This window comes from Candidatus Zixiibacteriota bacterium (assembly GCA_040756055.1).
Taxonomy (GTDB): Bacteria; Zixibacteria; MSB-5A5; order GN15; family FEB-12.
The window spans coordinates 57672-115342 of sequence record JBFLZR010000005.1 but is presented as its reverse complement, the minus strand read 5'-3'; the positions used below and the strand labels follow the sequence as shown (position 1 = coordinate 115342).

Sequence of the window (57671 nt, the reverse complement as noted above, 5' to 3'; positions counted from 1 at the left end):
ACACTTCGAGGGGTGAGCCTCGTGATGGATAACGACACTGTAGCGCGTATATCCAGCCTCTACTTACAGTATAACCCCTGGAAGCTGGTCAATCAAACGGTGCAGGTCGACTCGGTTGCGATTGACTCTCTGTACCTGCTTGCTCTGCAGAGAAAGGATTCCTCATGGAACCTGGCGAAGGTTGTGCTATCGGATACTGCAACGGGACAGGTCGACACCTCGGCAGCAGAATTCGGTTATGACATTGTTGTCGACGACCTGGTATTGAACAGCGGCGCGGTAGATATTGTCGGTTCGGACTCACTGATACCCCGGAGAATTGAAGATTTGGATATACACGTTGGCGGCAAGTTCGCCGATGGCATGATAGAGGTTGGTCTTTATGATTTGAGACTTCACACACTCGACCCTGATTTTCGCATAAGCCACGCCGAATTGCGAGCAACGGTCGACAGTGCCGCTTATAGATTCGAAAGCGTTACCATTGAGACTCCGATGAACCGCATCACGGGAGACGCTGAATATCATCCGGACAATCCCGTAGCGAATTCGGCGACGATATCTGCTGACTCTCTAACGTTGTCGGAATTCAGGCGATTCATACCATCGGTGATGAAAGATCCCCTGCCCTTGGTCTTTCTTTTCGGCGAATTGACCAAAGACTCCCTATGGGTTACCGTGTCGGCGCAACGCGGCGAGCAGCGAATCGACATAGAAGCCGATGCTTACCCGCTCTCGGTGGCGTACGATTCATTGACCAGCGGACCACTTAGTTATTTGGCGGATGCGGTTTTCGACCGCGTAGCCTCGGAAGACTGGGTTACGGATACGACTGTAAGGGTTACTCTAAATGGCTCTGTTGCTATTGAAGGCTCAGGTATGGAGCCGGAGCAGGCGAGAGTGTCGGTCGAGGCGGATTTCGAGAGATCGCTGATTGATATTTATCGACTATCGGCTTTCTGGTTTGACATCGACTATGCCGAACAAGCAGTTTCCGGGGCTTTCAAGGGTGAGGGAGAGTTCGGGAAGATTGAGGCAAGGGGCGAGGTTGGCGAATTATTTGACTCGGTCTCATATGATCTCGACCTTGATATCGCGGGGCTAAACCTCGCCCGACTTGGATTTGGCGACACCCTTCAGACCGACATCAACCTGTCGGCGCAAACCAGCGGGAAGGGATATACGCGGGAAACGGCGCGGGGCTATGCCCGTATGGTACTGAGGTCATCGCGGGTGCTTCAATATGATCTAGACAGCGGATATATAGCCACGGAGTTTGGTGAAGAACGACTGAAAATTGACACCGCACTGCTGGGATCATCGATTGCAGACATAAATCTTTCAGGCGTGCTCAGCGCCACCGGGGCAAGCGACTTGGGATACAGAGCAAGTGTAAATGACATCTCCAGCCTAAGGGAATTCGCCGGTGCGGAAGTTCTTGAAGGTCGAGGGACTATTGAGGGACGATTGCACGGCCTGCCCGATAGCCTCATCGGCACGGCAAAGATAAACGCATCGGGATTGAAGTATAACGATATTTCTGTGGGTTCGCTGTCAGCGAATACGGAGGGCAGTCTTATTGACTCGGTGCTATCGTTTTCGGGGTGGCTTCGGGGCGAACAGATTGAACGCGGTGGCCTGAGATTGGATAGTGTAAACGCCGATGCCGACTACTCTCGTAATATCGCGACTGTCACACTCAGCGCGTTCGGAGCTAATGAGTTCGCGGGCAGTCTTAACTGCAGAATCTTTCTTGACAGCGTTACCCGAATAAATCCCACTGATCTGTCGTTGCGTTATGAAGATCTGCTCTGGAAGGCAAGTGACTTAAGCCTTCTCACGATCGATAGCGGTCGTTACAATATTGATAATTTCATCTTGCGATCTGAAGAGCCCAATGGCGCGGGGATGCAGACGGTCGGTGTGGATGGGACAGTTGATCCGGAGGGTGAGTCTGATCTTACGGCGAGAGTGGAAAATCTATCGCTGGCGCAATTTGGGTCCATTGTCGACTTGCCGGTGACCGGCACACTCAACAGCGATTGGAGATTGTCCGGTAAGACGAATAATCCGACGATACACGGTAATCTTGTGATCTCATCGGGAAAGTACTCCAATTTTGACTTCGAACGACTTGACGGTAACTTCGATTATTCCGATCAGCGGGTAAACTTTTCAATGAATCTAAAACCGACTCAGGCGGAGAGTCTGATGATTGCCGGTTCGGCGCCGTTTGTACTCGACACAACATCTCAAGCCGGGGTGGACAGTACCATAGATGTTCGTATAATAACTGATAGTCTTTCGCTCGATGTTCTCAAGGCGGCGGGGTATGTTGTGAACGAAGCGGAGGGATATATCCAATGTGCTCTACAGGCATCAAATACCCTGTCGGACCCGAAAGTATCCGGTAATGTCAGAGTGCGTAAAGGTGCGCTCAGCATTCCTGTGTACGGTATCAACTATACGGACATGGAGGCGGGAATAGGCTTTGCTCCGGGCAGGACGTCGATCGATAGCGTGGTGATGACGCAGAATGGCGGTAAGTTTCGTCTGTCCGGGGAGATGACATTCGACGGAGGGTTAGTGAGCGGCGAGATATCATCATCGCGGTTTGAGCTCGCCACGAAAGATTTTTATCTCGTGCGGCACAAGCATTATGAAGTTCAGGTTACCTCTGATGCCCGGCTCGAGGGCGCCGACGAGCCAACCTATAGTGGGACGATAACAGTGAACCGCTCGAATCTCTGGCTTCCGGCGATCATGACGCAGTTTGGACAGTCGACCGCGAGCAGACCGACCACACCGATGCTTGTCAAGGCTACGCGGCCGGATAGTCTGCGCAGTCCTCTGGCCGCGCAGGGGCCGGCTGTTGAAGAAGTGATACCGGATACCGTTGAATCGAAATATATGGAAGACCTTCGTGGAACGATCACAGTAACTATCCCCAAAAATACGTGGATTAGAAGTCCCGATATGAAACTGGAGGTGTCGGGAAATATCGATGTCGTGAAGGAGGGCCCGGATTTTGAGCTGTTCGGCAGTGTAAATGTTGTCCGAGGGCAGTACAGCCTGTATGGCAAGAAATTTACTATTAAGCAGGGGCAACTGTCCTTTCAGGGGGGAAAAGACTATGTTGCCAATCTGGACATTGAGGCAGGCTATGTCTTCCGGACAGCAGCGAAGGAAAAGAAGACACTGCACTTGCTTGTGACGGGAACATCGGAAACGCCGCAGATAAGATTTACACTGGATGAAACGGAGATTTCCGAGGGTGATGCCATGGCGTATATAGTCTTCGGCAGGAGTCTTGATGAGCTGACGCAGGGTCAGCGATCGTCGGTCGTCGGCGAAAACGGTACCAGCGCCGGTGCCGTAGCGGGCGGCGTCGCGGCCAAACTGCTGGCCGGACAACTCGCGCAGGCGCTTGGCAACGAATTGAATCTCGATGTTATCGAGGTAAAGGCGGAAGGGGATCTCCAGAGCGCATCGGTCGTGATAGGCAAGTATCTCACGCCGGATTTGTTCATGAGTTATGAGCGCAGCTTTGGAGCCTCGACCGACAACGATTTGGAGCCTGAGACAGTGACGCTGGAGTATCAGTTGACGCGTCTGATATATCTTCAGTTGACCGAGGGCGACCCCAAGGAGGCCGGTTTCGACGTGATACTCAAGTTTGAGCGGGAATGATCTGGATTTTTGTTGGTGCCGGAGGTCTTACAGGCCCGAATCCGACACAGAATATTATCAGGCGGTTGTTTAGTTATTAAGCTTATAAGGCAGAGATCGAATTGCAAAAAAGACGATCGTCAGATATGGTCAGCCATTCATCTGTGCTCCGGCCTCAACTCAGGCAGGGGCTGATTTGAGATCTCCAATAGAGCTGCCGATTCCGCATCGATTACAGTTCGTCCTCGGTTCACCATGTACAGCATAGAATCAGTTTCTGGATTCGGCGGTGGCCCAGATAGTAGGGGATAGAGCGGTGCGATACCCCTGCCAATGATCTGCCACGTGGCGTTATTTCCCTTGTACTTTACCAAGTAGGCCACAATCTCCTTTGCTCCCAGAGGGTCTGAACCAGCTGCCCTGCCGAGTGCATCGAAAAGAGTTATCGGTGGTATCGAAGCACAAAAGCCTGTGAAGGCTTTGAACCGGAGTCGCTTCTCGGCGTGAGCCGCAGACGGCTCGGGAGCGAGTTGCGGATCGTACCCTTCATACACAGAGTAGGCTTTTACAAAGAATCCTCCCGTTGAGTCGAGGACAACTGTAAAGTTCTTGGGAGTTTGCGACTCAACTGTCTCGCGCAGCCAGTTGGGGCCATCAAGGCGCACATTTTCTACACTGACCTTCCATACCGGTCTGTTGTATACTTGGTCAACCAAGAATGGAATAGTCGAGTCTTTGCAGATGATCACCTCGACACCGGAGTATTTTTCATTGTCGAGAAGCTTTTGAATTTCATTGAAGCCGGTGTACTGCAAGGCTCTTTCCAGCGCTTCTCGCGGGGTGTCTACCGAGTGGCTGGTGCTATCGGTTTGGGCTACAGTGCCTGAAGTGCAGAGCATCCCGAAAATCACAAGAATAGAGATTTGGCAAACGCGCATTTTCATCCTCCCGCGTTGTGGTAACTACCATAAAGACGGACATGGAGGGCCGGTTGTCAAGCTTGGGTTACGCGGCTCGCGACTAATCGCTCACTTTCTTGGGAAGGTCGGGGTGAGGTGAACTAGTCCAATAAAGAAGGAGTCCGGTTTCAGCATCAACTACGGAACGCGCATGGTTATTTTGCGGAATGGTCTCGCCCGTTGTAAAAGGTCTTGGGGGAAAACCTCTTCCGAGAATATTCCATAAGGGTTTCGCCCCCTCTCCTCGCTTATTCTGCGAGACGAGCAGGATAGTCAACTCCTTGGATGCTAGAGGGTCGGATCCTGCTGCTGCCCCTATTGCCTGCTGCATAGTAACGTTCGGTACTGTGCGACAATAATCGTGAATGACTTCACTTGAGCGGTATCCTTGTTCGGCTCTATGCGCTGGGGGCTCTTCCCCAAGATAGTAATCATATTCCCCTTCCCGCTTGGTGTATGCCTTTATGAAGAACCCGGCCGCGGAATCTATAAGTATATGGAATTTCTTTGGGTTCCATTTTGCTTCCTCCTCGGCAGGACATCCAGGCACATGAAGATTGACACTGTCGAGAAAAATGTGCCAGACTGGCTTGTTGTAGACCTGATCGACCAGAAAGGGAATGGTCGAGTCTTTGCAGAGGATTAATTCGACACCGGAGTATTTTTCATTGTCGAGAAGCATTTGAATTTCATTGAAGCCGGTGTAGGCGAGGGCTACCTCAAGGGCCCTCTCTGGGCTATCCACCGACCGGCGGGCGGTGTCGGGATGAGCTGAAACCGTGCAAATGCAAAGCAGGAATAGAATTGTCGATGTATATAGTCGGTGAGTGAACATTCTCATCCTCCCGCAAAGGTCCATCTACCGTAATGACGACAACAAGGCCGGGTTTGTCAAGTCGCGGATCGAGCTCGGAAGTCTCAAATAAATCCATGGAAATGGTGCCGGAGGTCGGAATCGAACCGACATGATGTTGCCATCGGGGGATTTTGAGTCCCCTGCGTCTACCAATTTCACCACTCCGGCACAGGCGACGCCTAGTTCAGGCTGAGGCATAAATAAACGCTATCAGAATCAATTGTCAAGATTAGAAATCATCCCCAAGAGTCAACAAAGACCGGCAGGTCACATCCCGACTCCGTCGGGACAAGACCTGCCGGAACATTGGAACAATGCTGGAAACGCGGCAGATGAGACATCTGCCGCGCACAAAATTAGAGTGAGGGCAAAGCCGCCTGTAAAAGACGGGCAGATCAGGAGATCTGCCGCGCACAGAGATGAGACCCACAGTCCCGCTTCGAGCGGGATGGGGCACCCTTTTCCGGTCTAATTTGAATTCAAAATGCGCGATGAAAGTTAGAAATGCACGCGCTCTTCGGTGGTGTCTTCGGGGATAAGCTCTTCTTTGCGGGCCTTGGCGGGATTGTAGCGCCCGGCCGAGGGATGGATGTGGCACGTGGTAGTCGGCTCGGTCCCCTCGATAAACACCTCGCTGCGGACATCGGTGCATCGATCCGTAGCCAGTTCGCCTGATTCCAGGCAGACATCGGCATGCGCGATACCATCGGGCTCCTCGAAATCGAGCGCCGGCAGTGAATCATGGGCGGCGATCATAAAGTCGGCCCAGACCGGAACGCCGTTCTTGGCGCCATCCTGGTTACGTCCCAGCGAAATCTTTTCATCGAAGCCCACCCAACATCCGGCCGTAATCTGCGGCGTATAGCCGATAAACCAGTTGTCACAGAAGTTGCTCGATGTTCCGGTCTTTCCACCGGCCGGACGACTGAACCCCATCCATCGCGCCCTGCGGCCGGTACCGGCATCGACAACCGACTGCATCAAACTGACCATGATATATGATGTCTGAGCCGACAGGACTTCTTCCTTCTGAATAGAAATATTGTCTTCAAGAACACGCCCGTAACGATCGACTATCTTGTGAATCAGGCGATAGGGTATATGGATTCCCTGATTAGGAAATACCGAGAAAGCCGATACCATTTCGATAAGGCGTACCGGCTCGGTGCCGAGCGCAATCGAGGCCACCGGGGTCAGGGGTGTTGTTATACCCAGACGTTTGGCATAGAAGATCGCCTGCTCGGGGTTGATTCTCAAGATGAGGCGAATAGCGATAAGGTTTCGCGAGAGCCGGATACCATCGCGGAGGGTAATCGGGCCCATGAATTTGCTGTCAAAGTTGTGCGGTCGCCACTGTTTGGCTCCGGGGATATCGAGCACGATAGGGTTGTCATCGATTATATCCGTCGTCTTGTAGCCGTTGTCAATACAGGCGGTATACACAAACGGTTTGAAAGCCGAACCGGGTTGAAGCAATGATTGATAAGCGCGGTTAAACTCGGTTTTTTCGAAATTGCGGCCGCCCACCATCGCGAGAATATCGCCATTGCTGTTGTCAAAAGCAATGAAAGCACCCTGAACCGGTTTGTGCGTCTTGATAGAGTCACCGTAGGCATCGACCGTATCAGGCATGAATTGCGTGTAGGTGGGATTATCCAGACCGTAGGTGCGGGCGATACGGGCGCGGAGCGAATCTATCTTTTTGTAGAGAGCGGCTTCAGCGGCGGCCTGAAGGTCAACATCAAGCGAGGTAATCACATTCAATCCGCCGGAGTAAAGGGTGTTTTCGCCGTACTTTTCATATATGTACTGCCGGATGGTCTCGGTGAAATAAGGAGCGATACCAATTTGCTCCTCGACAGGGGAGACCTCGAGCGGCAGGTTCTTGAGTGAATCATACTCCTCGCGCGATAGGCCGTCCTCCGAGAAATAGCTGTAAAGAACGCGGTTGCGCGCCTGGAGGGCCTTGTCCGGATTGTTAAACGGGGAGTTGATGTTTGGTCCGGGGAGCAAGCCGATCAGGATGGCGCAGTCCTGAGGCGTCAGTTCAGATACCGTTTTGGAGAAGTAGGTCCTGGAGGCTGCGGCGATACCATAGGCGCCACGGCCAAAATAGTACTGGTTGAGATACATCTCTATTATCTCCTGCTTCGAGTATGTTCTCTCCAGCTTGATAGCCGTGAGGGCTTCTTTGACTTTTCTCTCCAGAGTTTGCTTACGTGTGAGAAACAACATTCTGGAAAGCTGCTGGGTAATAGTCGAGGCACCCGCGGTAATACGCCATTTGAGGATATTTTTCAGAGCCACGATGAAAACCCGTCGAAGGTCGATACCCCAGTGGTTGAAGAAAGCCTGATCTTCCGAAGCCAGGAGCATTCCGACCAGATACGGCGGGAAGTCTTTATAAGGGGTGAGTACGCGATTTTCGCTGTAGAATTCTTTCAGCAAGACGCCGTTGCGGTCGTAAACCTTCGTTTTCAGGCTTGGCTCTATATTGTGCAACTGCTCAAACGAGGGCAGTTCGGACTGATAGACCCGGTAGGTTTTATAGCCTACGATGAAGACAAAAATAAGGCAGAGCACCACCAGAATGATGACCGCGTTTCTGAATCGCCGCGCTTTGTGGCGGCTTTTGTTGAATCCTACGCTCATAGGTCAGATATTTGCACCGTTATGCCCGGCCAAGTCAAGTTAAAACAGGGTTTGTGGCCTTCTCAGTTGTCATACAATCGGGCGTTATTTTTGTTTCGTTTTACATCATCTATTATTATTATAACTGCTTATTAGATTATCGGTTGTCCTTAAAAGAATACGCCGGGTCTGCCGATATTTCCTTAAAGGAGAACATACTGTGCAGGAATTCGAGAATTCTGACCTGAAAAAAGAGTTTGAGCGTCAGTGGAAGATAATATCCCGGGGGGCAGTGGATCTTCTTCCCGAAGGCGAATTCGAAGATAAGCTCAAGAAATCCATCAAAGAAAACAAGCCTCTGAGGGTTAAACAGGGTTTTGATCCTACCTCGCCCGACATCCACCTGGGCCATTCGGTGGGTATCAGAAAACTCCGGCAACTTCAGGACCTGGGCCATCAGATTGTACTCATAGTGGGCGATTACACGGCTATGGTCGGCGATCCGTCAGGGCAGTCCGCCACCAGACCATCACTGAGCTACAGCGAAATCATGCGCAACGCCAAAACCTACCAGGACCAGTTTTTTAAAATTCTGGATAAGTCCAAAACCGAAATTCATTTCAACGGGGAGTGGTTCAATGGCATGAGCTTTGTGGATGTAATGCATCTGGCCACCAAATTCACCGTGGCCCGGCTTTTGGAAAGAGATGATTTCACCAACCGGATGCGCCGGGGAATTCCTATCTCGATTCACGAATTGTTTTATCCCCTGATGCAGGCGTATGATTCGGTGGCTATCAAGGCCGATGTCGAGATCGGCGGCACGGACCAGAAATTCAATCTTCTGGTCGGCAGGACAATTCAGGAAGCCTACAATGTAGCGCCGCAGCTTGTCTTGACTATGCCGCTTCTGGTGGGGCTGGACGGTGAGAAGAAGATGTCCAAGTCGCTGGACAACTATATTGGAATCGAAGAGTCTCCGAGGGACATTTTCGGTAAAGCGATGTCTATTCCGGATGAGTTGATTTACAGTTATTTTGAACTTACTACCGATGTCACTATCGAGAAGCTGCAGGCAATAAAGCAACAGCTGTCGCGGCCTGAGATGAATCCCATGGTGCTGAAAAAGGGACTGGCTGAGACGCTGGTGGATATGTATCACCCGCAAGGATCAGGAAAGGTGGCCCGGGAAGAATTCGAGAGGGTCTTTTCCCAGAAGCAGGTTCCGGACGATATGCCGCAGCTATCGATAGAGCAACTTAAGGCTCACGAAATTGACCCGTCCAAAATCTATCTGGTTCATCTCATGTCGAAGAGCGGACTGGCCAAGTCGAACTCGGAGGCGAGGAAACTTATACAGGCCGGCGGGGTATCACTTAATAGCGACAAGATTACCGATGTCGACTATGAATTTGAGCTAAAACAGGACGTCATTCTCAAGGTTGGTAAGCGAAGATTTTTGAAGCTTCGCGCCGAATAGTATGCAACTGTTGGCACCTTCGGTTGTTATCGGTATGGAGCGCCATTGAGTAAAATTGTTATTGGTTGAACCGAGTCGAGTGGAGTTGTAATTGGCAAAGCTGTCCTTGTACGGGCTGGTTCTATTAATGGGCCTGATGCTTATATCGGGCTGTTCCTCGAAAGCGGTCAAGCACGAGGTAGTTGAGGTTAAGGTTGATAATCCGCCGCTGAAGACGACCGTGCTGAAAGACAAGCCCGAGGATGAGCGAATAAATTCAAGAGCCTTCTCGTTCTATGAGGACGGACTGATCTACCAGCAAATCGGCAACTACCGCAAGGCAGCGGCCAATTTCGAACAGGCCCTGCAGTTTTATCCCGCATCCTATCAGATTCGGCATGCCCTGGCGGAATCATATTTCAACCTTCGCTTGTATGACAAAGCTCTTGAGGCGCTCGAATCGATCGAGCCGGAGGACGCCGATGTTTATCTTCTGCGCGGCGCCTGTTATGTGTCTCTGAGCAGGGAAGAGGAAGCCAAAACCACCTATCTGAACCTGATCGAGTTAGATGACCAGAACTCGATAGCGTATTCACATTTGGCCGGTTATTACCGTCAGTCCGACAATCTGGATTCCCTCATCTGGGCATACGAGAATCTTTCCCGAATCCGTCCTGACAATGAGCGGGTTCTGCGGGAGCTGGGACGTCTTCAGGCACAGAATGGAGATTTCACCTCCGCAAAGGAGTCTTTTGCCCGCTCGATCGCGATTACCGGCGATCCCACCAATATCATGTCGTTTCTTGGTCTGGCGGAATTGTATCAAATTGGCGGGCACGACGATTCGGCGTTGACGGCATATAAGACTGCACTTGAGGTGGAGCCATACAACCTCATTGCTAATAGAGAGTTAACTGCCCTCTATGTTCGCATGGATTCTTTAGCGGAGGCGGCCGAACACGCCCGGAGGGTTGCCGAAGTCACGCCGCTCGATCGCGATGCGATTCGTCGACTGGCTGTCGTTTATTTCGGGCTGGATTCACTTCGTCTGGCTGACTCTATCCTTACATCGCTTATTGACGGCGGTGAACGTCATACGGCCAATTACTACTATCTTGGTAGGATAGCCGTATTGAGCGGTGACTACCAGAAGGCGGTTGAGCAGTTCACGGTTCTTACCCAGATGGCGGATACGCTATTTGAGAGCTGGCTCGATTTGGGCTTTGCCTACAAGAAAATGGGCAATGCGGAAAAAGAGATATTGACCTATCAGACCGGTTTGAACCATGTCCGGGGTGAGGAAGGCGAGCTAAAGCTCATGTTCGCCCTCGGGGCCGCCTATGAGCAGAGTGGGCAGTTTGACAAAGCGGTACCGGTTTTTGAAGAGATCATTGCCGCCAGTCCGCTGCATGCGCAGGCTTTGAATTACCTCGGTTACATGCTGGCCGATCGCGGGGAGCGTTTGGAATACGCCAAGGACTTGATCGAAAAGGCGGTCAATCTGGCGCCGGAGAACGGAGCATATCTTGACAGCTACGGTTGGGTGTTTTATCGTCTCAAGAAGTACGATCAAGCGCTCGTTCAGTTGAAAAAGGCGGCCGAGCTGGAAAGCGACCCGATAATATATGATCATCTTGGAGACGCTTACGAGGCTACGGGGGATGTCGAAAACGCGCGGGTGTGGTGGCAAAAGGCTCTTGACCTCCAACCGGAGAATGAGCAGATTAAGCAGAAACTGAGCCAGTAGATTTCATAATGGTTCCAAGAACAAACACTGACCGCTACCGCCATCTCAAGATCCTTCTCTCATTTTTATTTATTAGCGTTCTGCTGATCGTTCACTGTGCCGAGGTGGGACCGCCTCCCGGAGGCGAAGAGGATCGTACGGCGCCGATTCTGATCGGTTCCGATCCGGTCAACGGGGCCACCAGTGTGCCGATAGATGACAGGGTAACCCTCTATTTCTCGGAAAGCGTGGTCAAGCCGGAAGGTAAGACGGCCGTTTTTGTCTCGCCGCGTCCGGCCGCCGAGCCGAAGCTGAGTTGGAAGTCCGACCGTCTCGTGATAAATTTCGCTGACAGCTTCAATTCCGACCAGACATACATAATATCGGTGAGTTCCGACATCACCGACCTGAGGAGGAATCGCTTCGATGCTTCGACGGTCGTGGCTTTCTCGACCGGAGCGACGATCGATTCCGGGGCGATTTCCGGGCATGTTTACCAGGAGGACACGGCCCAGGGTGGTGTTATCGTGGCGCTGTATGATCCGTCTCAGTTCGAGGACACCCTGCCTATAGATTCAATTTATCCCATATACATCAATCAATCGAACCAGGCTGGATTGTTCTCCTTTCAGTATCTGCCGCAGCGGGAGTATCGAATGGTCGCCTTTGTCGATCAGAATCGCGATGACCGCTATAACCCGGGTAGGGAATCGTACGCCGTCCCTGATCGCCCGATAAACCTGGCAACGTCGCTCTCGTTCGAGGACATCAATCTTCAGTTAGCGCGACAGGATACAGCTACTCTTCGGATTACGGCAGCAAACTATACTCCCGACGGTCTCGTTCGGATGAAGTTATCGCGCGAAATAGACCTCGCGTATCTTCAGGACAATCCCAGAAGTCTGTTGGTGATGTCAACGACTGACTCCAGCGCCGTTTACGAAAGTCAGGCAATACTGGAATGGGATCAGCTTGCGGCTTCCGCTGTACACTTTCTTACTGACAGCCTGTCCGACGGCGTGTACATGCTCCGCCTGCTTCATGACACAACGGGCGTGCCGATAGTTTTCGACAGTATGAAGGTTGCGATGAAGCAAGATAAACAGACGCCTATGGTCACCTTCAAACCGGATCGTCTGCCGAGATTTGTTGACGAGATTGAAATGAGAGCATCGCTTAGCGAGCCGCTTGACACCGGATTGTTTTCAGGCGAGACGTTCGCGCTGTTCGATCTGGAAGGCAAACGACTCGCCCTCGAGCATATCTGGCTCGACCCGCTGCACCTGAAGTTCGATTCTCGCGATTTGAAACCGGGAATGCTTTACCGGTTGCAGGTCACCGAGTTCGAGATAGCCGACAGGGCAGGTAATGTGCTCGGTGACAGTTTGACGGAGTTTGTATTTACCACGATTGACACCGATTCTCTCGGAAGTATCAGCGGTGAGATTGATATTCGACTTGCCGGACGGGAGAATACCCCTGTTGTTCTCCAATTCAAAAGGGTGGACAATCGCCAGACTTTTGACTTGCCAGTGGCGGCGCGCCGGTTTAATATTGATTTACCGGCAGGCAAGTATCAGCTCTGGGGCTTCTTGGACTCCAACGGCAACGGCCGCAGAGACCCGGGTTCGGTTGTCCCGTATCTGTTCTCAGAGACAGCCGCTACACTTTCGGATACGATTGCCGTCAGGGCGCGTTTCGAAACGGCCGGAATAGTCTTCGAGTTTAAGTGATGACGATTTTTACAAAACTACTTGATGAAATACCGGTTGCCCCCCTCTGGCAGAAACTCATCGGCGTCGCGGGCATTGTCGTTGTTACACTTATAGCGGCCTACATCGTGCGTCTGACTATGACGTCGCTGGCCACCAAAATTACAGCCAGGACGAAGACAACGCTTGACGACGCACTGTTGAATAAGTCGCGCAAACCCATCTTCCTTTTCATCTTGCTGCTTGGGCTCACGCAGCTACTGAATTTCCTTCAGTCATTCTCTGTCGAGAGTTTGGGGGAGGAGTTTTACGAGATAATGGACGGTGTCATTTACACGATCGGTGTGCTGCTCGTCGCCAATATCCTCGTGAGGGTCATATCGACATTCTTGCACTGGTACGGAGCCAATATAGCTGTCAAGACGGAATCGGAAGTCGATGATGAGTTTGTGCCGCTTCTGGACCGCACCACAAAAGCCATTGTGTATGTGCTTGCGATTCTGATAATTCTGGAACATTTCGACATTGACATTAAGGGATTAATAACGGTCCTCGGTATCGGCTCTCTGGCGATAGCGCTGGCGGCGCAAGATACGATCGCAAATATGATCGGGGGGTTCGTGATCATGATCGACCGGCCCTTCAGGGCAGGGGACTGGCTGCGTCTTCCTGACGGCACAACCTGCAAGGTGCATCAGATCGGAGTACGGTCAACCAAATTTCTAACATTCGAAAATACGCTGATTATCGTGCCTAACGCCGAACTGATGAAATCCACGGTGCATAATATCACCTATCCATACCCGGAGATCCGCGTTCGTATCGATGTGGGCGTGAGTTACGACTCGGATATGGACCTCGTCAAGCGCGTCATGCTCGATGAAGCGCGTAAGAATCCAATGATACTCGATGAGCCTGAGCCAGTTTTCAGGTTTCTGGAGTTTGGGGACAGTAGCTTGAACGTATCCATGTTCTGTCGCGTTCCGGAGGTGCTTGATCAATACCAGGCAGGTTCGGACCTTCGCGAGCAGATTCTGAATCGGTTCCGCAAGGAGGGAATCGAGATTCCGTTCCCTCAGCGTGTCGTCACAATTGTAAAAGACAAAGCTCCCGATAGAGAAACTTAGGGGATTGAATTGCGTACAGAAACCAACAGCCATTTATAAAACCAAAGTATCGCAGGTGGGTATGCAAAAAACTCTAATAACTCTTATGATAGTATCTCTGGCGGTAGGTCTTGGCTGCTCGAAACGCCGTACACGTCAGTTTATCGTACCCGAAGCCGCCACTGATGGCTTCACTGCCGGCGAATGGGTGCTGGAAGCCCCCTCGGTGGTGGCATTCAAGGATGTTATAAAGCTCGATGATATCCAGGACACGACGATGTTCTGGGTCAGTCTGCGGGCTCATCGCCCCCGCCCGAACAATTCTACTTCGGATATCGACCTTAACATCGACTCCGTAAGCGTGACCTTTTTGCCCGAAAATATCGTTTACTGGCGTGCGCCGACGCGGGCAAGCCAGTACGGACGACCCGACGACAGAGAGATAAAGAAGCTGTTTGATTTCTTTGGCGACCAGGGGATTGTCATTCCCGAGGGGGTAGATACCATATTGCTCCGTTTTGATGCTGTAGCGGTGGACGGGCAGAATAGTTCGACCTATGCGATGGCGTTCACAATGGTTCGGGAGGAACAGACGTTGAAGGTGCCTTTGCTGCAGCAGTAGTCGCTGTCTCTGTCAGTTCATCAAACAAAATGAAAAAGGCGGGAAGCTCATTCCCGCCTTTATGCTTTTCTCAGCTTGTGTGAGATACTACTTCAGTTCGCCCCAGACGGCGAGAGTCACGCGGCGGTTTTTGGAGGAAGCGTTCTGCTCATCAGGAAGGGCCACAGGCTTATCCTCGCCGTAAGACACCGTGAACATGCGATACAGGGAGATGCCGAATTTGGAGGCCAAAAACCTTTTGGTGGCATCGGCGCGCTGCTGACCCAGCATATAGTTGTATTTCGCCGTTCCAGTGCGGTCGGTGTAACCGGCTACTTCAAGGATAGAACCGGGGAATTCTTCCATTTTCTCACCGGCTTCGTTGAGAATCGACTCGGCGGTGCCGGTGATGAGATAGCTGTCGAAATCGAAATTGATTTCGCCCTGCCAGATAATCTGATAGTTCTCAAATCCTTTGGCCTTGTTGATAGCGAGGTCGGCTTTCTCAGAAATTTGGGCGGCCAGTGACTGCAGTTTTTTGATCTCAGCCGCGTTAGTATCAGTTTTTTCACGGACAGCGTTGATCTCGGCGCTTGTCTTAGCCTCGGATTGTTGAATCTGCTGTGCTACGTAGTCTTTGCTGGCTCCGCAGCCGACAAACATAAGCGACAGCAACAGTGCAACAACTAGAAAGATTCGCATAATTAAGAGTTCCTTTCTACATATGTTAATATGATTTATGCTCCTCGACTACTTAGTCGCTATAAAAACAATAATTACAGACCGGCGCAACTAAAAAAGAAGATATTTTTTTACTGTTTTATGCCCCCTGAAGTTATTCCGGAGACTATCTGCCGCTGCATTATGATGAAGATAACCAGAACGGGGATAACGGCTATCGTGGAGCCGGCCATAAGATGTTGCCAGTCGACGGCCTGATGACCCTGGTAGACGGCTAGAGCGACGGGAAGAGTCCTAATTTGCTCGCTCTGAGTCAGAATAAATGGGAAGAGAAACGAGTTCCAGTTGGTAAAAAATACCTGAATCGCGAGCACAGCCAGCGCCGGTTTGCACAGGGGCATGATGATCCTGAAAATTATCCGCATCTCACCGGCGCCATCGATACGCGCAGCTTCTTCCATCGATGGAGGTATGGTTTCTATATACTGTTTTACGAGAAAAATCCCGATCGGGTTGACAAGCCAGGGGAGTATAAGCGCCCCGAAGCCGTCATAAAGGCCCGTCTTGACCATCAGAAGATACATCGGGATAATCACGATATGCGCCGGGATCATCAGAATCGCAATAACGATAACGAACAAGAGTTTGTTGACGATGTATTCATAGCGGGCCAGCGTGTAGGCGACCATGAAACAGAAAAAGATGTTGCCGAGTGTTACAACGAGTCCCACAAGCGCCGAGTTGAAAAGAGCTATCCCGATGCTGGTGGTTCGGAAAAGGTCGAGGTAGTTATCAAAAGTAAACTGGTGGTTGAAAATATCGCTTAGAGCGATGCTTGCTCCGGATTGAAGCAGAGACACGCGCATCATCCAGACGAGAGGGAAAACCATCACAAGCAGGATTAGTGACAGCGCCAGGTATCGCGCAGAGGCACGAAGGAATCGTATCACCATACAGCCTGCCTCTTTCTGAAGAGTGTAAACTGGATGGCGGCAAAGACGGCGATAATGATAAACAGAACATAAGCGGCCGCCGAGGCGTAGCCGAATTCGAATTTCGTCGTCAGGCCGGTTTCATATATGAAGTACACCATCGTGGAAGTCTCAAATTTCCCTTTTGTCATCACGAAGATCTCGGCAAATACCTGGAAAGATTTGATTGAATTTATTACGATAATGAAGAGCGCAACCGGTCTGAGCAGCGGCAGTGTTATCGAGAAAAATTGACGGATCTTGCCAGCGCCGCTCAACTCGGCAACTTCATACAGTTCATCCGGTATTGATTTGAGCCCGGCCAGGAAAATAAGCATGTAATATCCGACCGCCATCCAGACATCCATAGCCATAATGGAATACAGAGAGGTATCACTGGAAAGTAGAAATCCGTGTTCGGGGACATCGAGCCCGACTAGCGACGCCAGGTACGCGATATAACCTCCCCGCTGATACAGGTTGGTGAAAATCAGCGCTATGACGATTATTGAAGTGATTGACGGCAAGAAATAGCCGGCCCTGAACAATCCACGCAATCGAAATTGCCGGTTTATCAGAAGCGCCATGCCGAGCGCGATAATGGTCGTAACCGGGATGGTGCCGAACACGAAGACAAAGGTGCTTTCAAGCGAAGAGATAAAGGCCGGATCCGTAAAGAGCGCGCGATAATTGTCCAGACCTATCCAGTCGTAATCCTTCGCCAGTAGCTGCTGGTCGGTAAACCCGATCACAAATGAATAGACGATCGGGAACAACCAGAAAACGGCGAATGTAATCAGCCAGGGGAGTGCAAGGGTGAAGGCCCCGGCTTTTGACCATTTCATCTTTGTTTCATCTTCTCTATTTTTTTGCGTGCCGTCATCAGGGAATTAGCCACGGAAGCATTCTTAAACACTACGTCCTCGACGGCCTTTTCGATGGCTTCTTCGATATACACCCAGTCGGGGTCAACCGGGGGATGTTTTGCCAGACGCATTTGTTTGATAAAGGTAAGAAGATGTATATTCGATGCGAAGTATCCATCGTCCTGAGCCTGGTAACTTGACGGATTCGCCGAGTAATTAGCTTTGCAGAACCTGAGCTGGTTCTCGGCAGATGTAACGAACCGGATGAATTTCATGGCGGCATCTTTGTGTTTCGACGCGGCATTCACGGCCAAAAATTCCCCGCCAAGAAATGACCGCCCTGGCAATTTGGCCCCCGGCATCAGGGTCGAGACCAGCGGAAAATTTGGTTTCTCTTTTTCGATCCTCTTCAAAAGCCAATCGCCCGAAAGTATAAAGCCGATCCTGCCTTCGAGGAACGCGTCCTCTATTCCGCGCTGGTCGGCGACATAGCCGCAACTATCGTGCAGTTCTTTGTAGAGCTTGAGAGCGGAGATGGCCAGGTCGGAGGCCACCAGGCAGAACCGACCGTCATCGGAGAAAATCTGTGCTCCCTTGGACCAGAAGAAGGGCAAATACTTTTTGTAGAGGCGATGCTTTTCCGGAGTGTTGGAGCCCCACCCGTATATTTTCGAGTCGAGACTATCAATCTTCTCCGCCGCGGCCTTGAATTCGTCCAGAGAGAGCGGCACGAAGCTGCTATCGTAGCCGGCACGATTGAGAAGATCACGGTTTGCAAACATCACGCGCGTTCCGAGAATCCATGGATAGGCAAAGACCTTGCCCTTATATGTGGCCATGCTCCAGCCCTGATACCGGGAGCTATCGGCGGCGATCTCGGCCGACATATCGTAAAGCAGGCCATTGGTTGCGAACTCGGCAATCCAGTCTGAGCCAAGTTCGACTATATCGGGGCCGGTACTGGAGCCGAAAGCGATAACGATCTTTTCGTGACCGTTGGCCCAGGTGAGATCGGTCAGTTTTACCTCGATATCGGGATTTGCCTTTTCAAATTCAGCCGTCATTTGCTCGATGACCGGTTTGATCTGGGGATCGGTCCAGAACTGCCACCAGGTAATGGTGGTTTTGGCGTTAGCGGATACACTCAATAACAGAATCAAAAAGATACCAAGTAATAGTCTGGATTTCATATCAATCTCCCTGACAAGTTAACTTTTAAATATGAACCTTTCGAAAATAACAAAACCGGCCTGCCGGGCAAACAAAAAAATCTTTTTGTTGCCACCGACGCCCGGCCCGATCAACTTGATTTATGATGGGTGCCTATCTACTCTTTTCGGCCGCCGCGCCGGTCGGTGAATGGTTCAATCCCGAAACCCTGGCAACGCTGGCGGCGTCAGTCATAGCCATACTGGTTGTTCTTTATACAACTTTCAGTCAGCGTCGGGGCAGGGAATTCAAGGTTCGGGAAATCGGGGGGTTGAAGGCGGTTGAAGACGCTATCGGGAGGGCGACTGAAATGGCCCGGCCGGTGTTATACACTCCGGGGTGGGGGGGAGACATCCAGCGGCCTACCACGATAGCCTCAATGAATATCCTCAGTCATGTAGCCGAGAAAACGGCCTCTTATGACTGCCGTCTGGTATATCCCACTCACGATCCTGTCATAATGACGGTGGCACAGGAGGTCGTGAAAGGAAGTTATGCCCGCCAGGGGTATCCCGACCGGTACAAAGCCGATGATATCGCCTATGTGTCATCATCGCAATTCGGCTACGCGGCCGCTGTCGACGGTCTTATCACCAGGCATAAGCCGGCGTCGATTTTTTTGCTGGGTACTTTCGAGGCGGAGTCCCTGATTTTGGCTGAGACAGGCAATTCAATAAATGCTATCCAGATAGCCGGAACCGACTCAACCATACAACTGTCCTTCTTTATCGTAGCCTGTGATTACACTCTGATCGGCGAAGAACTATTCGCGGCGTCAGGTTACCTTTCGCAGGACCGTTCCGTTCTGGCGTCGGTCGAAGCACAGGATATCATGAAAATATTGATCGTGATCTTTCTGGCAGCAGCCATCCTGTGGAGTACGATTGAGACTCTCCTGGGAATCAGCCCGAGCGATTGGTGGGTGTTCTGATGGGTCGCAAGCTACCGCTTTTTATCTGTTTCATTTTCGGATTGGTGATGTTCGCGCAGTATTTCTCCGCTCACCCGACAGCTCGCGCACTGAATCAGGCCATTTTGGATTACTGGCAGATCGTTTTCGCCTTTACATTGATTGTGGGTGTGTTCAGTTACCTGAAGAACAATATGACCGAGATGAGTCGCAACAAGGATACGGTTTATCGTGCGGTGGGTCTGCTCGGATTCTTGTCTATGCCGGTTTTTGCATTGATCTGGGGCATTAAGGCGGATACGCCGTTTATGTGGACGTTCGAGAATGTTCAAGCTCCGATGCAGTCGACGGTGTTCGCGCTGCTGGCATTTTTCGTCGCTTCGGCATCGTTTCGTGGGTTCAGAGCTCGCTCCTTTCCAGCCGCGGTGCTTTTGATATCAGCCCTGTTGATGCTGCTGAGCCGTTCCAATATCGGCGGCTTCTTCTCCGACGGACTGCCACAGGTGGCGGACTGGATCCGCAACTATCCTTCGATGGCCGCCCGACGGGCGATCTTGATTGGAATCGGGCTGGGCTCATTGACGACATCGCTTCGGGTCATTGTTGGCATCGAACGAACATGGCTGGGAGGGGACAAATGAAAACATTCGAAGCCCGGCATTGGACTTTTCTCGGTCTTCTCGTAGTTGTGGCCGGCGCCATGATTCTCAACATCAAATTGGATATGCGGGTGTCGCCGTACACCCAGCGACTATATGATTGTATCGATTCGCTCCCGGATGGCTCCGTGCTGATTGTCTCGTTTGATCACGAGGCTTCATCGCTGCCGGAGATCAGGCCAATCGCACAGAGTGTACTCCGTCACACCTTCAAGAAAGGTCACAAGCTCATAGGAGTGTCTCTCCTGGCCGAGGGTACGCTCATCGGGTATCGGCTGATGCAGGAAACGGCGCGCGAATACGGCCGGGTGTATGGCGTGGATTACGTCTATCTCGGCTTTCGACCACAGTATATAGCCGCGATTCTGGCGATGGGTGAGTCGATCGGCACTACCTATCCGCTCGATTATCTGGGAAGACCCTATGGGCAATTCGAACTCACCCGATCGGTGAAGAACTACGATGATGTCGCCGCGGTGCTGTCCATTGCGGATGGTTCTCTGACGACGCACTGGATAGAATACGGTCAGGCGCGTTACGGGGTCCGTGTTCTGGGGGCGGTAACGGCGGCGATGGTGACAACTTACGACCCATACCTGTCATCCGGGCAGATGTACGCTATGATGGGCGGGCTCCGGGGAGCGGCCGAGTATGAGAAGCTCTTGGCTGTCAGCGGGGGAGGGGCGCGCGGAATGCTGGCTCAATCGAGCGCTCATTTGTACATCATTCTGCTAATAGCGCTCGGCAATATTTTGTACTTCGCATCGAGAAAAAAGGGGAGAGGGGCCTGATGGACGCCGGAACACTGATCGCGGGAATCCTGACCCTGGCCATACTTACTTTTTTGTACCGGGACAACCCGATTTACAAGATGGCCGAGTATCTGCTAATCGGCGTGTCTATTGGATATATACTGGTGGTTGCCTGGACCAACACGTTGATGGCAATTCTTTTTGAGCCGCTATTTTCGGGGCGGAATTTCTGGCTGATAATTCCATTCGCGCTTGGGCTTTTGATGTGGGGACGGTTCCACGACAAGACTTCATCGCTGTCGCGCATCCCGATTGCCTTTATGATTGGCTCCGGCGCCGGGGTGGCCATTCCTGCCATGCTTTACGGCCGCACTCTGAAACAAATGTCAGCCACTGTGATGCCACTGACTGACGCTTCAGGTGTCCCCGATATTTCCGGGCTGGTCGTGATTGTTGGGCTTATAAGTACCCTGGCATACTTCTATTTCGGCCGCGAGCACAAGGGGACATTCGGCAAAGCCGCGACAATTGGCACGTTCTTCCTGATGATATTTTTCGGCACCACGTTCGGTTATACTGTTATGTCCCGTATGTCGACATTGATTGGCCGCATGGAGTTTCTGCTGACGGATTTCTTCAAACTCACGAACTGAGATGGCCTATGAAGTGTCCCCGCTGCAAATCTACGATGAAAGAGCAAAAGCGGTCGTTTCATAAACAGCGCAAGTGGATCTGCCCAGGATGCGGTTTTATCAGGTTTCAGCAGCCCAAACCTAAAAAGGAAAAGTGATTGCCTGCCTGTAACCACGTTGAATATCTTCCCGTATGGTGAGTATATCTGCAAACCGTCTTTTCGGTTATTATCATGAATGACAAACAAGCAGAGATAAGAATAGGGACCTCGGGCTATAGCTTCGAGGATTGGAAAGGGACGTTTTACCCGAAGGATATCGACAAAGGCAAGATGCTTGACTATTATATCAGGTTTTTCCCGACGGTTGAAATTAACTCGACATACTATCGCATTCCACATCCGGCGGTTATGGCTAACATAGTCAAGAAGGCGCCCGATGGTTTTGACTTCATGGTAAAGGTTCCTCAATCATTTACTCACCGGCGCTCTGACCTGGAGGATGATGTTGCGAGGTTTCGCGAGGCTATCAAACCGTTTGAGGAGTCCGGCAAATTATCGGGACTTCTGGCGCAATTTCCTTATTCTTTCAAGTTCAGTCCGGACAGCCTGGACTATATAGCTGTCTGCCGCGATGCCGTCGCTCCGAATGAACTGTTCGTGGAATTCCGTCACAACGGCTGGGTGAATCGGCAGATGTACGACCGTCTCAAGGCGGAAGCAATCGGATATGTGTGTGTCGATGAGCCACAGCTTCCAGGATTGCTCAACCCGGACCTGTTTGCCACCACGAATACGGCCTACGTGCGCCTTCACGGGCGCAACAAAGACCAGTGGTGGGGGGGAGGCCCGCTGCGCTATGATTACAGTTATTCCGACGAAGAGTTGAAGGAGTGGAAAGAGAAGCTGGAAAAAATCAAAAGTAAAGTAGCACGTATCTATATATATTTCAACAACTGCCATCTGGGACAGGCAACGGCGAACGCCACCCGCTTTTCAGACATGCTTGGCCTTTAGGTTTTTGTTGACGAACGCATAATAGCTTTGTAATTAGTGACACTATCGCTTAGAAAGGCAAGCATGTTTCTGAAGCTGGATCGAATCCGAAAAGAGTTTACCGGGCAGGTGGCAGTGGATGATCTCTCGCTCGAAGTCCCCAAAGGGGTCATTTACGGCATAATCGGCCCTAACGGAGCCGGCAAAACAACCACTATCCGGATGATAATGAACATCACCATTCCCGATTCCGGCTCCATTACAATGGAAGGGGCGCAAACCGGCGAGGCGTTTCGCAACCGGGTAGGCTATCTTCCGGAAGAGCGCGGCCTGTACAAGAAGATGACCCTTGAAGAGGTTATGATATACATGGCCGAGTTGAAGGACTACCCGTCGTCCAGAGCTGCCGAAAAGATCGATTACTGGCTCAAAAGAGTTGACCTGGGTGACTATCGCCACAAGAAAGTGGAGGAGCTATCCAAGGGGATGCAGCAAAAACTCCAGTTTATCACCACTATTCTTCACGAACCCGATCTCGTCATTCTCGATGAGATTTTTTCTGGACTTGACCCCCTCAACATGGAATTAATCAAGGACATCATTCTGGAGATGAAGCGCGGCGGCAAAACGATTTTGTTCTCGACACACGTCATGGAGCAGGCGGAAAAATTGTGCGACCATCTGTGCATGATAAATCGCGGGAAGAAAGTAATCGACGGCAAGCTTACGGATATAAAAGCGCAGTTCGGGAAAAACTCGGTGCAGATCGAAATCGAGGGTGAGGGTAATTTCATCGCCGGACTTCCGGGTGTTAAAAAGATGACCGAATTCAACAACTATATCGAGCTTCAGCTCGATGACGGCGCTGACGCCAATGAGATACTCAAACAGGTGGTGCAGAGGGTCAGGGTACTTCGCTTCGACATCGTGGAGCCCTCGCTTTACGACATTTTCATAGGCATGGCCAAAGTTGATCCGGCCGAGTATGAAAAAAGGGGGGAGGCCAGCCGTGTCTAAATTCTGGGTTATCTTCAAGCGGGAATACGCTCAGGTAGTTAAGAAGAAATCATTTGTCGTTGGTATTTTTCTGACTCCGGCATTGATGGCGGGTTTTTTGATTCTGCCCACGATGTTCGTAAACACGAAATCATCGGAAGCCGAACCACTCGCCGTTATCGACCGGACGGGGATGGGCATCGGCCAGAGGTTTGCCGAGAGTCTTCAGCAGTATCGCCTCGAGGATACCTCCAGGGCTTATTACGATGTCAAGGGCATTTTCGAAATCGATGTCGCCGACTCGGCCAGGTTCATCGCGGTCGAGGACTCGCTTCGCGCCCTGATAGCGAATGAGGAATTGAAATACACGCTGGTGGTTGGACCGGATGCTTATCTGTGCGACAGCTGCATGTACATGATAACGAACTCGGACAAGTTTCGCACGATGAAACGGTTCGAGGATCGTCTGTCGAACATCCTGTCATCGGTGCGGCTTGAGGTGTCCGATGTCAATCTGGGTGTGGACTCCGTTTTGAGTCTTACGCGCCAGGTCGAACTTCCCACGCGGGATGCCAAAGGGGAATCGCTTCCTTTCGTAGTCAAATACCTTGGTTCACTGTTGTTTGTCATGCTGATGTTCGGGATGATAATGGCTTATGGTCAAATGGTCATGCGATCAGTGATCGAGGAGAAGAGTTCGCGCATCATGGAAGTAATGATATCGTCGGTGACACCCTTTCAGCTTCTGCTGGGGAAGATCCTTGGATTGGGGGCCGCCACATTCACGCAGGCGGCGGTCTGGATTATAATCGGATCCGGAATTTATTCGATGAAGGCCACGCTTAATATTGATCCATCCGTTGACAGACTCGTGTTTAACCCTGCCATAGCAGTGTTCTTCGTGTTGTTTTTGGTCACCGGGTATCTGTTGTACTCCGCGTTGTTCGCCTTCATAGGTTCGATTGTCAACAGTGAGAAAGAGGCTCAGAATTTCGTCTTTCCCATAACGATGTCGATGGTTCTGCCGGTGATGATCGCCATGTACGTCGTTCAGGAGCCCAATTCACCCGTTTCGATAGCTCTTTCGATGTTTCCGTTTTTTACGCCTACCATGATGACCATGCGGGTAGTTTTCATGGCCCCGACTCTTCAGAGTTATTCGCTATTCAGTGGTATTCTGGCACAGGCGACAATCGGCTTTGTCATTGTAACGCTCAGCGTGATCGGCATGATCTGGCTGACGAGCAAAGTATTCCGGATTGGCATTCTGATGTACGGCAAACGCCCGACTCTTCCGGAAATAATGAGGTGGGTGAAATACTAACAGGTTCACAGCGAGAGATGATAAAAAGAAGTACATTACCCAAAGTTCTGTTATTTTTGGCCGCCTTCGTGTTTTTCTCGGCCAATACAATTTACCTGCTTGAGGCTGACCCGACTCATTTCAATACTGCCCTTGACAAGTGTTATCATTTTGATTTCGAACATGTACGCAAAGGACCGCAGCTCAATCTCAAATCAGCTTTGCTTCTAAACTATGAAAACGGCCAGGTCTTGTACGCCAGGAATCCTGATGAAATACGCCCGATTGCCTCGCTGTCGAAGCTGGTGACTGCGATGGTGATAATCGACAAGGGACTTGATTTTGATACAGTGGTTACGATAACCCGCGAAGATGCCAAGCGGTCTTCGCGGTCACGGCTTCGCGTCGGTTACCAGTTGACTGTACGCGATCTGATGCACGCCATGTTGCTCAATTCTGACAACCGGGCCGCTCGGGCTCTCGCCGAGGCCACCAGCGGTTCGATAGAGAGTTTTGCCGCCGAGATGAATCGCAAGGTGAAAAAGCTGGGGCTGGAAAACACCGTCTTTTATGAACCCAGCGGACTTGATGACGGCAATGTTTCCACAGCACACGAAATAGCCAAGATTCTGCACTACGCCTACGATTATGAGATAATCCGGAAAATTACATCCAAAAAAACTTACATGGTCCGTGTGTTAAATCGAAAGAACACGCGACTCCAGATGGCGAACACCAATCTGTTGATTCACTCCAGCTATACCGTGCTTTCAGGAAAGACGGGATATATAAAAGCCTCTGATTATTGCCTGACAGCGCTGGTCAGAAACAAGAAAGGGGAGAGGTTAACTGTGGTGGTTCTGGGGGTTCCCGGCGACCGCCTTCGGTTCAAAGAAGCCCGTCGCCTCATTGACTGGGGCTTCAAACAAATTATCTGAATTTTCTTCTGAATCAGCCGATTTCCCTGTATATTGGAGTCCTTGACGGCATGACCTATCTGAATTCACGAAGGGATCGCGTCAGCACATGCTAAAGACTATAATGGTTACAGGATCATCCGGTACGGTCGGGACTGCTCTGGTACAAAGCCTCTCGTCTCAAGGCTACTATGTGCTACCGCTGGACATTCGTCGCTCTTTGTGGGATGTCGGCATCGATCGGAAAACCATTTTTCGCGACCTTCGCAAGCCACTGTCTAATTTGCGCTTGCGCCTTAAACCAGACCTTATCATTCACCTGGCGTCAAACGCCCGCGTCCACGACCTGGTGGTCGACCCACAGAAAGCTCTCGATAACTATGTGATGACCCACAATATCCTCGAGTACGCCCGGCACAACAGCGTAAAGAGGTTCATTTTCGCCTCCTCGCGGGAGGTTTACGGAGAATCGAAGGTTGACGATAAGCGCCGGGAAGACTCGACACACGTAACCCGCATAAAGTCGCCCTACACGGCATCGAAATTCGCCTCAGAAGCTCTGATTCACTCGTACCATGAGTGTTACGGAATCGTTCCGGTAATAGTACGGTTGTCTAATGTTTATGGGCGTTTTGATGTCTCGGAGCGGGCCGTGCCGCTGTTTATCTATTATGCCCGGCGAAATCGGACCATAAACATATTCGGAAAAGAGAAGAAACTCGACTTTACCCACACCGATGACGCTATCGACGGTTTCAATCGGATTGTCCGCAAATTCGATCGAATAGCGCCAAATACTCTCAATATCACAGCCGGCAAAGGGGCAAAGATCGTTGATGTTGCCCGGATTATTATCGATAATCTCGACTCAAAATCAGAAATCAGCATAGACGACAAGCGAACCGGCGAGATATCGACTTTTGTAGCTGATATTTCGCGGGCCGGAAAGCTCCTTGGCTACCGACCTAAAGTATCACTTGAAGAAGGCCTCGAGCGGAATATCGAGTGGTATCTGAAAGTTATGAAAAGTCGAAGAATATATGAGGCTCAGCGACGTGATTTGCTAAAGCGAGGTTGGGCCTGATTTAATTCAGCGGAACAGATTATACTTGAGAATACACCAGATCGCTTTGACACCGTCTTTCCAGCCAATTTTCTTACCTTCATTATAAGTACGGCCGTAGTACGATATCCCAATTTCATATATTCTGGCGCGACGTCTGGCCACCTTGGCAGTGATTTCCGGCTCAAATCCGAACCGGTTTTCTTCGATATCTATCGATTGTATCAACTCGCGGCGAAAAGCCTTATAACAGGTCTCCATGTCAGTCAAGTTAATGTTCGTGAACATGTTGGACAGTAGGGTCAAAAGACGGTTGCCGATGTAATGCCAGAAATACACGACCCGGTGCGGCGCGCCGCCCTGAAAGCGGGAGCCATACACGACATCAGCTTTATCATCAACAATAGGCATTATCATGGCAGGGTATTCGTTGGGGTCATATTCGAGGTCCGCGTCCTGGACTATCACAATATCTCCCGTGGCGTGCTGAAATCCGGTCTTCAGGGCATAACCTTTACCGAAATTCTGCGGCTGGTAAATTATCTGATCGACCTGATCACGAAGTTTGTTTTCGAGAAGCTCCCGAGTGCCGTCGGTGGAGAAATCATCGACGAGAATGATTTCCTTGTCCTGAACTGGGGCTGCTTTTACTCGAGACACAATCTCTTCGATAGTGGAGAGCTCATTATAAACCGGTATGACAATTGAGAGCTTCATGATTCAGCCGAATAGCGTCCCATAAGATATATTATGTTAACTACCACATGAAGCCAATATAGCAAACCGCTCATATCTTTAGCCTTTGACCACAATATTAAGGATTCTACCCTTAACGTAGATCTTTTTGACAATCTGCTTGCCATCGGTAAAATTAAGCACTTTCTGGCTTTCAAAAGCCGCTTTCTCCACCGTCTCCTGGCTCGCGTCGGCCGGCACCATCACAGAATCCCGGAGCTTTCCGTTGACCTGAACCGCAATCTCTATACTGTCGCCAACGATAGCCTCAGGATCGTGCTGCGGCCATGCGGATTTAAAGACCGAATCGCTGAATCCGGCCGTATGCCACATTTGTTCGGCCATGTGCGGTATCATTGGCGCGGCCAACTGAACAGCCTTAAGTATTACATAGTCTTTCAACCGGGCATCCTTGATACTATCCGGCTCGAAGTCCCTGGTGAGTTCCATCAGGGCGGCGATGGCAGTATTGAATTGAAGCCTTTCGAAGGACTCGCTGACTTTTTTGATTGTCTGATTCAACTTGATATACAGCGCCCATTCGGCATCATCGAGATCCCCGCGCTTAAAGTATTGCTTTAAGTCCAGCGGCGAACCGGAATAACTCGAGATCATCGGGTAGAACTTATTCAGCGCGAATTTCTCGACCCCGGTCAAGGTGTCGTCACTCCAGAGAACTTCTTTTTCCGATGGCGCCGTGAAGAACATCCCAAGACGGGTAACATCGACTCCACGAGTATCAACCAGCGCGATTGGAGAAACCACATTGCCTTTTGATTTGGACATGACCTCGCCGTGAGAATCCATGACCATGCCATGGTTGAAAAGACGAGTCGCCGGCTCGGCGGTTTTTACCCAGCCGATGTCCCGCAGGAACTTGTGGAAAAACCTGAAATAGATCAGATGTCCGGTGGCGTGGGTGATTCCGCCAATATAAAGGTCAATTGGCATCCAGGCGCTTGCCTTGTCTTTGTCAAACGGCTCACGCGCATTGTGCGGGTCAATATAGCGCAAATAGTACCAGGAGGAACAGACGAACGTATCCATCGTATCGGGATCTCTCTGTGCTTCTCCCCCGCACTGGGGACATTTCACATTCATAAATTCAGGTACATCAGCCAGGGGTGAGCGGCCTTTTGGCGTATAGTTCTCCACTTTGGGGAGCTCGACCGGCAGATCTGAAACGGGGACAGGAACTTCGCCACACGTCGGGCAATGGATTATCGGGATCGGGCAGCCCCAGTAGCGTTGACGCGATATGGACCAGTCTTTGAGCTTGTAGTTCACTTTGGCGCGGCCAAATCCATTGTCGGCGGCGTACTCGGTGACAGTCCGAATCGCTTCCTGCCCAATCAGGCCATCAAAATGCTCCGAATTGACCATCGGGCCATACTCGACGAAAGCATCATCCATCTTATTGACATCCAGAGAGGTGCGCTCATCCGGATGAATCACCACTTTAATAGGAATTCCGTATTGTTTGGCGAACGCGAAATCGCGGGTATCGTGGGCCGGTACTGCCATAACGGCTCCCGTACCATAGCCCGCCAGAACATAGTCGGCCACCCACAACTGAATTCTCTCACCGTTGAACGGATTGATAGCGTATTTTCCGGTGAAGACACCGTCTTTGTCTTCGGTGGCGGTTGCCCTTTCAATATCCGTTCGCGCCATGGCCTTCTGGCGGTATTCGTCGACCTTTTGCTTATACTCGCCCTTCAAATTCAGTCTATCCACTATTTCAGCTTCGGGCGCTATTGCCATGAACGTGACACCGTAGATTGTGTCGGGGCGGGTCGTAAAGACCGGGAGTCTTTCGCCGGTTTCTTCGATCGTGAAATCTATCTCCGCGCCATAGGAGCGCCCAATCCACTCTTTCTGCATCGTTTTAACGTTATCCGGCCAACCCGGGAGGCTATCAAGGTCGTCAACGAGGCGATCGGCGTAATCGGTGATTTTGAAATACCACTGTTCCTGGTCTTTCTTTACCACCGGTGTGTGACAACGTTCGCATTTGCCGTCTTTAACCTGCTCGTTCGCGAGCACGGTTTTGTCTTCGGGACACCAGTTTACAAAGCCACGCTTGCGGTAGGCGAGCTTGTTTTTGAACAGCTGTATAAACATCCACTGTGTCCATTTGTAGTAATCCGGAAGGCACGAGGTCACCTCGCGCGACCAATCGAAAGAAATGCCTACCTTCTGAAGGGTGGCCCGGGAAACGGCGATATTCTGGAGAGTCCAGTCCTGGGGGTGGATATTGCGCTGGATGGCGGCTCTTTCGGCGGGTAATCCGAAAGCATCCCATCCGAATGGGTGCAGGATGTCCTTGCCCAGCATCATCTGGTGTCTCGCGACAGCATCGCCGATTATGTAGTTGCGAAAGTGGCCCATGTGGATGTCGCCCGATGGATAGGCGAACATAACCAGCATGTAGAATTTGTTTTTAGCGTCCGGCTGTTCCGGCGCCCGGTGCAAACCGGTTTCTTCCCAGACACGCTGCCAGTGGCTTTCGATTTCCTTGAAATTGTATTTATCCAGTTTCACTGTCATATTTTAACCCTGTCGGAAATTATTAAGTCGAAATAATAGCAAAAATAGACAAAAACGCAAGATTTTATGCCCTCTGACACGATGTGACCTTACTGTCGACTCAAAAACCGATACAGCCCGGTACCATATGAGAGCCGATTGCTAATGTTGGCTTTGACCTGCTCCAGGCGATAAAGCCCCCCACAGCCTAGCTTTTGACGAACCGTAAAGGGAGTGTCATAAAAATACACCGCGAACCTGCCCTCTGCCATCTGACTGTCATTTTCTGTGGGGAAATTCATGGTGTAGCCACTGTTGTAGCCGGACTCGCAGGCGGTGTCAATAACCCTCCGATTGAAGCGCCCGAACGGGTAGCTTATACTTTCGACCGCTACCTGTAATGCATCTTCAAGGACTGCTTTTGAGGATGACAGTTCCTCCTTTAGTTTTGCGTCGGTAAGGGAAGTTAGGGGCCGATGACTGTGGCCGTGACTGCCGAAGGTGACACCCATTTGAGCCAACTCTCTTATGGCATTTGTGTCCAGGTGCGGGGTATCCCGGAAGATAAAGCTGTAGTCCCATTTGTTGCTCTTGCCTATGTAAGCCGTGGGGACAAAAACAATCGGCCTTAAACCGTACTTGTCGATGAGTGGTGGGAGGAATTCAGAGAGATGGCTGTAACCGTCATCGAACGTCAGTCTTACGAAGGTGCTCCCCGCTTCTCCCCCGTTGTTGTCATCGAAGCGAAAACCGTTATGGATGAGAAAATGCAGGAGCCTGTCCAGTCTGCGCGGTGAGAAATTGGTCGAGCCGTAGCTGAAACCCGGCATTATTTTGTGAAACGCCAGAGTTGGTTCATGGCGTATTATCGTACGCTCTTCATTGTCTGTTTCAGAATCAGAGGGCATTCTCAATAGCACTCTTATCTTCAATCCCGAGTACAGCTATGGCTATTTGCGAGTTGTCGAAAGTCTTGTTGGCCTGTTCGAGTACCTGCTGAGGGGTTACGCGGTCGATTTCTCTCAGAGATTTCCTGACGGGTATATAACTTCCCAGCATTAATTCCTGACGGGCAAGTCGATTCATTCGGCTGTAGGTTGACTCCATGCCGAGAGTCAACTGACCTTTGAGCTGCGCTTTAATCTGGTCGAGCTGTTTTGTATCCAGGCGTTTCCTCGTCGTGCGAGTGAGTTCTTTGAGGGTTATCTGAATGCACGCCGCCAGATTCTTTTTGTCAGCACTCATGTATGCGCCGAACTGTCCGGCGTCGCGATAGAATTCATTGAAAGTGTACACGGTGTATGCCAGTCCTTTTTCTTCCCTGATCTTCTGGAAGAGGACCGAAGACATCCCGCCACCGAGATATGACTGAAGAGCGAGAACCGCCATCTTTTCCCTGGCGTCATATTTAACACTGGGGAAACCCAGACAAATGTGAATCTGCTGGTTATCATCGGGCTGAGCGACGACAGTTCGATCGGTCGACCTTTTTGCGGTCTCATACGCCTGAGCCGAGCCATTGGGAAAATCGAACTTCTCTTTTACCAACCGTACCAGCTTATCATGAGAAACCGAGCCGGCGGCAGCTATAACCACCGAACCGGCGCGGTAGTTTTTGTGCAGATATCCCATAATTGCCGACCTTCGCACCGGGGCGAGAGTCTCGACTTCTCCGAGTATCGGACGGCCCAAGGGATGGTCGCCCCAGTAGGCCTCGGCGAAGATATCGTGGATGTAATCCGATGGTGTGTCTTTGCTTTCCTTGATCTCCTCGTAAACCACCTGTTTCTCGCGTGCCAAATTATGCGGGGTGAACCTGGCGTGGCAGGCAAGGTCGGCGAGAACATCCACGCCGATATCCAGATGTTCATCGAGAATACGGGCAGTGAAACAGGTCTGTTCTTTGGAGGTAAAAGCGTTGAGGGAACCGCCGATAGATTCAAGCGAGGAGGCAATCTCTTTGGCCGTTCGATTCTTAGTGCCTTTGAACACCATGTGTTCGATGAGATGACTCAGGCCGTTTTCGGCTTTAGATTCATTGCGCGAACCAACATCGGCCCAGACTCCCAATGAAATAGAACGAACTGAGGGTATCCTCTCGGTTATTACCCTCAATCCGTTCTTCAATGTCGTTTTCCGATACAGTCCGCCTCCGGCTGTAGTGGAACGTGTGGTCATTAACGTTGTCTCGACCTCTGAGAATTGCGGTTATTATCGGAGCCGCCCGTCAGCAAAGCCTTCCGGGAAAGCCGCACCTTGCCGTCACCGTCGATATCGATGACCTTGACTTGCATGCGGTCTCCGACTTTGCAGACGTCCTCGACTCTGTTAACCCGACCGACATCAAGTTCCGAGATGTGAACCAGTCCATCGGTGCCCGGAATTATTTCGACGAAGGCGCCGAAATTGGTGATACGGCGAACCACGCCATCGTAGGTCTTGCCGATCTCAGCTTCTTCGACCAGGGCTTCGATTCTCTCTTTGGCGCGACGACCGGCCTCACCATCAACAGACGCAATCAGCACCGTGCCATCGTCTTCGATATCGATCTTGGCGCCGGTTTCTTCGATAATAGCGCGGATCATCTTGCCTCCGGGGCCAATCACCTCTCCGATCTTGGAGACCGGAATCTTGATGGTTATTATTCTCGGGGCATAGTCGGAGAGCTGCGCGCGATGGGTCGGGAGGGTCGTGGTCATATGCTCGATGATTTTCAAGCGTGCGATTCTGGCCTTGTCAAGGGCCTGGCGCATGATCTCGATATCCAGACCGGTGATTTTGATATCCATCTGAATGGCGGTGACGCCTTCAGCGGTGCCGGTGACCTTGAAGTCCATATCGCCGAAATGATCTTCATCGCCGAGGATATCGGTAAGGATAATCACTTTCTCATCCTGCTTGATAAGACCCATAGCGATGCCGCCGACAGCGGATTTAATCGGTACGCCGGCATCCATCAGTGAGAGCGAGCCGCCGCAAACTGAGGCCATCGACGAGGAGCCGTTGGACTCCAGGATGTCCGACACGATGCGGATGGTGTACGGGAAACCGTCTTCAGCGGGAATAACCGGGAAGAGCGCCCGTTCGGCTAATGCGCCGTGACCGATCTCACGCCGGCTTGTCCCCCTGATGGGCTTGGTTTCGCCCGTAGAAAACGGCGGGAAATTGTAGTGCAGCATATAGCTCTTGGTGGACTCACCTTCTAGTTCATCGAGCCGTTGCTCATCGATCTTGGTGCCGAGCGTGACCGCAACCAAAGCCTGGGTCTGTCCTCGCGTGAACAACGCTGAACCGTGGGCACGCGGCAGGACACCCACTTCACTGGATAGATCACGGATATCGTCCGGACCGCGACCGTCGATACGCCTGTCCTCGTTGACGATCATGGCTCTCATGGTGGCAGAATCGACATCGTGGATTATCTCTTTGATATCCTTTTCGCTGTCGTCAAACTCTTCGGCGAGAGCTTCCACTATTTCGGCCGCGAGTTTCTTTTTCTGTTCGTTTCGCTCCTCCTTGACAGCGATTCGGTTAAACCGGTCAAGTTTATCGCCCAGCATTTCCTTAACTTTGGCTACCAGGGTCTCATCTTTGGCAACCGGCGTGTACTCGAACTTCGGCCTACCGCACTGCGCCTTCAACTCTTCGATCTTGTCGACAATCATCCTTATCTGGTCGTGACCGAACATAAGAGCATCAATAAGCTGGTCCTCGGGAATTTCCCGACCGCCGCCCTCAACCATGGTGATGGCATCCCTGGAGCCGGACATGGTGATATAGATGTCGCTGCTCTCGAGCTGTTCGATTGTCGGGTTGGCGACGAGTTGTCCATTTATGCGCCCCACCCGAACACCGGCCACGGTCTTCTGCATGGGAATATCCGAGACGGCGATGGCCGCCGATGTTCCGTTCAGGCCCATGATATCGGTGTCATTCTGTTGATCGTGCGAGACCACGTAGGCGATACATTGTGTCTCCCCTCTGAAATCATCGGGGAACAGCGGCCGGATGGTACGATCGATAATCCGGGCCGAGAGGATTTCTTTTTCAGACGGTCGTCCCTCGCGTTTGAAAAAGCCGCCGGGAATTTTACCCGCCGCGTACGATTTCTCGCGATACTCGACCGTGAGAGGGAAAAAATCAAACCCTTCTTTTGGTTCGGTTTCCGCGCAGACGGTGGCCAAGATCATTGAATCGCCGTATCTGACGGTTACGGCGCCGTTGGCCTGCTTGGCCAGCTTGCCGGTCTCAATGACCATAGTACGACCACCGAGTTCAAACTCAACCTTATAAGACATAGATTAGACCTGCTTTCTTAGCGGCGTATGCCGAGCTCGGAAATCACTTGTCGGTAACTGACGATGTCGCGGTCCTTGAGATAGTCGAGCAGTCGGCGACGCTGTCCCACCAGTTTGAGCAATCCCAGACGCGTGTGAAAATCCTTTTTGTGTTCCTGCATGTGAGCGGTCAAATAATTGATGCGCTCCGTTAATAGTGCGATCTGAACCTCCGGCGAACCGGTATCGCTGTCGTGCAGACGGTGTTCAGAAACGATTTGAGCTTTGCGCTCTTTGCTCGTTGTCATCCTTTCTCTCCTTTTCAAGTATACTTAAAACATTCTGTTTATCCAATTTCAGTTGCTCTTTGAGCTTCTCGGTCGAATCGAATCTGCGGTTGCTCCGCAAATATTCGCTCGGATAGAGCATCATTTCTTCCTCGTAAATATCGCGATCAAAGTCGAACAGGTTGGCTTCGACCGAAAGGCGCTGTTGCGGGTTGAAGTAATTCGTCCCAATAAACATCATCCCGGGCTTGCACTCGCCGCCAACCTCGGCCCAACACGAGTAGACGCCGTCGCTCGGCAGCAGTTTGCGGCCGCTGTAGCGAAGGTTCGCGGTCGGATAGCCCAGGCGACGTCCCAGCCCGATGCCGCGCTCAACGACACCATAAATGCCATAATGATGCCCGAGCATCTCTATGGCGCCGACATAATCGTTGTCGCGAAGGGCGGCCCTTATGCGCGATGATGATATCGGCTTGCCGCCGTACATCACCGGCTCAACCACCTGTACTTCGAACCCATACTGCTCGCCGAGGGCTCTGAGATTGTCGATACTGCCGCTTCGGTTCTTTCCGAAAGCGTGGTCGTACCCGACAATCACCTTTCTGGCTCCCAACCGATCAATCAGGATACTCTTGACGAAATCATCAGCTGACATCTCTTTGAGCTTCTCATTAAACTCCAAAACAAGCACCGTCCCCTTAAAAAACGACGGAATGAATTTCTCTTTCTCTTTGATCGTCGTCAGAAGCAGCGGTATCTCTTCCGGAGTGACGACTACTCTGGGATGCGGGTTAAAGGTCACCAAAACGGGGTCACAGTCAATCCCCTTACCCACCTCGCCCAGCGTTTTGAAAATTTCCTGGTGTCCGCGATGGATGCCGTCGAACGTGCCGATAGTGACAGCCGCGCAACGCCCCTCGGTCTTCCTGTAATGCTCCAGGCCCTTTACGAAAGTCACGCTCAATTCAGTACCCTCAAATACTTGAAAAGCCTGGAGTCATTCTTGTGCTCCGTCGCTTCGAGAGCCGACATTTCGGCGGTTCCGATTGCCAGCACTTTGCCCGCGTTGCTGCGGATGAACACCTTATCACCTTTCTTGAACTGGCCGTCAACGCCGGTCACATTTTCGTAGCGGAGTTCCACCCCGGAAACAACTTTCTGCCCGAACTCATCGGTGACTTTAAAGGCCCCATAATCGAATACTTTGTCATAGGCGAGCACATGCTCTCCAAAAGAGCCATCATCGGCGTATCGAGTAATATCCTCCATCGTCAAAGCACTACTCACGCTTAATCGTCCGATGGCAACGCGACGCAGCCCCGAAAGATAAGCGCCACAGCCAAGTCGCTGTCCGATATCGTGAGCGAGGGCGCGAACATAGGTGCCCTTAGAGCAGCTTACTGTTGCCCTGATGTGCGGTGTTTCATAGCTGTTCAGTTCGAGAGTTTTTATTTCTACTTCTCGTTTCGGCAACTCGATATCTTCCTCTCCCTTACGTGCCAAATCGTACAACCTTCGACCTTCAACGCTAACAGCGGAATAATACGGCACGGTCTGCACCTGCGGGCCGACGAATTCAGCGAGAACAGCAGAAAGCTGTTCCTTTGACATCTGGGGTATCTCTGCCTCAGGCTGGTCGCTGTCAACTCCTTCGGCATCGAATGTTTCGGATGTTCGGCCCAGGCAGATTTCAGCATCGTAGGTTTTGTCCATATCCGAAACGAAGCGGGCCGCTTTGGTGGCGCTGCCGAGGCATAGAATCATCAGCCCCGTCGCCAGCGGATCGAGCGTGCCGGTGTGACCGACCCGCCGCTGACGCGTTATCTTACGCACCTGCTGGACAGCGTCATGGCTGGATATCCCCGATGGCTTGTCCAGAAGCATAAAGCCGCTGATGTTGCGGTCAACCAAGGTCATCTATTGCCTCGCTGAGCAGCTTGATCAATTCCAGTCTGGTATCCTCCACAGACATGTGCATGGTGCAACCCGAAGCATTGAAGTGCCCGCCACCGCCGTAGCGAGAGGCGATCGCAGACACATCGATTCCATCCTTGGAGCGAAACGACACCCTGGTCGTATTGGCACCAATCTCTTTCAGCAATGCCCCGGCGATCACACCGCAATTAAACAGAGTGTAATCCACCAGTCCATCTGACTCCGACTCATGAGCTTCGGCCGCCCGGAGCATATCTTGGGTAAGTGTAAGCAGGCAGATGCGTCCATGGTGGTGAAACTCGATTCCGTTGAGCACCTTTCCGATCAGTTTCATCGTTGATGGAAGGACGTTATAGTAAACCTCGTCGCAAATCTTCTGCGGGTCCGCTCCGGCCTCAATCAATTTGCCCGCAATCTCCATGGTCCTTGGCGAAGTGGAACGATAACGAAACCGTCCGGTGTCAGTCATGACGGCCGTGTAGAGCTGCTCGGCAACCGGCGGGGCGATGGTAAGGCCGGCCAACTGGAACAATTCGTATACCATCTCCCCTACCGAAGATGCTTTAACGTTCAACCAGTTGACATCGCCGAATTCGCTGTTGTCCAGATGGTGGTCAATATTGATTATTTTTGTGTCGTTAAGAAACCTGCTGGCGCGACCTATCCTGGTAACCGACGGGCATTCGAGAATGACGGCGGTGTCGAAAAGCTCGTTACCGCGGTAATGATCGACCGGGGGAATGTCGTTTACACCGTTAAGGAAGCGGTATTTGTGCGGGATGTCGTTATCCCTCACCAGGGACACATCCTTACCGAGGCTCCGGACAAACTCCGCGACGGCGAGCTGAGTTCCCAGAGCGTCACCATCGGGATCGATATGCGATGCCACCAGAACCTTTCGGCTGTCATTGAGGATAGCCATGATTTCGGCCAGGGGCGGGCGACTATCGGTGGATATTGTTCTATTCTTGTCGTTCAGTTTTGATCTCATTCAGCAGTTGTTCTATTTTGATACCTTCTTCGATGGAAGGATCGAACTTAAAGGTCAACTCCGGCACATGACGCAGTTGCAGGTTGCGGCCTACGGCCTGCCTGATCTTTTTCTTTTCCTTTTCAAGAAACCCGGCAGTTTTGTCCCGCTGCTCATCCTGCCCGAGGCAGGAGTAATAAACCGTAGCGTAGCGGAGGTCATCAGTGACCTTCACGTGCGTGACGGTAATCATAGCCGGAGCGCCGGCGGCGAACTCGGTTCCCATCAGTTTCGATATATCTCTGAGCATCTGCTCGCCCACGCGACTTGATCTTTTGTATTGTTTCATATCAATACTCTTCCGTGCTAAAGTCCAACACCAGCACGTCGGGGGAGGCCTCGATTCGGTTCATGACCTTGGATGCGACCTCATGGCCGAATCTCCGGCTGTTGGAGACAACGGCGGCCCCGATCTTCGCCGACCTGAGGATGTCGTTATCACCGACCTCTGCCACGGAGATATTGAAGTCGTTACGGAGTCTGGTCATAAGGGACTTAAGAATCCGCCTTTTTTCTTTGAGCGACATGATACCCGGGATGTTGAGATGAACTGTCAATATGATCGTAACCAATGTTTCTCTAACTTAAGGTACGGGCTGTCTCGACGATCTCGATAGCCTCGATCAAGTCGCCCACCTTGATATCGTTAAAGTTCTCCAGTCCAATTCCGCACTCGAAGCCTTCTTTGACCTCGCGGGCATCATCCTTAAATCGCTTCAGAGAAAGCATGTTACCGGTGAAGATAATCTTCCCGTCGCGAACCAGGCGAACCTTGTCCTTGCGGTTGAAGCGGCCTTCCTTGACATAACAGCCGGCGACAGCCCCTACTTTCGGAATCTTGAATACGTCCCGTACCTCGGCCAGGCCGACGAATTTCTCACTGAGTTCCGGACTGAGCATGCCTTCGAGGGCTTTCTTGATATTGTCCTCGGCCTCATATATTATCTCATACAGGCGTATGTCTACTTTTTCGTTCTTGGCGAGCTCTCGTGCCCGGCTTTCGACGGAGACATGGAAGCCGATAATGACGGCATCGGAGGCCGCGGCCAGCAGCACATCCGATTCCGAGACGGCTCCAACGCTGGCGTGGATGATGGTCGTTTTCACTTCATCGGTGGCAATCTTGCCCAAGGTATCGGTCAGCACCTCCACCGAACCATCCACGTCGCCCTTGATGATCAGGCGCAGTTCTTTGATCTGTCCTTCCTTGATGCGGTCGAAGACCTTATCGAGTGACAACCGCCCGAGAGTGCGTCGCGCTTCCTGTTCACGCCTGATCTGGCCGCGCTTCACGACGATTTCGCGGGCTTCCTGGTCGTTTCGAACGGCGATAAACGAATCGCCCGCCTGTGGCACGCCGCTCAGACCGGTGATTCGAGCCGGCGTCGACGGACCTATCTCCTGCAGACGCTGATCACGATCGTTGGTGATTGTCCTGATACGGCCGCACTGCGTGCCGGCTACGATTGAATCGCCAATCTCGCAGGTCCCTTTCTGATTGAGAACGGTAATAACCGGTCCCATACCGCGTTCCAGGCGAGCGTCAACCACGACACCCTGAGCACGGATAGTGGGGTCAGCCTTGAGATCCATCATTTCCGCCTGCAGCAGAATCATCTCCAGCAATCTCTCGATATTGGTGCCCTTCTTGGCGGAAACATCGACCATGATTGTCTTCCCGCCCCATTCTTCGGGTATGAGATTGAGCTTGGAAAGTTCGGAACGCACATTGTCAGGGTTGGCAGCCGGCTTATCGACCTTGTTGACGGCAACGATTATCGGCACCTGCGCCGCGCGGGCGTGGTCGATAGCCTCAATAGTCTGCGGGCGCACCCCATCGTCAGCCGCCACCACAAGGACCACGATATCGGTTATCTGGGCGCCACGGGCGCGCATGGCGGTAAACGCCTCGTGACCGGGCGTATCCACGAACACGATGCGATCGCCCTGGTGGTCGACCTCGTAAGCGCCTATATGCTGGGTAATGGCGCCCGCTTCATCGTCGACGACACTCGTCTTGCGGATATAGTCCAGTAGTGATGTTTTACCGTGGTCGACATGTCCCATCACGGTCACGACCGGAGCGCGCTTGGCGAGCTGTTCCTCGTGCTCGACTTCCATAGCATACTCGCCGACCTCGGCGACCTGGGCGACTTCGAAACCGTACTCGCTGGCGACCATTTCGATGGTATCCATATCCAGACGCTGGTTAATAGTCGCCATCATGCCCATCTGAAACAGCTTGGTGATTATCTCGGCCGGTTTTACATCGAGTTGCTTGGCCAGTTCCGCTACCGAGATGAACTCATTGACCTCGATGACATTGGTATCATCCTCGACCTCGATATGCTGACCCTGAGGAGTACGTTTGTATTTCTTTTTGCCTTTGGCGCCGGCGAGACCGGCCATGGTCGATTTGAAACTCCGGGCCACTTCGGCCTGGTCCACGACCTTGCGGCCTTTCTTTTTGCGCCGGTCTTTCTTGCGCTGTTTTTTCTCTATCTTGCGGACAATTCCCGCTATCGGGGACTTGCCGTCAGATATCTCAACATTTCCTATCGTCGTTTTCTTGCGAACCGCCGCCTTGATCTGCTCCTTGTGTTCCATTTCCATCTTGGCGGCCTGCTTCTGCTCGGCAAACTTCGACTCAATAGCCTTAATCATATCATCGGCGGCCACCGACATGTGTGATTTCGGCTGGAAGTTGAGTTCACGCAGAATGGCAAGCATAGCATTCGACGATACTTTGTACTCTTTCGCCAACTCATATATTCTCTTGGTTGCCATCTAGAACTCACCTCCTCGCGTTTCCGTCTTCGTAACGTCCAAAGCGGTGTTCGAACAATTATTCCGACTCTTTTTTCTCTTCGTCGTTTTCTTCTTCTACTTCCTCGAGGTCCGGAGCTGTCGCTTCTTTGACCTCGTCTTCTTCGCTGACAAATTCATCGTCTTCCGTGAAGACATCCTCGGCCGTCAATTTCTGTTCTTCCTTGCGCTCGTCTTTCCCCTGGCGGGCTTTTTCTTTCTGCTTGCGCTCGTAGTCGGCTTCGAGTTGGGCCACGAAGGCCTTAGCCTTCTCCAGAAGTTTCTCGGCGGATTTCTGTCCGAGACCTTCTATTTTGAGCAGGGTCTCGATCGAGGTGTTGGCCAGGCGCTGCACCGAGCCGATATCGGCGTCGGCCAGACGCTCTGACATCTTGGCACCAACGCCATCGAGCTGTCCCACCGGCACCAGCAGTTCGGCTTCCCTGCGTTTGCTATCGTTGTACTCGGTTTCGGACATGATATTGACTTTCCAGCCGGTCAGCTTGGAAGCCAGGCGGGCGTTTTGCCCGTTGCGGCCGATAGCCAGCGAAAGCTTTTCGTCTTCAACCGCCACGGTCATTTTGGTCTCGGCATCGAATACTTCGATGTGAACGACCTTGGCGGGAGCCAACGCACGCGTGACAAAAATTTCCGGATTGGACGAGAACGGGACAATATCGATGCGCTCGTTGTTAAGCTCGCGCACGATTGACTGCACGCGGACACCCTTGATACCGACGCAAGCGCCTACCGGGTCGATGCGGTCATCGGATGAATAGACCGCTATTTTGGCTCTTTCCCCGGGTTCGCGGGCGATAGCCTTGATTTCGATAACCTTTTCGTAAATCTCCGGGACTTCCAGCGCGAACAGGGCACGCAGGAACTCGTTGTTCACGCGCGACAGGATCACCTGCGGACCCTTAAGCGACTTCTGGACATCGAGTATAAAAGCGCGCACGCGGTCGCCCTGACGGAATTTCTCGCGCGGGATTTGTTCCTTTACCGGAAGTATACCTTCGCCGCGTCCCAGATTGACAATCACGTTGCCCTTATCGATCTGCTGGACGACGCCCGACCCCAGGGTGCCGACCTTATCGATATATTCTTCGTAAATTCGGTCGCGTTCGGCTTCTCGCACTTTCTGTATAAGAATCTGCTTGGCTGTCAGAATCGCGTTGCGTCCGAACTCGGTTTCGTAATCGATATATTCATCGATCTCATCATCGATTTCCGCCTCCGGGTCAATCTCCTTTGCTTCCTTCAGGGAGATTTCGATGTTGGGGTCCTCCACTTTCTTGACCACCTTCTTGGTGATCATCATCAGCAACTCATTGTTTTTGCGGTCGAACTTGAAGCTGATATTATCCGTGTAGGCGTATCTCTTTTTGGCCGCGGCCAAAAGGCTTCCCTTCAACGTTTCCAGCACGGCGTCGAACTCGATATTTTTCTCTCGGGCGATAAGGGTCATTGCCTCGATCATATCAAACGCCATTTATATCCTCGCCTTTAAAAGATTATTTTAGCTTTTTCTATTTCGGCCAGCTTGACACTGAATTCACCGGCCTCACCATCAAACTGCACCTCTTCATCGGAGGCGCCCTTTATCTCGGCCGTAAGTTTCTTTTTCTTACGGTCCACAAACTCGATTGTCACTTTTTCGCCCACTCGGTAGCGGAAATCTTTCGCCGTCTTCAGCGGACGATCCAACCCGGGCGATGACACCTCTAAAGTATAACCGGACTTGAAGTAATCGGTTCCGTCGATGATGTCGCCCAAGATGCGAGACAGCCGGGCGCATTCGTCAATATTGACTCCTCCGGCGGAATACACGAACAGACGAAGCGTGGCTTTGTTTTTGTATCTCGACAAAGCAACATCGGCCAACTCGCACCCCTCATCCAAAAGGGGTTGCTCAATTAGAGCGACGATTTTGTCTTTCAGTTCGTCCGGCATTAGCTTCCATAAATTAAAGAGTGGGCGTAGGCCCACTCAAGCTAACAAATATATTGAAAAGGATCTGCCGAAGCAACAAAATTATTATCAGTTAAGCCTTTGTGCCATTTCCTTGACCGCCTGCAGAACATTTTCCACCTCAATCAGCTTAACTTCGGCCTCGGCCCGGGCCTTAAGTTCTATTTTACCATCCTTCAACGACTTATCGCCAATAGTTATACGTATAGGAAGCCCGATTAAGTCAGCATCGTTGAATTTCACACCCGGACGCTCGTCACGGTCGTCCATCAAGACATCAAAACCGGCCTCTGTAAGCTCTTGGTAGAGCTTTTCGGCGGTCTCGACCTGAGCCTGATTTTCCATGCTAAGAGGAATAATCTCAACAAGATAAGGGGCGATATTCTTGGGCCAGATAATCCCCTTGTCGTCGAAATATTTCTCCAGGGCCGCCTGTGGCGTACGGGTGATGCCGATACCATAGGAGCCCATGATTATCGGATGCTCTTTTCCTTCGGCATCGAGAAATTTGGCTCCCAGCGACTCCGAATACTTGGTCCCGAGCATAAACGTATTGCCGACCTCGATTCCACTTTTTTCGACGAGCGTGCCGCTGCAATTCGGGCAGCGGTCGCCGCCGCGGGCCACGGTGATATCCACCAACCGGGCAGGCTTGAAATCCCGGCCAATGTTGACATTGAGAATATGCTTTTCGTTGGCATTGGCCCCAACGATGAAGTTCTTCAATTCGGCCACCATCGGGTCGACTATGGTTTGGACGTTTCTCAGACCGACTGGTCCGGCAAACCCGACCGGCGCGCCGGTGATATCTTCAATCTGGGCCGGGGTGGCCAACTCGAGCTCGATTGCCCCGACAGCGTTTTTGAGCTTGATTTCGTTTACATCGCGATCACCGCGCACCATCGCCGCTACCGGCTTGCCATCGGCCATGTATAGCAATGTCTTGACGAGCCGCTTAGCATCGACTTTCAAGAACGCTGTTACTTCTTCAATCGTCGCCGCGCCGGGAGTATCGACAACTTCCGTTGGTAGAAATATTACTTCACCTTCCTGCTTGTAAGTATTTGTAAATGTTGCCTTTTCGCGGTTGGCGGCGTAGCCGCACTTGTCGCAGATCAGGATTACCTCTTCCCCGGCGTTGGTGTCGACCAGCAGCATAAACTCATGAGCCGCTTTGCCGCCCATCGCACCGGTGTCCGACTGAACTTTGACGACATCCAGACCTGCCCGCTTGAAGATAGCGAAATAGGCGTCAACCATCTTGCCGTAGGACTCGTCGAATGACTCTTCGGTGGCATCGAACGTGTACGCGTCTTTCATGATAAACTCACGGCCGCGCATCAGGCCGAAGCGCGGGCGGATTTCATCGCGGAACTTGACCTGAATCTGGTAGAGGTTCATGGGGAGCTGACGGTAACTTTTGACTTCTCCCTTGATAAGGGTCGTAACGGTCTCTTCGTGAGTTCCGCACATGACAAACTCGTGGTCGTGGCGGTCTTTCATGCGCATTTGCTCTTTGCCGACCGTGTGGTAGCGTCCAGTTTCCTGCCAGATTTCCGCCGGGCAGAGGACCGACATGTGGATTTCGATTGCGCCTTTGGCGTTCATTTCTTCGCGGACAATATTGGAGAATTTTTCAATCACGCGCTGCATCAGCGGCAGATACAGATAGATTCCGGAAGCGAGTTTTCGGATATAACCGCCTCTGAGCAGGAGCTGGTGGGAGATCAGTTCTGCCTCGGTTTGCTTCTGTCTTAAAGTCGGTATGTATGTTTTGGTCCAGCGCATGTCTGCTTTCCTTTATCGGTCAAGAAGTTATAATCGGATTTTTCTACTTCGCCCGCAGCGAAAGTAATTGATAAAAATAGCCATTTTATGGCGTAAAGCAACCTAAAATCATGTTGACTGGCAGTCAATCGGTGCTGTAAGGCGTCCTCGCCTGACAGCGCCCTTTCGCCCCCCTAGGTCACCCCTGCGAACGCCCCCTCAAGTCACCCCTGCGAACGCAGGGGTCCATCTTCATCATGTACCCTCAATAAGTTATTGCTTTTATAGGCTCTTTGCCGTATTAATGGGTCGTCCTGTTGCGGGAGGGTCCCGCGATTAGGCAGGGCAGGAGTGTTCGGGTGCCCCATAGCTTGCTATGGGATCGCAACGACTCGACGGGTACCCCATCCGCCGATGGCGGACGGTGGGATCCTTACGAATATAGAGCAAGCGCAGTTTGTGCCCCCGTGGTGTAACGGATAACGCATCGGCCTCCGGAGCCGGTAATCCAGGTTCGATTCCTGGCGGGGGTATTTTTTAACCATCACTACGGGGTAAAATTGCTTCTCAGGCGGTTACTCGAGACAATACGCATAACCGTACGCGCTAAAGAGGAGGGGACATTGAATATCTCCATCAAGCCAAACCGCCTGGGCGGCATCTGGCATCTTGGCTGGACTCTCGATAGGCACACAATATCGAGCCGAAGACATGATAACGGCACTTTTACCACAAAGCGAACCGAGTTGGGAGAAGCCCTTTACCGACTCAAATATTGCGGTGATAGGAAGCCTTTGCTGCCGATAGCGAGGACTGTCGCCGCGTTTATAAGAGACGACGTAGAGCTGTCGGATCAGATATCCGCAATCGTCCCCATTCCACCTTCTGACACATCAAGAAGGTTTCAACCGGTACTGGCAATCGCAAACGAGACAGGCAAGATTCTGGGTTTGGATTCACCGTCAGATTATTTGGTCAAAGTAAAAAAGACGTCACCCCTCAAAGATATCGAAGATCGCCACAGCCGGTCCACGCAATTAGCGGGGGCGTTCACGGTTAGAGACCTGCGCTTCGAAGGAAGGTGCATCCTGTTGTTGGATGACCTATACCGCTCCGGAGAAACGCTCGCGTGGGCGACGAAGGTAATCCTTGCCAAAGGCAGGGTTTCACGCGTATTTGTACTAGCACTTACTAAAACCCGGATTAAGAGATAATATGGACCGAGCGCTTTTCTGGTATAGTCTATTCAATACCCCTGGTGTTGGACCCAAGACTTTGCTCAAAATCGCGACTGCCGTAGAAGGTTACAATCTGCGCGAGCTTCCGCCGGACGCGCAAATTGACGAGTTGATGCGGCTCCCGGAGGTTGCACGAATCCTCCGAGAACATCCAATTGCGGACCACGAGGACGAATTCCAAGCACGCTGGAACGGACTGCAGGAACTCGGCGTGAAGTTGATTTATCCCGGAGTTGACCAGTACGCCCAACAGCTTCTTGTCTATTGTGACAAGTTTGGGGTATCCCCAGTTTTGTTTGCACGGGGGTGTAACAAACTGCTTTCAGCCAGAAGCATCGCGGTGGTGGGATCGAGAGCGGCCACTGACCAAACACTCGAGATAACATCGAAAATCGCCTATGACCTCGCGGGAGAGGGATTCAATATCGTGTCGGGCTACGCCAAGGGCGTTGATACAGCAGCGCATCTTGGCGCCTTGGAGGCTGGGGGGACGACAACGCTTGCTCTCAGCCACGGCATTCTGCAGTTGACCACAAAACCGCCCCTTGAAGAGTTTAACTGGGACAGCAACGTACTGGCGCTCTCTCAATTTTCTCCCGATGATAAATGGCACCCGGGAAACGCCTTTGCCAGAAATAGACTGATATGCGCTCTGTCGACCGCAGTTCTTGTGATTGAAGCCGGTCCCGAACGCGACTCCAATGGCAAGATGAGTGGTACTTATGATACCGCTAAAGTTGCGAGGCGGATGGGTATACCGGTATTTGTGTTGGATCACGCGCAGTTTGGTCCCCAGCCACAAGGAAACGCTTCTCTAATAGAAACGGGCGGGATCGTTGTTGAAATGGAAACTGCCGCTAATGCGATTTCGAAATATCTGGCCACGAACGTCTCATCGGATCGAATCCATAGGAGCAAGGATTCAGAAACTCAATTATCGTTATTTCGTGATTCACACGGCGGCTGATGCTCTCCTCATCACAGTACTTCTAAGTTACTTTGTCTTCTCCTCCGCAAGCTGGCTATCTCCTTACCTGCGCGCATAGGCGCTATCCACGTAAAGTTCGAATGTGAGTTTGTGTTGGAGGTCTATCTCCTTGTGTCACAACCCCCTCTCAAGAGTAAATAACATCACCGCCGCCGGCACCGGCATTGCACTAACATCGGGCAGCTAAAACCAAATCGGGCCGAAGCATCCAGCCGGCCCGAAAACGGAGGTGAGAACGATGAAGGTCATGCTCATATATCCCGATGTTGACCCGCTGAGCATTATCCCCGGAAGACTTATCAACATAGAACCCCTTCAGATGGAATACCTGGCGGCCATGATTCCCGAACAGGATGTCATAATCATCGATATGAAAACCGACCGCCGATGGAAAACGGTCATCGAGAAATTCGCTCCCGATATTGTCGGAATCACGGGCACGGTAATCCACGCGACACGAATAATTGAGATCCTTCGCATTATCAAAGAAATGAATCAACAGATTTTGACTATTGTCGGAGGGCCGCACGCTACCCTCGTGCCGGATGATTTCGATGATCCCTCGGTGGATATAATCGCGCTCGGCCATTCGCACCAATCCTTCCAGCAGGTGGTCAGAGCATTTGAGTCCAATTCTCCCTTCGGCGATATTTCTGATCTTGCTTTCCGCACGGATCGCGGGTTGCGCTATACAAAACGCAACACGCAACGGACCAACCTCAATGACCTGCCGATGCCGCGTCGTGACCTCACTGCACGGTATCGCTCCAAATACTGCCACCTCGTTTGGGAGAAAGTGGCGCTGATGGTGTCGTCGATTGGCTGTCCCCACGGATGCAGCTTCTGCCCCTGCCCCGTGCTGACGGGGCGACGGGTCCTGCGTCGCTCGCCCCATCTGGTGCTCAGAGAGCTATCCGAGATCAATGAGAAGTATGTTTATTTTGGCGATGACAATTTCTTTTTCGATCCCCGGCATGCGTCGGAGATTGCCCGCCTGATTGAACAGTTCAAGATCAAAAAAGAGTACTACATGCTCAGCCGGGCAGACAGCATTGTCAACCGACCCGATATTGTCGAAAAGTGGGCATCAATCGGACTAAAGAAAGTCTTTATCGGACTCGAGACTGTCAGCGACATAGAGATGAAGCAACTTCACAAGAAAGGCTCGGTGGATATCAACACCCGCGCGGTTGAAATTCTGCACGCGAACAAGGTTGACCCGCTGGGCGCGTTTATTGTCAGGCCGGATTTCAAAGAAAGGGATTTTGAGGATATCCTTCGCTATATGGACCGCATGAAGATATTCTATTTCGAATTTACGGTGTTAACTCCCTTTCCCGGCACACCATTCTACGAAGAAGTTCGCGACCAGTTAACCTATACGGACACGCGCCTTTACGACCTTGCTCACCCGGTACTTCCGACCACACTGTCGCTGGATGAGTTCTACACTTTCTACAGCCGGCTTCATCGCAAGGCCATGTCGGCTGGAAGAGCCGTGCGGATTCGTCCGGTGGTATCGCCTCTGCGCGCCAAACCGCTGGTGCGTATTTTGCCGGGGATAGTCGATCTCTTTCGCTGCGCGAGGCGCTCACATCGACTCTTCCGGCAGATGTCGAGCCGGGCGAGTTAGGGCTTCGGATAGGCCAGGTTTTTGAGCTTGACGGTCTGCCTTCAGGGATTCATCTTGAGTATAAATCCGCAGCAATAATATACACCTGTCATATAGGAGGCAAACATGATTAAGAGATGTCTCATGCTGGCCAGTCTTCTTTTCGTAATGCTCTCGTTGATGCCCGCTACGAGTTTTGCTGAGAAGCGACCGATCCAGTTGGCTTTGTTCAATCCGGTGCAGATTTTCCCCGAGGATTATTCAATCGGCGGCGTGCGATTCAATCTCATCTATGGCAAAAATGCCTGGGTCAGCGGTGTTGATTTCGGGCTGGTGAACCACACTACCTCCGGTCTGACCAAAGGATGGCAATTCGGACTGGTGGGTGTGGTTGAAGAGGACTTCCTGGGCTTCCAGGACAACTTTATCAATATTACCAGGCGCAATTTTGAGGGCTTCCAGTGGGGGTTCGTGAACTACGCGTACAAGTGTAACGGTCTGCAGCTGGGGCTTGTCAACTATGCCGTTACTATGAAAGGACTTCAGATCGGGTTGGTGAACATAATCAAGCAGGGCGGTCAGTTCCCGGTCTTCCCTATTGTCAACTGGTCGTTCTGAAATGTTTTACAATGTCGTTGCGTGTTGACTCATAGGTTCGATAACATAATCGTCACCGGCCATTAACGTATAACAAGGCGCCTCCGCCGGTCAGGTCTATCAGCTTTCTGTTCGTCGATGGCAGCGTCATAAAGCAACCTCTACTCCATGGCCAGAATGATTCGTGAAAAACTATGGCGCGGCTGTAAGCATTGTCGTTTATACCGGCATCAAGACCCTTTATACGCATGGCGTTTCCAAAATCACCGTTGTACGCCTTATCAGTGACGAAGGCTCCGCCACACGACTTTTCCGAGTTGACCTCATTTGACAGGTCCGTGGCAAACAGAAACCCGGATTTCCATGCGTGAGAAACGTGCGAATGTATAACGACGTCACCAGTTTTCGCGTCGATTACCCAGAGCCTTTTGCTGTAGATAGGCAGACTGTAATCTACTATTACGCGATAGTCATCTTTTGCGATATCAGCACCATGCCGCTTATGGAGTTGTTCAACCGTTTTCAACAATTCATTATCGACCTCGGAAGGCAACCAGATGATGTACACGACTGCGGCCAAAAACGCCAGGACAGCCAGGATAAAATAGGTGCGTGCTCTCATATTCATCATTTTCTGGCTGTAGGCGTTTGATTAATCAAACGCCTACAATGTATCTGTCGATAATTTCACTGCGCCAGTATTTTTGAGATTATAGTATCATCGTTCGGAAGAAGGTCCGCCTTCACCAAACGAGGCACGAGGATGCGCCAGTTTTCATCCATCGCGAAGACCTTCTTAAACAGCGGCAGGGACCTTTCCAACTCACCGGCCGTCACGAGGGTGGCCGCATGCCAGAACATGATCTCAGCGTTACCGGGAGCCATCTCAGCGGCCTTAGCGTATTCTTTGTTGGCGTTGTCGAAATCATTAACGGCGATATACTCGTCGCCTTTGTTCATGTGATCATAGGCGCGCGTAATGTTCAAAAGTCGGCGAAGTTCTTTTAGCGGCTCCGGTGAATCATCGACCCGAATATCAACCAGCCGGTCCACCCAGGGGCGTCCGGTCGGCTCGCCGCTGACGACAACCATTGCCGCCGACTGTTTCCCGCGAATGTCTCCCCCCTCAGCCTGAGCGGCTTCAAGCGCGGCCATCATTTTGTCAGCAAGGTCTCCCTCGGTTGTTTCGAATGCTCTTGCCATAGCATCCCAGACGGTGTTTTTCTCCATCAGGTTAGCCTGCACGGAGTAGTTCCCGCCAATTTTGTGCCCTGCTTCGGCGATACACTTGTCGCCGGTGTGTGTCGCAATAACTCCATTAGCATCGATCATGGCCACCTGCCTGACGGCATTCTGCGGGTCTGAGGCAAGCAGGCCCTTGAGAGCCTGTTTGGCCGACTTGCCGTTTTTCATCATTTCCAGTCCGAGGGGACCGTAGGAAAATTCCACCAGTGACTGGGTCGCTACCGCCCCCACCCCCGGCTCCAGCCAGATAACATCGCCGACCTTGAACCAGTGCGACTGCACCGCCGCCCCGAACTGCCCGGTGGTCGAATCGTACGCCACTATCGAGTAGGTATTTACCGGATGAAGCGGCGTTACCACATCGTTATCTCCGGCGCATACTCCGCCCGCAAATAGGACGATTATCAACAATAAGCTCAATGTTTTGGGCATAACTCATCCCCCTGTATTTTGAATGGTTATATCTCTAATACGTAGTTCTCAGAGAATATAAGAGGCTATGACCGCCAGCCAGACAATAGCAACAGCTACAAAACCGACCGTACGGCCATTCCCCACGAAAAGAGCCAATGCCGTATAGACCAGTGACAAACCGAGTCGGGCGGTCCACCGGTCGAGTTGCGTGACATTATAGGCGTCGGCGAGCAGTATCGCCCCGCCAAGAAGCAAAGCGACATAAACCAGCCACATCGGCTGTTTCTTTTTCGTGGAAACGGTTTTGGAATCATTTGCGGACATTGTGCGCTTCCTTTAGAAACTCTTCAATACCATCCGTTATTGCCTCGGCTATTCGCTCGCGGAATTTGTCGGTCTTGAGCAATGCCTCCTGCTCCGGTAAAATCATGAAAGCACATTCCACCAGCACCGCCGGGTACTGAGTCGGGCGATTCACCGCCAGGTTGCCATGATAAAGGCCAAAATCTCTTAACTCGGTTTTCGGCACCAGTGCCTTTTGTATGGCGCGCGCCAGCCCGATTGAATGGGGATGATAGTAATATGTCGATGAACCATTGTTCTGGAAAGGATTGATGCGGTCCGGCAGGGCGTTGTTATGAATCGATACGAACAGGTCGGCATCCACGATTTTCGCGATGGTGGGTCGGTCGTAAAGCGGAAGGTCGCTCATATCTTCGCGGGTAAGAACGACAATGGCGCCTCTTGATTGGAGCTTCTCGGCCACTTTCAGGGCAATGGCCAGATTCGCCTCCGCTTCGGTGTAACCAGTGGGACCGATCGCGCCGGAGTCTTTGGAATGACCGGGGTCTATCACGATTATCTTATCTTCAATATCATTAAGATCTTCAGGAGCCTTGTTGAGTTGGAAATAGAATGTGTTTCCCCTGTAAAAAGTATCGTATCCCCAGATATCGTGGCGCAGATGAATCTTGAATTCGTAGACGCCATTTTCGGGTTGCGACCAGGTAGCGATATCCACCAGAGTGTCGGCAAAATCGTAACGGATCCAGTCGGTGTTTGATGTAACCCCGAACAACTGTATCCGCAATGTTTTGGGGTCATCCTCGAACACCCGAAACGGGTGTTTACCTGTCAGCGGAAATTCGAACAGAAGGCTGCCGGTCGAATCATAAGTTCTCACCGAGGCAAGATAGGATGACGGCGGAAGGATACCCTTGGGGAGAATCTCAACGGAGTTTTTTTGTACCCAGGCGAACTGCGTTTTTGACAGTTGAATCCTGTACCAGTCTGCCTCGGCTCCCACGGCCAGTGCTTCCACTCCTTTTGGCTGAAATATGGCGAAATACCCCATGCGCGGCGCGTACCGGATAATCTGTACTGAATCCATGAAGCGGACAGTGAACGGGTAATCGGGGCCGTTGATGGACACCCGGTAGGAACTGATCGTGTCCGCGCACGTGGTGTCAGTCATGGAAAGAAGCATCGACAGCATTCGGTCGTCATGCTCGTACGGAGGCAGCCAGAACCTGTGCAGCAATTCCCTCACCCCGAGTTGGCCGAGGCAGTAATTCAAGCGCACGGTATCGCATTGGACCCCGGGAGGGATGTCATAAAATCCCGAGTACACCCCCGCCACCTTAAGCGATTCAGGGACCCCTCCGGCGCCGAAGACGGATTCTCCGAAGAACTGTTGCATTTGTGGTTCCAGTTCGGCCATCGGCACCGAGTCAATCACTCCGGGAATGCCAAACCATGCCGCTCGTCCGGGAGTACCTCGAAACTCGACTTTGAACCTGTCGCCTGATGTCATCACTATGTCGCCCGACGGAAGGTTGATTTCCCGGTCAAAGACCGTTGAATCCATGGGGAGTGTCTGCATCGGTTTCGGCACCACAACAGAAAGGGTTTTTGTCAGCGCGCGCTGGATATGGATAGAGAGAATGTCGTTTTTGGAACTGGTTCCATTGAGGTCTTTGTAGCGGTCTTTTTCGACGAGATAGGCCTCAAGGTGAAACTGGAATGTGTCGGGGGCGATGGGCAAAAACGCGATAAAGCCGCCATTGGGATGAACCGGCACAAATTGATCGTTGATAAACAGCTTGTAGGCCTGGCCATCGTTTTCGGCCGGGACATTCCCCAATATGAAAGCCGAATCAACCGATGCTACCAGTTGGTTCGGCTTGGGATGGATGATTTTTATCTGGGCATTTACATCGTTGATGTCGTCGGGTTTGAGCGATGCACCCATCACCGATGAGACGGCAACAACGGATAAGATCAGGCTGATAAGCAGCCTAACCGGAAATGTACTTCTCCATAACATCGCGTTTAAGTTTGGGGCCGCCGATAATCTCACGGTCGACCTCAATTGACTCCCTGTCGTATTTGATCCCATCTGCGATATCATCCTGCAAAAGCAGCGGTCCGTCAAGGTCAAAATAATCCGCCTTTGACGACATGTAAACCGACTGGGCGATTCCGACCGAAGACTCGACCATGCACCCGAGCATGACTTTCTTCTTGTCCGCCTGGGCCTTATCGGCGATTCTGACAGCCTCGAGGATGCCGCCACACTTTTCCATCTTGATATTTATTCCGTCGACATACTCGGCCATATCGCTGTAATCTTCCGAAGTGTTCAATCCTTCGTCAAGCACCAGTTCCACCTCGGTCGCTTTGCCCTTGAGGTGCGGCCATTCCTGAACAAATGCCGTGTCCGTCGGCTGTTCGATGATTTTAACGCCTTTCCTGGAGAGATGGAAGATCATTTCCTCGGCTTTGGCGCACGACCACGCCCCGTTTACATCGACCCTGATCTCCTTGCCCCTGACCTTATCGATGGCATCGAGGAGCATAATATCTTCCTCGTTGCCCATCTTGAGCTTAATTATCGGATAGTCGCTTCTCTCGAGCGCATCGATCATCTCCGAGGGTTTATCGATACTGATGGTAATGGAGCTTTTGATGCCCACCGGTGAACCGAGCGCCAAAACTTCCCACGGATAGCGCCTCGTTTCGCCGGAGATGTAATTCAAAAGCATCGCAACCAGCGCCGAGCGGGCAATCGGGTTGATCTTGAAATTGCTGACGTCCTCGAGGGTCTCGATCGTGATTTCCTTGAAACCCTGAATTTTCTCTATACCCTTTTTGATATCCTTTTCGATGTCATCGATTGATGGTCCGTAGTGGACCGAACCCGAGGCTTCACCGTTGTAACGGTTGTTGAGGACGGTAAGAAGGTTCGTTTTTACATCGGTGCCGCCTTTGGATACCACGAATTTCTGCTTGAGAGGTAGGGAAACACGTACGGTGTCTAACTGAAACATGCCAGTCTCCTTGCCTGATTGAAATCTCGATCCAAGTCTTCTCTGTAATCCGGTCCGTCCGGTGTCAATCCATTGATTCGGACGCCTCCGCCGCCTACCGAGCTGTGGATTATTTTATCCTTTCCGATAGCGAATCCAACATGTCTTTTAAAGAACAACAAATCTCCGGTCTTTATACACTCACGGCCTATTTTTTCGCCGACAGTAATCTGGTCTTTGGTATCCCGCGGCACGCTGATGCCGAACCGGGACAATACGGTCTGCACCAAGCCGGAGCAATCAAAACCGGCCGTAGTAATTCCTCCCCAAAGGTAAGGCACTCCGAGGAATCGTTTGGCCTGTGAGACCACCATTTCCGGTGTAACCTTGAGCGCACTTGTCCTGTTTATCGGCACGAGATTGTTCTTCTTGATCGCGAGGGTAGTATTATCGGGCAAAATTACCCTCGCGAACCCTTCTTTTGTTAAACGGGTGAACAGGCGGGTACCGTAAAACAGAAAATACGGTGCTTGCCCTTCTCCGTGATTTACATCGTACAGTTTAGCGGTGGATGAATTCACGAAAGAATTAATTCGTGATTCGTATCTGGAGTGTTCGGCCTTTGAAACGCCTGCGATAAAGCGCTTGTCCACCCATCCGGTGTTGCCATCGGCTATCCGTACAAAATAGTGGCCGCTTTTTTCCTGAAGTATTCTCACCGTCTGGCCGAACAGGAGCTGACTGGCACGTTCACTGTTGAATTTGGGCTCAGTCCAGAGATCGACCAGATTGCCGGTTACCCACCCGTATTTCATGGCTTCATTTTAAGCCGTCGCGGGCGGGTAATCAAATAAAAAAGAGAGTCAGTCGGAAACTGACTATCGTGTTTAGTACTGACGGTGCGGGCTGTCCGGAGTAGTATCGAGCGTATTCTGGTAGACACGGGTTTTGATGATTTCGCCAAGGACCTCCGTAGCGCGCATTTTGGCGGTCATCCGGTCCCGATCGATGGTCAATTCTTCGTTGATACTGTCGATTTGCTCGACCAGTTGGACTACCTGGGGCAGCATTTGATTCAATTGAATGATGTAATTGCTCATCACTGCCATTTGTTGGATAAATACCTTTACCTCGTGAAGTGTAATCACGGTGTCTCTCCTACCCTTGCAGTTTGTGGCGGTGAACGCCCGGCTTCCTGCCGCTCCACCCGGCCCGGGGACCTACAACCTGAGCCGGCGTCAGTTCCGGGGACAAAACCGGCCGCCGAATCAACTTCCTGCTTTATCGACGGCCGGTTGTTACCGGTGCCAGGACGTTCCCAAATCTTGTGAACTCAAATTAATAGAATGTTAAAATCGGACAATGAGGGGAAACTACGTATTTGCTACGTATATAGCTGATGTTTGATATGAACCGTACCTGCAGGTTAGGGCTCGAAATGGCTTGAGCTATAGCCACACAATTGGTATTCTCTTTGTCCCCCAAAAAGTTCTCTCCGATTGTCGAATTTCAAGTCGAAGGTCAGGGCGCCCTCAATCTTCCCCGCTTCACTTCTACGAACAGGGAGCTCAAACTTGAGTGTGTCCATACCCACGACAAGTGAATCTGAGAACGAAACCGGCTCGGAAAAGATTCCTCTGCCATACAAACGCCCGAGCATATCATAAAGACCGGAGCGAAAGACACTCACTTCAACTCTGGTTTCAATCAACTCAAAAAGCCCGTCCCCGTTTGTATCGACCCCCTGATGCGACACCAAATCCAGTATCTCGAACGGCATCTCGCGAAATTCGGTATGGGTATAAGGTGTTGTTATCACTTCCAAAACATCTTCCGAACCTCCCCCGAGCATGAGCCGAGTCTGATAAATTCCATCCGCCTGTGATTTGCGAATATCCTCACCACCAAATCTGACGCCGAATGCGTGAGTGCCTTCCCCGCACTCTCTTGCCGTCGATGTTACCCATGAGTTAGCATAACTGGCCCGCCAACATATCTCGCGGCCCATCTCATCCATCAAAAGCCCGCTCACAACATATTCCCCGGCAACGGCAACATCTACCTCTACTGAGACTAACAGATAATCAAAATAGCCATCGTTGTTCTCATCAACTCCCGAATCCGAGTATACGCCCGTGAAAACCGCCCCCGGCTCATTCTCCACGGGACCGTCAGCCATCGAAACGAGCGGCAGAACCAGACAGCCGAGCGTAACTAGTAGCACTAACCGTTTCATTAGACTCCCTCATCGATAAGTGGTTGAGATCTTCTCTATCCCTCCAGAAGAAATGGTGAAACCCAATAATGCCGAGTTGCTTCTGTCGAGTTGTGTATGCTTATAGCATAAACCAACTTATCTATTCTGTCAACCACAGCACGGATCACCACGTCTCAAATTTAATACAAATTTGCGGCAGAATCCTTCCCGAAGTCTTATTAGAAACGACCGGATATTTTAATTTGGTAGGCTCACGCCACGGCATGAGCCTACCATAAGCGAACATTGGATACGGAAATTAATGAAACGAACCCAAATTCGTTCAAGCTATAACAGGACATCTTGTTACAGCAAAAAACCGGGGCGAATGCCCCGGTCGCTGAAAGTCGATTGTTGTCGATGTCCGCTATGTCGCCTGCTTGACCCCTGCAAGTGTCTTCCAGATGCGATTAAGGGCTTCCTGAATGTTCTCAACGGAATTGGCATACGAAAACCGTACATATCCTTCACCGTTGGACCCAAAGCAGGTGCCGGCCAATATGGCTACGCCAGCCTCCTGAAGCATCAGATCGGCGAACTGCTGCGAGGTCAGACCGGTTTTGGTGATATTCGGGAATACGTAAAACGCCCCGACCGGATTAAGACAGCTTATACCTTCCATCTTGTTGAGACCCTCGACAATGACATCGCGGCGGCGATGGAACTCGGCCACCATCTTCTGCACCGAGCCCTGCGGCCCGGTTAAAGCCTCGATAAGCGCGTACTGGGCAAATGTGCAGGTGCCGGAGAAATTGTTGACCGCCATCGTAAACAGGTAGTCGGCCATTTTCTTGGGCATAATGCCGTATCCCAAACGCCAGCCGGTCATGGCATAGGTCTTGGACATACCATCGACAATGATCGTGCGCTCCATCGCGCCCGGGATTGTCGCAATTGAGAGGAACTTGGTGTCATAGACTATGCGGGAATAGATTTCATCGGTAAGAATCCAGAGATCGTGCTTTTCTGCCAGTTCATAGATACCCTCAAGATCGCTCTGGGCAAGCATGCCGCCGGTGGGATTTTGAGGCGAGTTGATAACGATCATCTTAGTTTTGGGGGTGATCAACTCTTTGAGCTGCTCAACATCGAAGCGGAAATCTTTCTCTTCGAGCAGGTCGACAAACACCGGTTTCGCGCCCAGGTAGTTGACGACCGACTCATAAGTCGGGTAACCGGGGTTGGGAATAATGACTTCATCCCCTTCGTTCACCGCGGCACACAGGGCGGTGTAGATTACCGGCTTCGCGCCCGGCATGATAATGACATTTTCAGGACCGATATCCATCTTGCGTTCGTTGCGGTAATAATCGGCGATCGTCTGTCGGGCCAGCATGACGCCTCCCGATGAACTGTAGTGTGTCTGACCATCCCAAAGGGCCTTCACGCCGGCTTCGGATATATTCTGCGGGGTGTCGAAATCCGGCTCACCGATCTGGAGGTGAATGATGGACCGTCCTTGGGCCTCCATCTGTTTGGCTTTGGCTAAAACGGCGAACGCGCCTTCGGTCCCTAATTTGGTAATCCTCGTGGAGTATTTCATGCTAACGTGCCTTTCTTTATTTATCCAACAACTCTTTTGCTCTAAGCGCTATGTGCTCGGCCGCCAGGCCGTATTTTTTGATAAGCTGCCATGGCTTACCGGACTCGCCGAAACTGTCTCGAACGCCTACCATGGAAAACTTCACCGATTCGCCGCCATCGAAATTCCCCTCGGCCACGACAGCAGCCACCAGGTTGCCCAGCCCGCCGATTTGATGTTCTTCGGCGGTTATAATGGCACTTGTCTCGGCGGCGGCGCGAAGAATGGCGTCCCTGTCAAGCGGCTTGACCGTGTGCATATTTATGACTCGTGTCTCAACGCCAAAATCCGATTTTAGAATGTATGCGGCGCGAAGCGCCTCCGCGGTTTCGGGGCCGCAAGAAATTATCGTGAGTTCCTCACCTTCATTTTCGTATTCCGACGCAAGCGTGATTTCGAAGGCATCAACGAAATTCTCTGT

Annotated in this window: 51 protein-coding genes and 2 tRNA genes (2 of these 53 cut by a window edge); 20 read left to right on the top strand and 33 right to left on the bottom strand. The window is 51.6% G+C overall.

The genetic code is table 11. From position 1 onward, the window contains the following. Window positions 1-3690: the 3' portion of a translocation/assembly module TamB domain-containing protein gene (locus AB1483_10425; GenBank protein ID MEW6412872.1), read on the top strand. 225 nt of this gene lie to the left of the window's left edge; 3690 of the gene's 3915 nt are visible here — the last part of the coding sequence; its start codon lies beyond the left edge, outside the window; the stop codon is at window positions 3688-3690. 137 nt (window positions 3691-3827) lie between these two features. On the opposite strand, the gene AB1483_10420 is transcribed toward AB1483_10425, so the two are convergent. From AB1483_10420 to AB1483_10405, 4 genes are all read right to left on the bottom strand, one after another. After that, a complete protein-coding gene (locus tag AB1483_10420; protein MEW6412871.1) occupies window positions 3828-4607 on the bottom strand; it encodes a hypothetical protein in 780 nt (259 codons plus the stop codon). Between the two features lie 82 nt (window positions 4608-4689). Then, entirely contained in the window at window positions 4690-5463 is a 774-nt protein-coding gene (locus AB1483_10415) for a hypothetical protein (protein MEW6412870.1), read from the bottom strand. A gap of 102 nt (window positions 5464-5565) precedes the next feature. Continuing rightward, window positions 5566-5652: transfer RNA gene (locus AB1483_10410), tRNA-Leu, on the bottom strand. A 330-nt stretch (window positions 5653-5982) separates the two neighbouring features. Beyond that, on the bottom strand, window positions 5983-8136 hold the full coding sequence (locus AB1483_10405; GenBank protein ID MEW6412869.1) for a PBP1A family penicillin-binding protein: 2154 nt from the start codon (window positions 8134-8136) through the stop codon (window positions 5983-5985). Between the two features lie 199 nt (window positions 8137-8335). On the opposite strand from AB1483_10405, the gene tyrS reads away from it, so the two are divergent. From tyrS to AB1483_10380, 5 genes are all read left to right on the top strand, one after another. Further along, window positions 8336-9595 (top strand): tyrosine--tRNA ligase, encoded by a 1260-nt coding sequence (tyrS, locus tag AB1483_10400; protein ID MEW6412868.1) that lies wholly within the window; start codon window positions 8336-8338, stop codon window positions 9593-9595. A gap of 91 nt (window positions 9596-9686) precedes the next feature. Continuing rightward, complete coding sequence (locus AB1483_10395) at window positions 9687-11321, top strand: tetratricopeptide repeat protein (GenBank protein ID MEW6412867.1); 1635 nt, start codon at window positions 9687-9689, stop codon at window positions 11319-11321. Between the two features lie 8 nt (window positions 11322-11329). Beyond that, window positions 11330-13033, top strand: coding sequence for an Ig-like domain-containing protein (locus AB1483_10390; protein MEW6412866.1), 1704 nt, complete (start codon window positions 11330-11332; stop codon window positions 13031-13033). After that, window positions 13033-14139, top strand: coding sequence for a mechanosensitive ion channel family protein (locus AB1483_10385; GenBank protein MEW6412865.1), 1107 nt, complete (start codon window positions 13033-13035; stop codon window positions 14137-14139). The genes AB1483_10390 and AB1483_10385 overlap by 1 nt, the downstream gene beginning before the upstream one ends. A 61-nt stretch (window positions 14140-14200) precedes the next feature. Continuing rightward, window positions 14201-14740, top strand: coding sequence for a hypothetical protein (locus AB1483_10380; GenBank protein ID MEW6412864.1), 540 nt, complete (start codon window positions 14201-14203; stop codon window positions 14738-14740). 87 nt (window positions 14741-14827) lie between these two features. Here AB1483_10380 and AB1483_10375 read toward each other — a convergent pair whose 3' ends face one another. The 4 genes from AB1483_10375 to AB1483_10360 all read right to left on the bottom strand — a co-directional run bounded on the left by AB1483_10375 (window position 14828) and on the right by AB1483_10360 (window position 18427). Then, a complete protein-coding gene (locus AB1483_10375) occupies window positions 14828-15421 on the bottom strand; it encodes an OmpA family protein (GenBank protein ID MEW6412863.1) in 594 nt (197 codons plus the stop codon). A 110-nt stretch (window positions 15422-15531) separates the two neighbouring features. Continuing rightward, complete coding sequence (locus AB1483_10370; GenBank protein ID MEW6412862.1) at window positions 15532-16353, bottom strand: carbohydrate ABC transporter permease; 822 nt, start codon at window positions 16351-16353, stop codon at window positions 15532-15534. Next, window positions 16347-17216 carry a sugar ABC transporter permease gene (locus tag AB1483_10365; protein ID MEW6412861.1) on the bottom strand — a complete coding sequence of 290 codons (870 nt, stop codon included), beginning with the start codon at window positions 17214-17216 and terminating at the stop codon, window positions 16347-16349. Before AB1483_10365 ends, AB1483_10370 begins: the two co-directional genes overlap by 7 nt. Then, entirely contained in the window at window positions 17213-18427 is a 1215-nt protein-coding gene (locus tag AB1483_10360) for an extracellular solute-binding protein (protein ID MEW6412860.1), read from the bottom strand. The genes AB1483_10365 and AB1483_10360 overlap by 4 nt, the downstream gene beginning before the upstream one ends. 122 nt (window positions 18428-18549) lie before the next feature. On the opposite strand from AB1483_10360, the gene AB1483_10355 reads away from it, so the two are divergent. From AB1483_10355 to AB1483_10315, 9 genes are all read left to right on the top strand, one after another. After that, the gene (locus AB1483_10355; protein MEW6412859.1) at window positions 18550-19377 is read left to right on the top strand and encodes a DUF6754 domain-containing protein; all 828 of its coding nucleotides are present in this window, start codon (window positions 18550-18552) and stop codon (window positions 19375-19377) included. Then, the gene (locus AB1483_10350; protein ID MEW6412858.1) at window positions 19377-19997 is read left to right on the top strand and encodes a hypothetical protein; all 621 of its coding nucleotides are present in this window, start codon (window positions 19377-19379) and stop codon (window positions 19995-19997) included. Before AB1483_10355 ends, AB1483_10350 begins: the two co-directional genes overlap by 1 nt. After that, window positions 19994-20806 carry a hypothetical protein gene (locus tag AB1483_10345; protein MEW6412857.1) on the top strand — a complete coding sequence of 271 codons (813 nt, stop codon included), beginning with the start codon at window positions 19994-19996 and terminating at the stop codon, window positions 20804-20806. The genes AB1483_10350 and AB1483_10345 overlap by 4 nt, the downstream gene beginning before the upstream one ends. Continuing rightward, complete coding sequence (locus AB1483_10340) at window positions 20806-21420, top strand: hypothetical protein (protein ID MEW6412856.1); 615 nt, start codon at window positions 20806-20808, stop codon at window positions 21418-21420. The genes AB1483_10345 and AB1483_10340 overlap by 1 nt, the downstream gene beginning before the upstream one ends. Window positions 21421-21632: 212 nt before the next feature. After that, a complete protein-coding gene (locus tag AB1483_10335) occupies window positions 21633-22415 on the top strand; it encodes a DUF72 domain-containing protein (GenBank protein ID MEW6412855.1) in 783 nt (260 codons plus the stop codon). A 63-nt stretch (window positions 22416-22478) separates the two neighbouring features. After that, a complete protein-coding gene (locus AB1483_10330; GenBank protein MEW6412854.1) occupies window positions 22479-23411 on the top strand; it encodes an ATP-binding cassette domain-containing protein in 933 nt (310 codons plus the stop codon). Next, a complete protein-coding gene (locus AB1483_10325) occupies window positions 23404-24714 on the top strand; it encodes an ABC transporter permease (GenBank protein MEW6412853.1) in 1311 nt (436 codons plus the stop codon). Before AB1483_10330 ends, AB1483_10325 begins: the two co-directional genes overlap by 8 nt. After that, entirely contained in the window at window positions 24699-25631 is a 933-nt protein-coding gene (locus AB1483_10320) for a D-alanyl-D-alanine carboxypeptidase family protein (protein MEW6412852.1), read from the top strand. The genes AB1483_10325 and AB1483_10320 overlap by 16 nt, the downstream gene beginning before the upstream one ends. Window positions 25632-25719: 88 nt before the next feature. Further along, a complete protein-coding gene (locus tag AB1483_10315) occupies window positions 25720-26694 on the top strand; it encodes an NAD-dependent epimerase/dehydratase family protein (GenBank protein MEW6412851.1) in 975 nt (324 codons plus the stop codon). A 6-nt stretch (window positions 26695-26700) separates the two neighbouring features. Here AB1483_10315 and AB1483_10310 read toward each other — a convergent pair whose 3' ends face one another. The 15 genes from AB1483_10310 to AB1483_10240 form a co-directional block, all read right to left on the bottom strand. Then, window positions 26701-27390 (bottom strand): glycosyltransferase family 2 protein, encoded by a 690-nt coding sequence (locus AB1483_10310; GenBank protein MEW6412850.1) that lies wholly within the window; start codon window positions 27388-27390, stop codon window positions 26701-26703. 78 nt (window positions 27391-27468) lie between these two features. Next, entirely contained in the window at window positions 27469-29946 is a 2478-nt protein-coding gene (gene leuS / locus AB1483_10305) for a leucine--tRNA ligase (GenBank protein ID MEW6412849.1), read from the bottom strand. Between the two features lie 101 nt (window positions 29947-30047). Continuing rightward, window positions 30048-30845: a polysaccharide deacetylase family protein gene (locus tag AB1483_10300; GenBank protein MEW6412848.1), complete on the bottom strand. Its 798-nt coding sequence runs from the start codon at window positions 30843-30845 to the stop codon at window positions 30048-30050. Further along, window positions 30835-32064, bottom strand: a complete 1230-nt coding sequence (locus AB1483_10295; GenBank protein MEW6412847.1) for a pitrilysin family protein — start codon at window positions 32062-32064, stop codon at window positions 30835-30837. The genes AB1483_10300 and AB1483_10295 overlap by 11 nt, the downstream gene beginning before the upstream one ends. A 50-nt stretch (window positions 32065-32114) precedes the next feature. After that, window positions 32115-34235: a polyribonucleotide nucleotidyltransferase gene (locus tag AB1483_10290; GenBank protein MEW6412846.1), complete on the bottom strand. Its 2121-nt coding sequence runs from the start codon at window positions 34233-34235 to the stop codon at window positions 32115-32117. A 17-nt stretch (window positions 34236-34252) separates the two neighbouring features. Continuing rightward, window positions 34253-34522 (bottom strand): 30S ribosomal protein S15, encoded by a 270-nt coding sequence (gene rpsO / locus AB1483_10285; protein MEW6412845.1) that lies wholly within the window; start codon window positions 34520-34522, stop codon window positions 34253-34255. Further along, on the bottom strand, window positions 34482-35459 hold the full coding sequence (locus tag AB1483_10280) for a bifunctional riboflavin kinase/FAD synthetase (protein MEW6412844.1): 978 nt from the start codon (window positions 35457-35459) through the stop codon (window positions 34482-34484). The genes rpsO and AB1483_10280 overlap by 41 nt, the downstream gene beginning before the upstream one ends. Before the next feature lie 2 nt (window positions 35460-35461). Further along, window positions 35462-36418, bottom strand: coding sequence for a tRNA pseudouridine(55) synthase TruB (gene truB, locus AB1483_10275; GenBank protein ID MEW6412843.1), 957 nt, complete (start codon window positions 36416-36418; stop codon window positions 35462-35464). Beyond that, window positions 36405-37427: a bifunctional oligoribonuclease/PAP phosphatase NrnA gene (locus AB1483_10270; protein ID MEW6412842.1), complete on the bottom strand. Its 1023-nt coding sequence runs from the start codon at window positions 37425-37427 to the stop codon at window positions 36405-36407. Before AB1483_10270 ends, truB begins: the two co-directional genes overlap by 14 nt. Further along, the gene (gene rbfA / locus AB1483_10265) at window positions 37399-37755 is read right to left on the bottom strand and encodes a 30S ribosome-binding factor RbfA (GenBank protein MEW6412841.1); all 357 of its coding nucleotides are present in this window, start codon (window positions 37753-37755) and stop codon (window positions 37399-37401) included. The genes AB1483_10270 and rbfA overlap by 29 nt, the downstream gene beginning before the upstream one ends. Window position 37756: 1 nt before the next feature. Beyond that, window positions 37757-38038: a DUF503 domain-containing protein gene (locus AB1483_10260; GenBank protein ID MEW6412840.1), complete on the bottom strand. Its 282-nt coding sequence runs from the start codon at window positions 38036-38038 to the stop codon at window positions 37757-37759. Window positions 38039-38045: 7 nt separating this feature from the next. Further along, entirely contained in the window at window positions 38046-40253 is a 2208-nt protein-coding gene (gene infB, locus AB1483_10255; protein ID MEW6412839.1) for a translation initiation factor IF-2, read from the bottom strand. A 58-nt stretch (window positions 40254-40311) separates the two neighbouring features. After that, the gene (nusA, locus tag AB1483_10250) at window positions 40312-41763 is read right to left on the bottom strand and encodes a transcription termination factor NusA (protein MEW6412838.1); all 1452 of its coding nucleotides are present in this window, start codon (window positions 41761-41763) and stop codon (window positions 40312-40314) included. Window positions 41764-41777: 14 nt separating this feature from the next. After that, complete coding sequence (rimP, locus tag AB1483_10245; GenBank protein MEW6412837.1) at window positions 41778-42224, bottom strand: ribosome maturation factor RimP; 447 nt, start codon at window positions 42222-42224, stop codon at window positions 41778-41780. An 87-nt stretch (window positions 42225-42311) separates the two neighbouring features. Further along, a complete protein-coding gene (locus tag AB1483_10240; protein MEW6412836.1) occupies window positions 42312-44030 on the bottom strand; it encodes a proline--tRNA ligase in 1719 nt (572 codons plus the stop codon). 440 nt (window positions 44031-44470) lie between these two features. On the opposite strand from AB1483_10240, the gene AB1483_10235 reads away from it, so the two are divergent. From AB1483_10235 to AB1483_10215, 5 genes are all read left to right on the top strand, one after another. After that, window positions 44471-44542, top strand: a tRNA-Arg gene (locus tag AB1483_10235). 90 nt (window positions 44543-44632) lie between these two features. Beyond that, the gene (locus AB1483_10230) at window positions 44633-45223 is read left to right on the top strand and encodes a hypothetical protein (GenBank protein ID MEW6412835.1); all 591 of its coding nucleotides are present in this window, start codon (window positions 44633-44635) and stop codon (window positions 45221-45223) included. Between the two features lies 1 nt (window position 45224). Next, window positions 45225-46214 (top strand): DNA-processing protein DprA, encoded by a 990-nt coding sequence (locus AB1483_10225; GenBank protein ID MEW6412834.1) that lies wholly within the window; start codon window positions 45225-45227, stop codon window positions 46212-46214. A gap of 259 nt (window positions 46215-46473) precedes the next feature. Further along, the gene (locus AB1483_10220; GenBank protein ID MEW6412833.1) at window positions 46474-47868 is read left to right on the top strand and encodes a radical SAM protein; all 1395 of its coding nucleotides are present in this window, start codon (window positions 46474-46476) and stop codon (window positions 47866-47868) included. A gap of 105 nt (window positions 47869-47973) precedes the next feature. Further along, window positions 47974-48465, top strand: coding sequence for a hypothetical protein (locus AB1483_10215; protein ID MEW6412832.1), 492 nt, complete (start codon window positions 47974-47976; stop codon window positions 48463-48465). A 52-nt stretch (window positions 48466-48517) separates the two neighbouring features. Here the strand turns inward: AB1483_10215 and AB1483_10210 are convergent, their stop codons facing one another. From AB1483_10210 to AB1483_10165, 10 genes are all read right to left on the bottom strand, one after another. Then, the gene (locus tag AB1483_10210) at window positions 48518-49066 is read right to left on the bottom strand and encodes a murein L,D-transpeptidase catalytic domain-containing protein (GenBank protein ID MEW6412831.1); all 549 of its coding nucleotides are present in this window, start codon (window positions 49064-49066) and stop codon (window positions 48518-48520) included. Window positions 49067-49131: 65 nt separating this feature from the next. Then, window positions 49132-50121: a DUF1028 domain-containing protein gene (locus AB1483_10205; protein MEW6412830.1), complete on the bottom strand. Its 990-nt coding sequence runs from the start codon at window positions 50119-50121 to the stop codon at window positions 49132-49134. A gap of 48 nt (window positions 50122-50169) precedes the next feature. Further along, window positions 50170-50427 carry a hypothetical protein gene (locus tag AB1483_10200; GenBank protein MEW6412829.1) on the bottom strand — a complete coding sequence of 86 codons (258 nt, stop codon included), beginning with the start codon at window positions 50425-50427 and terminating at the stop codon, window positions 50170-50172. Continuing rightward, window positions 50414-52429 carry an N-acetylmuramoyl-L-alanine amidase gene (locus AB1483_10195; protein MEW6412828.1) on the bottom strand — a complete coding sequence of 672 codons (2016 nt, stop codon included), beginning with the start codon at window positions 52427-52429 and terminating at the stop codon, window positions 50414-50416. The genes AB1483_10200 and AB1483_10195 overlap by 14 nt, the downstream gene beginning before the upstream one ends. Then, window positions 52401-53432: an enolase C-terminal domain-like protein gene (locus AB1483_10190; protein MEW6412827.1), complete on the bottom strand. Its 1032-nt coding sequence runs from the start codon at window positions 53430-53432 to the stop codon at window positions 52401-52403. Before AB1483_10190 ends, AB1483_10195 begins: the two co-directional genes overlap by 29 nt. After that, window positions 53420-54226, bottom strand: coding sequence for an NlpC/P60 family protein (locus AB1483_10185; GenBank protein MEW6412826.1), 807 nt, complete (start codon window positions 54224-54226; stop codon window positions 53420-53422). The genes AB1483_10190 and AB1483_10185 overlap by 13 nt, the downstream gene beginning before the upstream one ends. A 72-nt stretch (window positions 54227-54298) precedes the next feature. Beyond that, complete coding sequence (locus tag AB1483_10180) at window positions 54299-54559, bottom strand: hypothetical protein (protein MEW6412825.1); 261 nt, start codon at window positions 54557-54559, stop codon at window positions 54299-54301. Window positions 54560-54837: 278 nt separating this feature from the next. Beyond that, window positions 54838-55647 (bottom strand): hypothetical protein, encoded by an 810-nt coding sequence (locus tag AB1483_10175; protein MEW6412824.1) that lies wholly within the window; start codon window positions 55645-55647, stop codon window positions 54838-54840. 388 nt (window positions 55648-56035) lie between these two features. Further along, a complete protein-coding gene (locus AB1483_10170; protein ID MEW6412823.1) occupies window positions 56036-57211 on the bottom strand; it encodes a pyridoxal phosphate-dependent aminotransferase in 1176 nt (391 codons plus the stop codon). 16 nt (window positions 57212-57227) lie between these two features. After that, window positions 57228-57671: the final stretch of a transketolase gene (locus AB1483_10165; protein ID MEW6412822.1), read on the bottom strand. 1569 nt of this gene lie beyond the right edge of the window; 444 of the gene's 2013 nt are visible here — the last part of the coding sequence; its start codon lies beyond the right edge, outside the window; the stop codon is at window positions 57228-57230.

Bases quoted from the DNA above. Each gene is read 5' to 3' on its own strand.
- AB1483_10420 (MEW6412871.1), bottom strand. From the start codon at position 4,607: ATGCGCGTTTGCCAAATCTCTATTCTTGTGATTTTCGGGATGCTCTGC.
- AB1483_10415 (MEW6412870.1), bottom strand. From the start codon at position 5,463: ATGTTCACTCACCGACTATATACATCGACAATTCTATTCCTGCTTTGC.
- AB1483_10405 (MEW6412869.1), bottom strand. From the start codon at position 8,136: ATGAGCGTAGGATTCAACAAAAGCCGCCACAAAGCGCGGCGATTCAGA.
- AB1483_10390 (MEW6412866.1), top strand. From the start codon at position 11,330: ATGGTTCCAAGAACAAACACTGACCGCTACCGCCATCTCAAGATCCTT.
- AB1483_10385 (MEW6412865.1), top strand. From the start codon at position 13,033: ATGACGATTTTTACAAAACTACTTGATGAAATACCGGTTGCCCCCCTC.
- AB1483_10380 (MEW6412864.1), top strand. From the start codon at position 14,201: ATGCAAAAAACTCTAATAACTCTTATGATAGTATCTCTGGCGGTAGGT.
- AB1483_10375 (MEW6412863.1), bottom strand. From the start codon at position 15,421: ATGCGAATCTTTCTAGTTGTTGCACTGTTGCTGTCGCTTATGTTTGTC.
- AB1483_10370 (MEW6412862.1), bottom strand. From the start codon at position 16,353: ATGGTGATACGATTCCTTCGTGCCTCTGCGCGATACCTGGCGCTGTCA.
- AB1483_10365 (MEW6412861.1), bottom strand. From the start codon at position 17,216: ATGAAATGGTCAAAAGCCGGGGCCTTCACCCTTGCACTCCCCTGGCTG.
- AB1483_10360 (MEW6412860.1), bottom strand. From the start codon at position 18,427: ATGAAATCCAGACTATTACTTGGTATCTTTTTGATTCTGTTATTGAGT.
- AB1483_10355 (MEW6412859.1), top strand. From the start codon at position 18,550: ATGATGGGTGCCTATCTACTCTTTTCGGCCGCCGCGCCGGTCGGTGAA.
- AB1483_10350 (MEW6412858.1), top strand. From the start codon at position 19,377: ATGGGTCGCAAGCTACCGCTTTTTATCTGTTTCATTTTCGGATTGGTG.
- AB1483_10345 (MEW6412857.1), top strand. From the start codon at position 19,994: ATGAAAACATTCGAAGCCCGGCATTGGACTTTTCTCGGTCTTCTCGTA.
- AB1483_10340 (MEW6412856.1), top strand. From the start codon at position 20,806: ATGGACGCCGGAACACTGATCGCGGGAATCCTGACCCTGGCCATACTT.
- AB1483_10335 (MEW6412855.1), top strand. From the start codon at position 21,633: ATGAATGACAAACAAGCAGAGATAAGAATAGGGACCTCGGGCTATAGC.
- AB1483_10330 (MEW6412854.1), top strand. From the start codon at position 22,479: ATGTTTCTGAAGCTGGATCGAATCCGAAAAGAGTTTACCGGGCAGGTG.
- AB1483_10315 (MEW6412851.1), top strand. From the start codon at position 25,720: ATGCTAAAGACTATAATGGTTACAGGATCATCCGGTACGGTCGGGACT.
- AB1483_10310 (MEW6412850.1), bottom strand. From the start codon at position 27,390: ATGAAGCTCTCAATTGTCATACCGGTTTATAATGAGCTCTCCACTATC.
- AB1483_10300 (MEW6412848.1), bottom strand. From the start codon at position 30,845: ATGCCCTCTGATTCTGAAACAGACAATGAAGAGCGTACGATAATACGC.
- AB1483_10290 (MEW6412846.1), bottom strand. From the start codon at position 34,235: ATGTCTTATAAGGTTGAGTTTGAACTCGGTGGTCGTACTATGGTCATT.
- rpsO (MEW6412845.1), bottom strand. From the start codon at position 34,522: ATGACAACGAGCAAAGAGCGCAAAGCTCAAATCGTTTCTGAACACCGT.
- truB (MEW6412843.1), bottom strand. From the start codon at position 36,418: ATGACCTTGGTTGACCGCAACATCAGCGGCTTTATGCTTCTGGACAAG.
- AB1483_10270 (MEW6412842.1), bottom strand. From the start codon at position 37,427: ATGAGATCAAAACTGAACGACAAGAATAGAACAATATCCACCGATAGT.
- rbfA (MEW6412841.1), bottom strand. From the start codon at position 37,755: ATGAAACAATACAAAAGATCAAGTCGCGTGGGCGAGCAGATGCTCAGA.
- infB (MEW6412839.1), bottom strand. From the start codon at position 40,253: ATGGCAACCAAGAGAATATATGAGTTGGCGAAAGAGTACAAAGTATCG.
- nusA (MEW6412838.1), bottom strand. From the start codon at position 41,763: ATGGCGTTTGATATGATCGAGGCAATGACCCTTATCGCCCGAGAGAAA.
- rimP (MEW6412837.1), bottom strand. From the start codon at position 42,224: ATGCCGGACGAACTGAAAGACAAAATCGTCGCTCTAATTGAGCAACCC.
- AB1483_10240 (MEW6412836.1), bottom strand. From the start codon at position 44,030: ATGCGCTGGACCAAAACATACATACCGACTTTAAGACAGAAGCAAACC.
- AB1483_10225 (MEW6412834.1), top strand. From the start codon at position 45,225: ATGGACCGAGCGCTTTTCTGGTATAGTCTATTCAATACCCCTGGTGTT.
- AB1483_10220 (MEW6412833.1), top strand. From the start codon at position 46,474: ATGAAGGTCATGCTCATATATCCCGATGTTGACCCGCTGAGCATTATC.
- AB1483_10215 (MEW6412832.1), top strand. From the start codon at position 47,974: ATGATTAAGAGATGTCTCATGCTGGCCAGTCTTCTTTTCGTAATGCTC.
- AB1483_10210 (MEW6412831.1), bottom strand. From the start codon at position 49,066: ATGAGAGCACGCACCTATTTTATCCTGGCTGTCCTGGCGTTTTTGGCC.
- AB1483_10205 (MEW6412830.1), bottom strand. From the start codon at position 50,121: ATGCCCAAAACATTGAGCTTATTGTTGATAATCGTCCTATTTGCGGGC.
- AB1483_10200 (MEW6412829.1), bottom strand. From the start codon at position 50,427: ATGTCCGCAAATGATTCCAAAACCGTTTCCACGAAAAAGAAACAGCCG.
- AB1483_10195 (MEW6412828.1), bottom strand. From the start codon at position 52,429: ATGTTATGGAGAAGTACATTTCCGGTTAGGCTGCTTATCAGCCTGATC.
- AB1483_10190 (MEW6412827.1), bottom strand. From the start codon at position 53,432: ATGTTTCAGTTAGACACCGTACGTGTTTCCCTACCTCTCAAGCAGAAA.
- AB1483_10185 (MEW6412826.1), bottom strand. From the start codon at position 54,226: ATGAAATACGGGTGGGTAACCGGCAATCTGGTCGATCTCTGGACTGAG.
- AB1483_10175 (MEW6412824.1), bottom strand. From the start codon at position 55,647: ATGAAACGGTTAGTGCTACTAGTTACGCTCGGCTGTCTGGTTCTGCCG.
- AB1483_10170 (MEW6412823.1), bottom strand. From the start codon at position 57,211: ATGAAATACTCCACGAGGATTACCAAATTAGGGACCGAAGGCGCGTTC.